Raw genomic sequence first — 55,641 nt, forward strand, 5'->3', positions numbered from 1 at the left:
CCCGCCGTGATCGCCCCCAGATAGGCCGCGAACCGCGCCTCGCCCGTCCTCGGCCGCCTTGTCTGCCTCTCTACCATCCCCCACATATAGGAAGACCGGAAAGCTTTGACACAGTAAGACTAGGCCTTTGTTCGACTGAGCAAATTACGCCTCCCGGTGACGCGGCCCGTTCGGCGTTTGCTCTATTGGCGGGCCTGCCCTGGACACCAAACTGTCCCGGAAGGCGGCGCGAGGCCAGGAAAAGCCCGGTTGCCCGTCGGGGCGCGGCCACCCGATCAGCGCGGTCCGCCGGCGTCCCGGCAACCGGGCTGCTCCGGTCAGGCCGCCGCCTGCCGCAACCACTCCGCCCAGGCCAGCGCCTTCGCATCCTCACCGAAGGCACCCACGATCTGCACGCCGAGCGGCAGGCCCTTCGGCCCGGGGCCGACCGGCACCGTCACGCAGGGCACGTGCAGCAGCGTCCAGAGCGAGTTGAAGGCCGGGTCGCCGGTCCAGCCCAGGCCCTCCGGCGCCTCGCCCGGTGCGCTCGGCGTCAGGATGGCGTCATAGCCGGCGATCACCTCGGCGAAGGCCGCGCGCGCCGCGGCGAAGGCGGCCCGGCCGGCCGCGACGCCCGCCGCGCCATGCGCCCGGCCCTTCGCCATGTTCTCCCGCAGCACCGGGGAGAGCAGCGCCATCGCATGATCCAGTTCCCAGGTCAGCGCCTCGGCGCTCTCGCCATTCATCACCACCGGGTGCGCGGCGAGGCCGGCGATGACGGCGGGCGGCAGCGTCACCGCTTCCACGCTGGCGCCTGCCTTCGCCGCGGCGGCCGCCACGCGCTCGATCATGGCATGGGTCTCGGGCCCCGCCTGGTCGGCGGTCGGGCCCCAGCAGAGGCCAAGCTTCGGCGCGCGCGGGGCCTTTGCCTCGGGCGTGCCGAAATTGCCGCCTGTCAGCCCGGCCATGACCAGGGCCGCATCGCCCACGGTGCGGGTGATGACGCCAATGGTGTCGAGCGATTCGCTCATCACCTTCATCCCCGCGCGATGCAGCGTGCCGAAGGAAGGCTTGAAGCCGACCGCGCCGCAGAAGGCGGCGGGGCGGATGATGCTGCCCGCGGTCTGGGTGCCGAAGCCGGCATGGAAGAAGCCTGCCGCCGCCCCGGCCGCCGAGCCGGAGGAACTGCCGCCCGGCGTATGCGCGGGGTTGGCGGGGTTGGCGGTCGGGCCGGGATGGCGCGTGGCGAATTCCGTCGTCACCGTCTTGCCGAGGACAATCGCCCCGGCTCGCCGGCCGAGCGCCACGCAGGCGGAATCCGCGCGCGGCCGGTGACCCGCCCAGATGGGAGAGCCGTATTGCGAAGGCTGGTCGGCGGTATCCAGCACATCCTTCACGCCCAAGGCGAGACCATGCAGCGGCCCCGATGGCCGCCCGGCGGCGCGCGCGGCGTCGAGCGCCGCCGCCCGGCGCCGGGCCAGCGCCGGGTCCAGCCAGGCGAAGGCGCGGATGCTTGGCTCCCGCGCCGCGATGCGGTCCAGCAGCGCCTCGGTCAGCGCGGCGGCGGTCAGGCTGCCGTCGCGGAGGCGCCGCACGGCCTCGGTGGCGGGGAGATCGGCGAGATCGGTCATGGTCGGGGTCCCGGCAGGTGGCGGAATCGCGGCCCCGAGTTGAGCGCGGATGCCGGGTTTGAACAAATTTCCCCGCACGGCGCAGCGCAGGAGGCGGTCGGGCGCCCCGGAGGGCGGGAGGGGCCAGCCAGAGCCGGGCCAGGCTCAGACCCGTATCCGCCCGACCAGTTCGATGCCCGGCCCTGACTTTGCCAGCACCACCCCCTCCCCGCTTCCCGGCACCACCCCGGTCAGCCCAGTGATGTTCACCTGGTGCGTCACCACCACCAGCGCCCCCGGCCCCCGCCAGCCCAGCAGGATGTGCCGCGCCGCTTCCGTCCGCGCCGTCTCCTCGACACGCGCCTCGAAGAAGCTGTCGAAGGCCGGCTCCACCCTGGCCTGACCAGGGAAGGCCAATTCCGCGGTTTCCACGCAGCGGCACCAGGCCGAGGTCAGCACGCCCCCGACGCGCAGGCCCCGTGCCCGGAAAGCCTCGCCCAGCCGGCGGGCCTGCGCCCGCCCCGCCGCATCCAGGTTCCGCTGCGTTGCGCAATCGCCGAGGCGCATTCCGGGCGGATCACCCACCCCCGGCGCATAGGCATGGCGGAAGAGCCCGACGCCGCCCTCGGCCAGCGCGGCCCAGGCCGCCGCTTCGCCCTCCGCCGCGCCAGCGACGGGCAGCAGCAGCCAGCCGCCGAGCGCCAGCGTCTCCCGCCGCCCGGGCCGAGGCTCAGCGCGCCAGGTCACCGGCGCAGCGCCGGCTGGCAGGGAAGGCGGCGATATCGGTCACCCTCCACGGCCTGCGCCCGCCAACTGCGCCCCGCGGGCGCGGGCAGCGAAAGCAGGCGGAGCGGGCGTGCGGCGGCAGGCATCATGGCGTGGCTTTCCAGGCCTTGCAGGCGGCCGCGCCGGGCGCTCACGCCTGCCCTGATGCCCTGCATGTATCGCGGCGGGTCAGGGCGGCAAGGGGCCGGCCGGAACGGCCGGGCTCCTCCCGCCCGCGCCATCGCCGGGCCTCACCCCGCGCCCGACAGCACCCGTGCCGCCGGCACGCGGATCTCGCAGGCCAAGCCCGCGCTTTCCCAGCGGCATTCCAGGGTGCCGCCGAGCTGCCGCTCGATCGTTGTCTCCAGCAGGCGGGAGCCGAAGCCGCGCCGTGCCGGCGGCCCTGCCACCGGCGGCCCGCCCCGCTCCGTCCAGCGCAGCACCACTCCGCCCGCGACCGGCTCGAGGCTCCAGGCCACCTCCAGCCACCCCTCGGTGGCGGAAAGCGCGCCATGCTTGGTCGCATTGGTCGCAAGCTCATGCACCACCATCGCCAGCGGCTGCACCGCATGCGGCGCGAGGGTGATCGCCGCGCCCTCGAGCCGGGCGCGCGGGTTGGCGGCCAGGGCCGCCTCCGCCGGATCCTTCGCCTTCCGCAGGAAGGGCGCCAGCTCCGCCTCGATGATGGCGCCGAGATCGGCCGCCTCCCAGCGCTGCCGGGCCAGCAGCGCATGGGCCCGCGCCAGGGCGGCGATGCGGCCCTCGATGGCGGCCGCATAGGCCGCCGGGTCGTCCTTCGGCGTCAGCCGCAGCGCGGCCTGCACCACCGCCAGGGCATTCTTGGCGCGATGGTCGACCTCCCGCGCCAGCAGCGTCCGCACCTCCTCGGCGCTGCGGCGCGCGGTGACGTCCTGCGCCACGCCGGCCACGCGCCAGGGCGGCCCCGGCCGGCCGTCGCCCGGCGGCCGCAGCGCGCCGCGGAGCTGCAGCCAGCGCAGCCCCCCCTCGGGCAACAGCACGCGGTATTCCTGCTCGAAGGGTCCGCCCTGCGCCGCCAGCCGCTCCAGGGTCGCTGCCATCGCGGCCCGGTCATCCGGATGCACCACCGTCAGCGCCGCCGCGGGGTCGAGCGGCCCGTCCGGTGGCAGGCCATGCAGCGCGCGCAGCGCTGCGCCCAGCGCCGGGCCATGGCCTTCCGCTCCCCCGCCAGGTCCGAATTCGAAGGCGACCACCCCGGCCGCTTCCTGCGCCCGCCTCAGCCTGGCCTCGGCGGCCAGCGCCGCCGCCGCGTCCTGCATCGCGGCCTCGGCCCGCGCGGCCGCCTCCTGCGCCAATCGGGCCTGCAGCCGCAGTTCCAGCTCATCCGTCGCCATGGCAGCCATGGTGCGAAGCCAGCGCCGCTGCGCGAGCGACACGCCCGCGGGGCGCGGGGTGAAGCAAAGCACGCTGACCGTGCCGATGCACTCGCCCGCGGGCGTCACGATCGGCGCGCCGGCGTAGAAGCGGAAATGCGGCTCCCCTGCAACCAGCGGGTTGTCCCGGAAGCGCGGATCCGCGCTGAGATCCTCGATCACCAGCGCGCCCTCCCGCCCGGCGGGCAGGATGGTGAAGTCGCAGAAGGCCTGCGCGCGCGGCACCTCCCTGACCTCGACGCCGATGCGCGCCTTGAACCATTGCCGCGTCTCGTCGATCAGGGAGACGAGGCCGATCGGCGTACCGAACAGGTCCCGCAGCAGCGCTGCGATCCGATCGAAGGCCGGCTCGGCCGGCGTGTCGAGGATGGCATAGCGCCGGAGCGCCAGGAGCCGCTGCGCCTCGCCATCCGTCTGTGCCGCCGTTTCGTCGGGGGCGACATCCCGGGGCCTGTGGCGGTTCATGGGCGTACATCCCCGGGTGAAAAGGTGAGTTGCAACGCTCCCAACCGGCGGAGGTGGCCCCGGCAGCAGCATTACCCGCCTTGCCCGCAGCGTGCCGCTCACGCCAAAGCGATGTGGGTCCGGCGCATAACTCCCGTGGGCGACCGGGGCGCGCGCGCAACTCCCCTTTCCCCACCCCCTCGCCGACCCCACACTCCCCCGATGCCCGGCCCCATTCGTGTCGCCCGCAGCCCCGCCGGCGCCCTCACCTATGTCATCCCCATCCCGCCCGAGCACCTGCCGCCGGTCCCGCCCGCGGAGCTCCTCTCCGCCTGGTCGCTCGCCCGCCGCGCTGCCGCGCTGGAGCTCTGGGGCCCGCCGCGCCTGCTCCGCTTCGCCCGCCCCGGCGGCGACTCGACCGAGCTCGCGATCGCTGATGCCGATGCCGGCTGCTGGGCGGAAGCGATCGACAATGAGGTCGGCCTCGGCACCCTGCCCGGCCTGGCTCTCTGCCTGCGCCTGCTGGCCCTTGTCGAAGTCCTGGCGCGGGTTCCCGCTCTCGCCCCGCTCTTCGACGTGACGCCGGACGGCATCGACCTGCACCCCGCCTTGCTCGAGGCTGCGGCCAGCATGCCGCTCGATGCGGTGGCGAGGTTCGACGAGGCGGGGCTCCGGAGGCTATTGTCGCAGCGGTTGCCGCCTGGCGCCGACCGGCGCCGTATTGCGTGAGATCCCATCCATGACCAGCCTGCTGCCTCGCCTGCCCCGCCCTGCCGCGCTTCTTGCAGCTCTGGTCCTGACCGGCCTGGCCGCCTGTGCACCGGAGGGGCGCGACCCGGCCATTTCCCCTGTCGCCGTCGGCCCCTCCCGCCCGGCGGTGCCCGCGGCGCCGGGCCAGACCTTCTCGGCGCCGGCGCCGAACCAGGCGGTGCGGGACCAGGCGGCGATCGCCGCCGCCTGCCGGCGCGACGCCGACCGCATCATCACCATGCGCGACCGCGGCCAGCTGATGCGGGAGGACGAGCGCGACTCGCGCATCGGTTCGGAAGCCAGCATCTTCGCCCGGCGGGCGGAGACGGACCGGCTGGGCCGGATCTTCGAGCGCGACCGGCTGGCCGAGCAGTGCGTACAGGAGAATACAAGGGCCGCGCCGCAGCGCTGAGCGTGAGCCACCCCCGGCAATCGGGGGGCCTTGCCCCCCGAGCCCCCCACCAGGGGTCAGGCGACCCTTGGACCGGCCAGGGTTAGCACCGTGGCATCTTTCGGGGCCCTGGGACGGGCACTGTCGCACCGTGATGCCCGGCTCTTCTTCTCGGCCTCCCTGACGGCCTGGACCGGTCTCTGGGTCCATCGCATCGCCGTCTCCTGGCTCGCCTGGGAGATGACGGGCAGCGCCTTCTGGGTCGGCATGGTCGCCTTCTGCGACCTGGCACCGGCGGTGGTCTTCAGCCCGATCGCGGGCGCGGTCGCGGATCGCATGGACCGCGTGAAGCTCACCATGTTCTCGCAGGCCGCCATTGCCGCCCAGGCCGCCATGGTCGCCGCCCTGCTCGCGGCTGGCCAGCTCAGCATCGGCATCCTGCTGGCGCTGGAGGTGCTCAGCGGCATCGCCGCCAGCTTCTCCCAGCCGGCACGGCAGAGCCTGATGCCCGGCCTCGTCCCTCGTGCCGACCTGCCGGCGGCCGTTGCCTGCAACTCGCTCTGCTTCAACGTCGCCCGCTTCATCGGCCCCGCCATCGCCGGGCCGCTCATCGCGGTCGGCGGCGTGGTGCCGGCCATCATGCTGAACGCCCTCGCCTATCTCATCGCCACCTTCACCATGCCGCTGCTGCGGGTGGAAGCCGCCCAGCGCCGTGGCCACGCGCCGGAAGCCAGCGTCTGGGCGGAGGCGATCGCCGGCTTCCGCTATGCCGGCCGCCATCCCGGCATCGGCCCGCTGCTGGGCTTCGCCGCCATCGCCGCCGTGCTGATGCGCGGCGTGCAGGAGATCCTGCCCCCCTTTGTTGAGCGCATCTTCCTCCGCGGCCCGGACGGCCTGGCGATGCTCACCGCCTGCATCGGCATCGGCGCCCTCTTCTCCGGCCTGTGGGTGGCGAACCGGGGCCGGGTGGAAGGGACGACGCGGCTGGCGATCGGCGCGGTCGGCGTGCAGGCCATTGCCACCATCGGCTTCGTCGCGACCGGCTGGTTCCCCTTCGCCCTGCTCTGCGCCGCGGTGATGGGCGGGGCCGGCTCGGTGCACGGCATCTCCACCCAGACCCTGGTGCAGAATGCCGCGGACCCGGCCATGCGCGGCCGGGTGCTGAGCCTCTGGGGCCTGATCACGCGCGCCTGCCCCGCGCTCGGCGCACTCGCGCTCGGTGCCTTGGGGGAGGTCTTCGGCCTGCGGCTCCCGACCATCCTGGCCATGCTGCTGGCGCTGCTGGTGCTCGGCTGGGGCCTGTACCGCCTGCCGGGGATGCGGCAGGTGCTGGAGGACCGCCGGGATCCGCCACCCTCCGCAAGGTGATGCCTCCACGGCTTGTGATGCGCGCAGGCGTTGTGCCGGCCGGCGCCGTGGTCATACCGGTCCCGCGCGCCTGACGGAGCCCCCATGCACGATACCGCCCATGAGCACGGCCGGCTGTTCTTCGAGCTGTACTGGCAGCCGGAATTCGCCGTGGTGGCGGAACTCGGCAGCTATGACGTGAACGGCAGCCTGCGCGACCACGCACCACGCGGCATCCGCTATGTGGGCTTCGACATGGAGGCCGGGCCGGGCGTCGATGTGGTGGTCGCCCCGGGCAAGCCGCTGCCCCTCCCGGATGGCAGCGTCGATGTCGCGGTCACCTCCTCGGCCTTCGAGCACGACATCGCCTTCTGGGACACCTTCCTGGAACTGATCCGCATCCTCCGCCCCGGCGGCCTGCTCTATGTCAATGCGCCGAGCAACCACACGGTCCACCGTTATCCGCTGGATTGCTGGCGCTTCTACCCGGATGCCAGCCAGGCACTGTGTGAGTGGGCGGCGCGCCGCGGCATTGACGTGACCCTGGCCGAGAGCTTCATCGGCAAGCAGGGTGGCGAAGGCTGGTGCGATTTCGTCGCCGTCTTCCGCAAGTCAGCGCCGACGCCGCTGCGCCGCCGCGGCCGCATCGCCGACCATGTGGCCGCGGTGAACATCCTGGACGGGTCCGAGGGCGCCCCTCCACGACGGGAGGCTGAGCGCGCCGAGACCGACGAGATGCTGGAGATCGCCGCGCTCCGCGCCGCGCTGGCCGAGCGCGATGCGGCGCTGGCAGCGGGCACGGCCCGACTCGCGGAGCAGCAGGCGGAGAATGCCGCCCTCACTGCCCGCCTCACCGCGCGCGAGCAGGATGTCGCGGCCTTCACCGCCCGCCTCGCCGCGCGGGACGGCGACCTCGCCGCGCTTGCCGCCCGGCTCGCCACGTTGGAGCAGGCGCTCGCCGCGCGCGAGGGCGAATGCGCCGGCCTTGCCGCCCGCTTGGCCGAGCGGGAGGGCGAGGCCGCCGGGCTGCGCGCCGCCCTCGCGGCGCGGGAGGAGACGGTCGGCCGGCTGCAGGCGGAGATCGCGGCCAGCGCCACTGCCCTGGAGGTGGCGGAGGGGCATCTGCGCAATGTCCTCGGCAGCCGCTCCTGGCGCATCACGGCGCCGCTCCGCGCGGTCATCACGCGCATGCGTCACTGAGCATCGCCGCGCGTCGCCGGCAGGCGGGCCCTTCGCTGGAGGGACGCAACCGGCGCCAACGGCATCATCGGGTGAATGCCGGCAGCCGGACGGTTCCTGGCCGGTCTGCGGAGGGGCGGCATCCGCCCGCAGGGGCTGCCCAGGACGCTCCGCGGCGGCTACGGTCCCGCGCCGGAGTCGAAGGATCTGGGATGCGATGCTGAAGGCCGGAATCGTGGGCATGGGCCGGTGGGGCCGCGTGCTGGTCGAGAGCGTGCAGCGCAGGAACGACGCCGGACTTCGCTTCGTCGCCGGCAGCACCGGCACGCCCGCCAAGGCGCGCGACTGGGCGGCCGAGCAGGGCATTCGCCTGCAGGAGAGCTACGAGGCGGTGCTGGCCGACCCGGAGGTGGAGGCGGTGGTGCTCGCCACGCCGCACAGGCAGCACGCCGCCCAGGTGATCGCGGCGGCGAAGCGCGGGAAGCATGTCTTCGTCGAGAAGCCCTTCGCCATGACCAAGGCGGATGCCGAGGCAGCGGTCGCCGCCGCGCGGGCGGCGGGCATCGTCCTCGCCCTCGGCCACAACCGCCGCTTCCTGCCGGCGACCGCCGAGATGAAGCGCCTGCTGGCCGAGGGCGCGCTTGGCACCGTGCTGCATGCCGAGGGGCATATCAGCGGCCCCGCCGCCGCCGGCTGGCGGGAGGGCATGTGGCGCGCCGACCGTGCCGAGAGCCCGCTCGGCGGGATGGGCGCCATGGGCATCCATATGGTGGACATGCTGATCAACCTGATGGGCCGCTTCGCCGAGGTGACGGTCCAGTCGCACCGCCGTGTCCTGCCGCATGTGGACGACACCACGGCGATGCTGGCCCGCTTCGCCTCGGGCGCGACCTGCGGCTTCGCCACCCTCTCCCTGGCGCCGCAGACCTGGCGCGTGGCGCTCTACGGGACCAAGGGATCGCTGGAGATGCGCGGGCAGCAGCAGCTGGTCTTCGTGCCCGTCCCCGGCGAGGGCGGCGAGGCCTGGACACGCGATTACCCGAAGGTGGATATCGAGGCCGCCGAGCTTTCGGCCTTCGCCGCCGCGGTCGCCGGCGGCCCGGCCTATCCCCTGCCGCTGGAGGAGGCGATCCATGGCGTCGCGGTGTTCGAGACCATGATCGGCGCCGCGGCCTCGGGCAGCAGCTACGCGGTGCCGTGATGCGGCGGCGCAGCCTCGCCTGCACGGCGGTGGCGCTGCTGCCGGGCGCGGCGCGCGCCTTCCGGTTGGAGCCGGCCGCCCCCGAGCTGGCCGCGGCCTATGCCGGGGGCGCCTGCCGCGACACGGCGCTGCATGCGGCGATCCGGGCGGAGGTTGAGGCCGCCTTCGGGCCGGCGCCGCTGCCGGAGGCGGTGGAGAAGCAGCTCGCGACGCTGCCGCGCTGCCCCTTCTGCGGCTGCGGCCTCGGCTGGTCGCCCGACCCGCAGGCCGCCGACTGATTTACCCGCCGACAACCAGGTTGCACCACGCACTGGCGGACCGGATCATGGGCATCCTCACCCGCCGCGCCGCAACGCGTCAGGGCGGGTTGCAGGAGGAAAGTTCGGGCAGTTCCGGGGGCCATCGGCAAGGTTCGGCATTGCCCGGACCGCAAGGGTCGGGATGATGCCGGAGGAGGTGCGCTACATCCTTTTCTCGCCCGAGGAGGTGCTGCACGCGGTGGTGGCCCATGGCGACCCGGCCTGGCATCTCAGGGGGGCCGAGAGCGGCCTGCCGAGCCTCGAACTCTTCGCCACGGCAGTCGGCGATGTCGCGGCACGCATTCTCCGTCCGCATCGCGCCTCCGCGGTGGAGCAGCAGGAACCGGGGCAGACCGACCTTCTCGCGGCCTTGCTCAGCGGCTGCCGCGCGATGCGCATCCTCCTGCCCCGCCGCGGCCACAAGGCGCTGGAACTCATGGGCGACCACTTGGCCTTGACGGTGATGCTGAACACCGACTAGCGGTGGCCGAGGCGCGGCAGGGCGCCATTCGCTATGCCGACATGGAGGTCGATCGGGTGAACTGAAGGCCGCCCGGGTGTTTCCAGGCCGGGCGGGCCCGCGCTAGAACCGCCTCTCCCGCAACGGAGGGGTACCGCCGATGTCCAAGATCACCCGCCAGGGCAGCAATGCCATTCTCTCGACCTCGGTCGAGTACCATAATTTCGTCTTCCTGGCGGGCATCACCGCCGATGACCTCGCCAAGGACATCACCGGCCAGACGCAGGAGGTCATCGCCAAGATCGACCAGGCGCTGGAGAACAACGGCACCGACAAGACCCGCCTGCTCTCCGCCCAGATCTGGCTGAAGGATATCCGTGATCGCGACGCCATGAACAAGGTGTGGGTGAGCTGGCTGGGTGATGCTGGTCGCCCGGCCCGCGCCTGCGTGGAGGCCAACATGGCTGATCCGCGCCATCTGGTGGAGATCATGATCACCGCCTGCCGCTGAGGCAGACCCGACTCAGGCGGTGCGGCAAGGCTGCACCGCCAGCCCCACAGGCGTTGCAATTCTGCCACCACAGTGTTGCATGGCTCGCCAGCCCGCCAGAATCTAGGACAAAGTTCCGTTCACGGACCAGTAAGTCACCCGCGAACCAACAAATCACCTCTCGTTTCGTCGCGTTTCAATCTGCCGGGTTGTCTCGTTGATCCACCCCTTGTTACCCGAGATTTCACGAAGCGCCTCTCCGTGACGCGAGCCGACGCCCCGACAGGGTGCGTGGCGAAGGCGACAGGGGACCGGCTGCTGGAACAACAACGGGGACAGGGGATTTCATGCGCGTCTCGGGGACGACACTGGCCTTCTGTGCCCTCCTGGGTTCCGCCGTCACGGCGACCAAGGCGGAGGCCGCCAGGACCAGGCAGGACCCGGGCTCCGCCAATGGCAAGCAGGCCGCAACCGCCCAGCACGGCCGCGAGGCGGCCGCCCCGCGCCGCGGCCGCAGCCATGGCGGCATCTCCTGTGTCCCCTATGCCCGCAGCGTCACCGGTATGGCCATCTTCGGCAATGGCGGCGACTGGTGGTACAATGCCGCCGGCAATTATGACCGGGGCCACCGGCCGGAGCCCGGTTCGGTCATGGCCTTCCGCGCCACGGGCGGCATGTCTCGCGGCCATGTCGCCGTGGTCCGCCGTGTGATGGGTCCCCGCCATGTCCTGATCGACCATGCCAACTGGGGCGGCCCAGGTATCCGCAAGGGCACGGTCATGCAGAATGTCAGCGTGATCGACGTCTCCGACCGCAACGACTGGACCGCGGTGCGTGTCCAGGTGGGGCATGACAGCAGCGCCTTCGGCCGCGTCTACCCGACCTACGGGTTCATCTACGACCGGCCGGATGGCGGTACCGGCACCGCCTACGCCGCCACGCCGGTGCAGCGCAGCCTGCGTTTCCAGGAACTGGCCGAGATGCCGGTGGGTGCCCAGCCCGTTTCCTTCCAGATGCAGGGCGCCGCCCCGCTGCGCAAACCCGCGCCACAGCGCCAACGCTGAGGGCGGCAGGCTGCTTCGGCGGCCGGTTTCGCCCCCGCGCCTCCCCTTGCACCGGGGCCACGCCATGGCACCCTGTACCCATGACATGGTCCATCCTGGCCCGGGACCCCGCCACGGGTGAACTCGGAGTCGCTGTCGCGACACGTTTCTTCGCGGTTGGCGCGGTCTGCCCGCGCGTGGAGGGTGGCGTCGGTGCCGTTGCCACCCAGGCGCTGGTCAATCCGCTCTATGCGCCCGACAGCCTGGCCCGGCTGCGCGCCGGTGAGCCGCCGGCGGTGGTGCTCGATGCGCTGATCGCCGCCGATGCCGGGCGGGAGCACCGGCAATTGCATGTCCTCTCGGCCGATGGCCGGATCGCGCAGCATACCGGTGCCGCCTGCATCCACTGGTGCGGCAGCGTCTCGGCGCCGGATGTCTCGGTGGCCGGCAACATGCTGGCCGGGCCGCAGGTGGTGCAGGCGACGCTGGAAGCCTACCAGGCGCATGCCGGCCAGCCCCTTGCACTGCGGCTGATCGCGGCGCTGGAGGCCGGTGAGGCCGCGGGCGGCGACAGGCGCGGCAGGCAGTCGGCGGCGCTGCAGGTCACAAGCCGCGATCCTTACCCCGATCTCGACATCCGGGCCGACGACCACCCCGATCCGCTTTCCGAGTTGCGGCGCCTGCATGCCGTGGCGCAGGAGCGCTTCGTGCATCTCCGCCGCTTCCTGCCCGGCCGCGACCATCCCGGCGTCTTCGATCGCATGGTGATCGAGGCGGCGATCGCCGCAGCAACCCGAGCATGACCACCCCTGGCATGCTGAACAGCACGACCCAGGCGCCCTGGCCAGCGGTCCTCCCCGGCCTGGCAGTCTTGCCGGTGGTGCTGGCCTTCGACCTGGCGGGCGACGGGCTGCGCGACGCGCTCGATCCACGGGGCAACCGCCGGTAGGGCGCCTTCGCCCTACCGGTCCCGCCGCGCCCGCAGCGCCCCGTCCAGCATCAGCAACAGGATCGTTAGGAGGATCAGCAGCACCGCGACCGCCGCCATGCTCGGATCGAGATTCTCGTTGACCCCGTCCCAGATCTTCCGTGGCAGGGTGAAGACCTGCCGGCTGGCGATGAACAGCACCAGCACCAGCTCGTCCCAGCTATGGATGAAGGCGAAGATGGCGCCGGAGGCGATGCCTGGCATGATGCGCGGCAGGATCACCCAGCGCAGCGTCTGCAGCAGGCTTGCCCCCATCCCGCGCGCCGCCTGCTCCAGCCGCGGATCGAAGGCCGCGAGCGCAGTGGAGACGGTGATCACCACATAGGGGATGCCGGTCACGCCATGGGCCAGCGTGACCCCCATGAAGCGGTCCAGCAGATCCAGCATGCCGAACCAGCGATAGAGCCCGACGGCATAGACGATGGAGGGGATGATGAGCGGCAACAGCATCATCGCCCGTACCAGTTCCGTACTCCGCCGCCCCAGGCGCCAGCAGCCGATGGCGCAGAGCGTGCCGGCCGCGACCGCGATCAGGGTGGAGGCGATGGCGATCCAGAGGCTCTGCCAGATGGCGCCGAGCCAGGCCTCCGAGGTCAGCAGGTTGGCATAATGCTGGAAGCTCAGGCCTTCCTCGGGCAGCGAGAGGTAGCGACGGTCGGTCAGCGAGACCGGAATGACGATGCTGATCGGGAGGACGAGGTAGATGACCGTCGCCCAGGCGACGGTACGGGCGAAGGGCCCGGAGGCATAGCCGCCCATCAGTGTCCTCCCCCGAACACCCGCCTGAGATCCACGACGCGCGAGAAGATCGCGAGGGTGACCAGGATCGTGACCACCAGCACCGTCGCCAGCATCGCGCCCATGCCCCAGCGCACCAGATCGAGGATCTGCAGCTTGATCCATTCCGCCGCCATCAGCGTCTTGCCGCCGCCGAGGATGGCTGGCGTGATGTAGAAGCCGAGGGAGAAGATGAAGACCAGCACGCCCGCCGCCACCAGACCGGGCGCCGAGAGCGGCAGGAAGACCCGGCTGAACACCGCAAAGCGGGAGGCGCCGAGACCCCTCGCCGCCGCCAGAAGCCGCGGGTCGATCTCCCTCATCGCGGCCAGCATCGGCAGCACCGCATAGGGCACCATGTAGTGCACCATGCCGATGACGATGCCGAACTCGTTCCAGACCAGGCGCAGCGGCTCCTCGATGAGGCCGACCGCCTGCAGCCCCTCATTCACCAGCCCCTGCCGGCGCAGCAGGGTCACCCAGGCGAAAGCACGCACCAGCACCGATATCCAGAGCGGCACCAGCACGGCCAGCAGCCACCAGCGCTGCGCCCGCGGCGTGGCGAGGGTAATGACATAGGACAGGACATAGCCCAGCAGGAGCGCGACGGCGGTGGTGATGAGGCAGATGCGCAGCGTCGTGCCGATCACCCGCTGCACGCCGGCATTGGTGAAGAGGCGTTCGTAATTCCCGAAGCCCGGCACCGGCTCGGTCACCGATATCGCCAGCACCTGCAGGATCGGCGCGACATAGAGGACGGTCATCAGCAGGAAGGCGGGCAGGAGCAGCCCATACCAGCCGGCATCGCGCGGAAGGATGTGGCGGGTACGCGCCGCCGCGCCGGCCGCGGACAGGGCGGGCGCATCACGCGGCATCGGCATCCTCCAGCACGGGCACCGCGGCGTCGGCGGCCCAACCGAGGCGGACCGGCAACCCCTCCCTTGGCGTGATCGGCGCTCGCCAGGCCGGCAGCGCAACGCGGATCTCGCCAAGGTCGCGCGTGCGAACCGCAAGGCTGTAGCCGGCCCCAAGATAGGCCCAGGCGGCGATGGTGCCGTCCACCTCGTTCTCCGCCCCCTCATCCTCGGCCAGCAGGACTATCTTTTCCGGGCGCAGGGACAGCAGCGCCGGCGTGCCGGGGGCGGGATGGGCGCCCTCGACCGCCTGCACCAGCCGCGTTGCGCCGGCCTGCAGCGCCATGCCGTCCGGCCTGACCTCCCGCACCGTACCGTGCAGGAAGTTTGACTTGCCGAGGAAGTCTGCGACGAAGCGGGTGCGCGGCTGCTCGTACAGCACCTCCGGCGCGCCGATCTGGACCAGCCTGCCGTAGTTCAGGATGGCGACCCGGTCGGAGAGCGAGAGCGCCTCCTCCTGGTCATGGGTCACGTTGACGAAGGTGCGGCCGACGCGGCGATGCAGCGCCTTCAGTTCCTCCTGCAACTCGGCCCGCAGCTTCTTGTCCAGTGCCGAGAGTGGCTCGTCCAGCAGCAGCAGGGCCGGGTCGAAGACGAGGGCGCGCGCCAGCGCCACGCGCTGCTGCTGCCCGCCGGAAAGCTGGGAGGGGCGCCGGTCGGCGAAGCGGGAAAGCTGCACGAGGTCGAGCGCCGCGCGCACCTTGGCGTCGCGCTCCGCCCGCGGCATACCGCGGACGCGCAACGGGAAGGCGACATTCTCCGCGACCGTCATGTGCGGAAAGAGCGCATAGCCCTGGAAGACCATGCCGAAGTCGCGCCGCTCCGGCGGCAAGGCAGTGATGTCCCGCCTGTCCAGCAGCACCGCGCCCTCGCTCGGCGCGACGAAGCCGGCGATGGCCATGAGGATGGTGGTCTTGCCGCTGCCGGAGGGGCCCAGCAGGGTCAGGAACTGTCCGCGCTCCACCCGAAGCGAGACAGCGTCCACGGCCGTGAAGCCGCCATAACGCTTGGAGAGGCCGCGCAGCTCCAGCGCATGTCCCGCCGCGGCGCTCAATCCCTGTAGTCCGGCTGCTCGCGGTCCAGCTTCCGCTTCAAGGCCTGCCAGGGCAACCAGCCCTTGGTCGGGCCGGTGCTGAACTGCGCCCGCGTGCGCTCGATGGTCCCGCGGGAGGGGATGGCCAGCGGCACCCCGCCAGCCTGCGCGGCAAGCTGGATGCGGCAGGACTGCTCCAGGTACCACATCCAGTAGAAGGCCTCGGCCACTGTCCGGCCGACCGTCAGCAGCCCGTGGTGGCGCAGCACCATGCAGGGCCTGTCGCCGAGATCGGCCACCAGACGCTCGCATTCCGAGAGGTTGTCATCCGCCGCCACGCCCTCGTAGTCGTGGTAAGCGACGCGGCCATCGAATTCCATGGAGATCTGGTTCAGCGGCAGGATCCCGCCCTGCTGCGCCGCCACCGCCATGCCCGCCAGCGTGTGGGTGTGCATGACGCAATGCGCGTCGGCGCGGCCGAGATGCACTGCGGAATGGATGACGAAGCCGGCGGGATTCACCGGCCAGCTTGTCTCCTGCGCCAGCTCGCCTTCGGCATTCACCAGGACCAGGCTGCTCGCCGTGATCTCCTCGAAGAGCAGGCCGTAGGGGTTCACCAGGAAGCGACGCCCCTCTCCCGGCAGCCGCGCCGAGAGATGGGTGAAGACCAGGTCGGTCATGCCGTGAAGCGCCATCAGCCGGTAGGCTGCGGCCAGTTCCTCCCGCAACTCGCCTTCGGTCGGCACATGGGTGGGATCCGGGCGCCTGGGCGGGGGCGGCAGGCCGGAGCCCCCGGAGGGATCACGCAGCGACGCTGACGGGCTGGTCTGCATGTCAGTAGCCTCGGGCTGGGTCGAACAGGTTCGGCAGCGGCTCGCCGCGCTCGAAGCCGGCGATGGCGCTTGCGACGAAGGCCGCGCGCTCGGCCCTGGTCGGCAGGCTGGCGACATGGGCGGTGATGATCGCCCGCGGATGCCCCCAGAGCGGGTGCTCCGGCTGCAGTGGCTCCGGCTCGAAGACATCGAGCACCGCGCCGGAGAGCCGGCCCGTGTCGAGCGCCGCCAGGATATCCCCGAGCTTCTGCTGCATGCCTCGCCCGAGGCCGACATAGCCCGCGCCCCATGGCAGCCGTGCCAGCGTCTCGGCCCGGATGATGTGATGCGTCTCCGGCGTCGCGGGAAGCAGGCAGACCAGGATGTCGCTGCGGGCGAGGAAGGCCGGCAGTTCCGCATCCCCGGCATAGCTCTGGACACCCGGTATGCTCTTGCGCCTGCGGGACCAGCCGATGACGGGGAAGCCGATGCCCTGCAGCATCTCCGCGCTGCGCCTCCCCATGGTGCCGAGGCCCATGATGCCGACGGTGCGCAGATCTGCGCGGTGCGGCGGCTCGAAATAGTCCCAGCGGCGCCCGGCCTGGGCGATGGCCATGCGGCGGGCATCCTTGAGCAGCGACAGCACGGCCCAGCAGCAGAATTCGCCCATGCGCTGCGTCGCCGCGGGAATCGCCATACGGATGATGGGAATGTGCCGCGGCAGTTCCGGATCGGCCAGGATGCCGTCCACGCCGGCGCCCGAGCCAAAAATGGCGCGCAGCTTCGGCATGCGGGCGAGTTGGCCGGGATCGGGGTCCCAGACCAGCGCGTAATCGATCTCGGCAGGGCGCCGCAGCGCCTCCTCCCAGTAGAGCGGTACGAGGGCGGGATCGAGTTCGGCGAAGCAGGCCTGCCATTCGGCGAAGCCCTCGTACCCACCCGACTTCACCGCCATCACCCGGCGCTTGGTCATCCGCACCTCATGCTGAGGGTCTGCGTCCGTGTCGGCGCGGCACCAAGCAGGAACCGGGCCATGCAGGTCATCTGTGGCGCGGACCGGGAGCCGATGCGCATCCTTGCCGCAGCGAGGTCGAGCCTGTTCGCCAGCGCGCCCCGGGCGCGCAACAAGACGTGGGTCACCGGGCGCAGAGCATCCTTCCTGCCGATGGCACGAGGGGTGGCCTGCGCCACGACCGCGCAGCCGCGGCCATGGCAGTCCTGCCGCTCATCCTAGCCGGTGACGGCGTCCAGATACTCCTGGTTGACCGTCTGGTAGTTCTCGCCCCACCAGGCGCCATCAATCACCACCTGCAGTTTCTCGTTCTCCGGATCGGTGGGGTTGAAGCGCTTCAGCTCCGCAGGGACCATGGCGGCGGCCTTCGGATTGGTCGGCCCGTTGCCGAGCAGGCCGAGCAGCCCGACCTGCGGCTCCGGCTTCGTCAGCATGCTCGCCAGCAGCCGCTGCGCCATCTCGCCGCCCGGATTACCCTTTGGAATGACGAAGATACCAGGCTGCAGGATGGCCTGGTCCCAGATGAACTTCAGGCGGCCATTGGTCTCCTTCTCCAGCACCGAGGCGCGGGTGTGCCAGATCTGGCCCATCACCGCCTCGCCCGTGCGCATCAACTGCTCGCTCTCCGAGCCGTTGGTCCAGAACACTAGGTTGCGCCTCAGCTCCGTGACGCGCCTGATGCCGGCGCGCATGTCGATCGGGTAGAGCGCGCCCGGCGCCTTGCCCATGGACATCAGCGCCGCTTCGAGCACGCAGGTGGCGTCGCGGCGCAGCAGTCGCGTGCCGGGAAAGCGGCGGGTATCCCAGAAATCCGCCCAGGACCTGGGCGGGGCCGGGAATTTGCTGCTGTCATAGACAAGGACGGAGCTGAAGGAATAGGGCGCCGCGCCGTAGTCCAGGGCGAAGCCGGGGCCGATCACATTCTCCCGGTTCACGATCGAATAGTCGATCCTGGTTGCCAGCCCAAGCTTGCCGAGCAGGTTGGCGCCGCTGGCCGAACTGTCGCAGAGATCCCAGGTGACGCGCCCGCTTTCCACCATGCTGCGGATCCGCCCGGTGGAGGGGCCGGTGCTGTCCTGCACCACGCGCCAACCCGGCGTCTCCGCGGCGAAGGGCGCTCCGTAGAAACGGCCGAAGCCGTCATTCGCCAGGCCGCCCCAATTGACCATGACGAGTTGCCGCTCGGCTTGTGCCAGCGCCTCCGCGCCGCCCAGGGCGCCAAGGGCCGCCAATGCCTGCATCAGGCCGCGGCGGGAGATGCGCCCGCGGGCATGAAGCTCCCGCGCCAGCGCGACGCAGTCCTGCTGGAATGTCTGCATGGGTCCCCTCTTGCGGTTGTCGGCCGCCGGCGTGAACCTCTCCCTCGCCGCATCAAAGCGCATCCGCAGCCCATCGGGAAACCCCCTGCATGCCGCATCCGCTGCTCGCCCCCGGCTTCAAGACCCGCCCCTGGTGGTGGGAGGCGGCGGAACCGCCGCAGCGGGACAATACCCTGCCGGATCGCGCACCGGTCGTGGTGGTGGGCGGCGGCTATGCCGGGCTCTCGGCTGCGCTGACATTGCAGCGCCTGGGCCGGCAGGTGGTGGTGCTGGATGCCGAGCGGATCGGCTGGGGCGCCTCCTCCCGCAATGGCGGCATGGTCTCGGGCGGGCTGAAGGTGGCCGGCGCCGGGCTGGAGAAGGCCTTCGGCGCCGAGCAGGCCAGGGCCATCACCGGCACGGCCGCCGCGAGCCTGCCCTTCATCGAGGAGACCATCGCGCGGGAGGGGATCGACTGCGACTATGTTCGCTGCGGCCGCTTCTCCGCTGCATGGTCGCGCGGGCATTACGAGGCGATGGCACGGCGGGCGGAGTCGCTGGCCGAGATCACCGGCCTGCCGGTCTCCATGCTGCCGAAGGAGCGCCAGCGGGAGGCGCTGGGGAGCGATCATTACCATGGCGGCATGCTGGTGGCGGCGACCGGCAGCCTGCATCCCGGCAAATATGCGCGCGGCCTCGCCGCCGCGGCGGAGCGCGCCGGCGCCCGGCTGGTGGATGGGGTGCGGGTGCAGGGCATCCGGGAGGAAGGCAGCGGCTTCCGCATCTCGACCGACAAGGGCGAGATCCGCAGCGACGCGGTGCTGGTCACCACCAATGGCTATTCGCTGGACCGCCGGGGCACCGCGATGCCCTGGCTGGCGCGCCGCCTGGTGCCGCTGAACAGCTATATCATCGCGACCGAGGAACTGGGCGAACCGGTGATCGACCGGCTCTTCCCGGGCCGGCGAATGATCTCCGACAGCAAGCGCGTGCTGAACTATTTCCGTCCCTCGCCGGACGGCAAGCGCATCCTCTGGGGTGGGCGGGCCAGCTTCCGCGCAGCCACCGCCGAGGACACGGCGCCGGCGCTGCACGGATACATGACCGCCTGCTTCCCGGAGTTGAAGGACGTGAAGATCACCCATGCCTGGACGGGGTATGTGGCCTTCACCTTCGATCACCTTCCGCATATCGGCGTGGAGCGGGGGATCCACTATGCCGCGGGCTGCCAGGGCAGCGGCGTGGCGATGGCGACCTGGCTCGGGCACAATGTGGCACTGAAGCTCGCCGGCGCGGCGAATCAACGTTTCGCGCTGGATGGCCTGCCTTTCCCGACCCGGCCTTTCTATGCCGGCAACCCGAATTGGGTGCTGCCCTTCATCGGTGGCTGGTATCGGCTGCGGGACCGGATCGACCGCATCGCGGCATAGCCGACCGGACACCCCCCCCTCCGCTCCTCGTCACGTCCGGTGCTGCGCCGGGCAGCGACCACAGCGCCTGCGCCCGAACGGCCGGTCACCCCGACCGCGACGGGGGCCGCACTGGCATCGGCACGCCGCATTCACGCGCGGTTCACACACCGGTCACCAGTGCCCGGCAGTTTGCCGTGGTCGCGGGTATACGAATGAATATCCGCGCCGGTTTCAGTGCTGTCTCTACTTCGGGTTCGGCACCGGCTGCTCGGCGATTACCTCGTCCCTGCGGCCGCTGCGGGCGGATGCCGCCGAGCCCCTGTGCAATGGTAAGCGGAGTCCCGAGCGACGTGGCGTCCTTTCGCATGCCCCCCCTGCTCCAGCCGCGCCGTGCCCCGGCGCGCCGCATTCCAGGCACCCATGAGGCCCGGCGATGAGCGCCGCCGGAACCGCGCCCCTGCGCGCCACGCCGGCGCGCGCCGCCGGTCATCGCGGCCGGATCGAGGCGGTGGAACTCGGCAGCCGCTTCCTGCTGGTCAGCGGCTGGGTCTCGGGCCCGGAGGGCAGCACGCCGAGCGCTGCCATCTCCCTGTCCCTGGCGGATGGCAGCACGCATCCGATCGGCCGCTTCCTGCGCCGGCGTGACCTGGCGGAGCGCGGCATCGCCGCGGAACCCTGTGGCTTCCTGCTGGACCTGCCACGGCCGGAGGATGCGGAGGAACCGCTCTCCCTCACGCTCCGTGCCGGGGTGCGGGAGCTGCTGACCCAGCCGCTCGCCGAGCTCGCGCCACGCCCCTTCCGGCCGCGCGGCCATCTCGACCATGTCTCCCCGGATCGCCTGGCCGGCTGGGCCTTCAACCCGGCGCAGTGGCACGGGCCGGAAGAGGAAGGCCGGCTGGAACTGGTGGTGGATGGCGAGGCGCGCATCCCGCTCCTCCCGAACGGCGCCCGGCCTGACCTGCCCTTCAGCGCGGCCGCGGGCGGACGCCCTCTCGGCTTCGAGCTGGGGCTCGAGGAGATCGCACGCCTGATGGCCGCGGCCGGCCATGAGCGCACCCTGCTGGAAGGCCAGCATGCCTATGAGCTGCTGGCCGGCGGACACCGCATCGGCGCGCTGCAGGGCAGCAGCCCCCGGCGCGGCCGCATCCTGCACCGCGGCGCGCGCCCCGCGCCGGCGCCGCAGGCTGCCGCGCCCGCCATGCCGACCCAGCCGGAGCCGGACGGCTATATCGACTGGCATGGCTACGCCAAGGGCCTGGGCGGCTGGTTCTTCAGCGGCTGGCTGAAGGGCGAGGCGCTGAAGGGCGTCGAGACCTGCCGCGCCATCGCCCGCTTCGAGGAAGGGACGGTCGAGGTCGAGGCGGCGATCAGCCCCTATCCGCGCCAGGACATCGCCGGGCTCGGGCTCGGCTATATCGCCTTCCTCCCCAGCATGCTGAACGATCCCGGCCTGCTGGAGGGGCTGACCATCGAGCTGGAGGGTGAGCGCAGCCTCAGCCCCTCCATGGGCATCGCCCGCATGCCGGAGGCGGAGCTGCTCGGCATGGTCCGCACGCTGCTCAGCGCCACCACCCGCAAGCCGAAGACGCCGCTGCTGAAGGTGCTGGCCCAGCCTGCCTATGAGGGCGAGGATACGCTGGCGAAGCTGCCGGCGCCGGTGCATCTGGCGGTCGACAGCGTGCTGGTCGCGCCGGGTGCCGGCGCGGTGCTGATGGGCTGGTTCCTGGACCCGAACAGCGCCGTCACCGCGATCCGTCTGCGCTCGCGCGGCAAGCTCTCCGCCCCGCTGGCGGAGCGCTGGATCGCCATCGAGCGCACCGACATCAAGGACGCCTTCAGCGACCGCTTCAGCCTGGACCATGCCCGCCACGGTTTCCTCGCCTATGTTGAGGCGCCGGAGCTTGATCCGAAGGAAATGCATCTGGAGGTCGAGCTCGCAGGCGGAGATATCGGCTTCAAGCCCCTGCCCGCCCCGGGCGGCGCCGGCGCGACGGCCATTCGGCGCATGCTCGGCACCATCCAGCTCGCGCCGGACGAGGTGGTGGAGCGCTGCGACCGCGTCCTCGGCCCGCCGGTGGTGGCGCTGAACCGCCAGCGCCTGGCTGCTGCCGGCAGGCCCTCCATCGTCGAGGTCGGCGATCTGCCGGCGCAGCCGCGCTGCTCTGTCATCATCCCGCTCTATGGCCGCATCGACTACCTGATGTACCAGTGCGCGCTCTTCTCCGAGCACGGCCTGCCGGGCGACGAGCTGGTCTATGTGCTGGATGATCCGCCGAAGAAGGCGGCGCTGATGGAGCTTGCCCAATCGGCCTGGCGGCGCTTCGGCATCCCGATGCGCCTGGTGCTGCTGCCGGAGAATCTCGGCTACGCGCCGGCCAACAATGCCGGCCTCGCGCAGTGCCGCGGCGAGTATGTCTGCTACCTGAACTCGGATGTCATGCCGCATGAGCCGCGCTGGCTCGACCTGTTGATCGGCGCGCTGGAGGAGGATCCGGGCCTCGGCATCACCGGTGGGCTGCTGACCTTCGAGGACGGCACCGTCCAGCATGCCGGCATGACCTTCAAGCGGCTGCCGCAGCTCGGCAACTTCCCCTATGCCATGCATCCGGGGAAGGGCCGGATGCGCCGCCCCTCGCTCGGCGTGCAGCGGGCGGAAGCGGTGACCGGCGCCTGCATGGTGCTGCGCCGCAGCCTTGCCGAGGAACTAGGCGGCTTCGACACGGACTATGTCATCGGCGATTTCGAGGATGCCGATCTCTGCTTCCGCATCCGCGCCAAGGGTCTCGACTGCGCAGTGCATGAGGATGCCGTGCTCTGGCACCTGGAGCGCCAGTCGCAGGGAACGCCGGGCAATTTCTGGCGGCACAACCTGACGCTGGTCAACGGCTGGACCTTCGCGCGTCGCTGGGGGCACCTGTTCCCGGAGGCACCGGCGGCCGAGACGGTGCTGCGCCTCGCATGACCCGCAAACCTATGGAGAGTGGCGCCGCGATGATCCGCGCAGCCCTGCGTGGCCGGACGAAGGCCCGCACGCCCAAGCCGGCCGCCGTGCCGCAGCCCCGCCAATTGCCCGCGCCGGAGCGCGCGCCGCTGCGCGTGCTCATCATGTCGCATATGGACCCGCGCGTCTCCCGCGGCGGGGCGGAGATCGCGGCCTTCCAGCTTTATGAGTACCTGAAGGCGCAGCCGGGCGTGACCACCTGGTTCCTCGCCGCCGCGCCGGGAAAGATCGGTGAGCGGCTGGGCGTCCGCCTCATCCAGCCCTTCGGGCCGGATGACTACGCCTATGTCGGGCACGGTTTCGACCACTTCATCCACTCGAACGGGGATCCTGAATTCCCGCCGGAGTTCATGACCCTGCTGCAGGATCTGCGGCCGGACGTGATCCACCTGCACCACTACACCAATTTTGGCATCGAGGCCCTGCTGCAGATCCGGCGCGCGCTGCCGGAGGTGCGCATCATCCTGACGCTGCATGAGTACCTGGCCATCTGCAACCATTTCGGTCAGATGGTGAAGCGGCCGAATTTCTCGCTCTGTGACGGCGCCAGCCCGCGCGCCTGCCACAAATGCTTCCCGGAGAAGTCGGAGCAGGACTTCTTCCTGCGCGAGCTCTTCATGAAGCGGTTCTTCCGCCTGGTGGACCACTTCGTCTCGCCGAGCCAGTTCCTGATCGACCGCTATGTCGCCTGGGGGCTGCCCGCCGAGAAGCTGACCATGATTGAGAACGGCATGCCCGTCCGGGCGCCGCGCGAACGTCCCAACACCTATCCGGGCTTTGCGGACGGGCTGACGGTCGGCTTCTTCGGCCAGATCTCCGCGCTCAAGGGCATCAATGTCCTGATCGAGGCGGCACGGATGCTGGACGAGGCAGGCGTGCGCAATGTCCGCATCGACGTCCATGGCGACCATTCCGGCCAGCCCGAGCCGTTCCGCAAGGATTTCGAGGCGAAGCTGGCCAAGGCGCCGCCGAATTTCAGCTTCCGCGGCCCCTATGAGAACCGCCGGGTGGATGCGCTGATGCGCTCGGTCCATGCCGTCCTCGTCCCCTCCATCTGGTGGGAGAACTCGCCGCTGGTGATCCAGGAGGCGCTGCTGAACCGCCGGCCCGTCATCTGCTCCGATATCGGCGGCATGGCGGAGAAGGTGCGCTATGGGCTGGACGGCTTCCATTTCCAGGCCGGGAGCGCGCATTCGCTTGCGATGCTGCTGCGCGGCCTGGCGACGGATCCGCAACGCCTGCTTGCCCTGCAGCAGACCATGGCGGTGCCGCCCACCATCAATGAGACCGGTGCCGCGATCCTCGACCTGTACGGCGCGGCGCTGCGCGCCGGCCATGACGAGTTGAGGGACGAGGCCGCATGACCATTCGCGGCTCCATCGATGAGCTGACGCCACTCGCCGCCAGCGGCTGGGCGCATGACGATCGTGCATCGGAGCCGATCCTCGTGCAGGCCATGATCAACGGTGCGGTGATCGGCGAGGCCATCGCCGATCTCAACCGGCCGGATCTGGCCGCCGCCGGGCTGGGGGATGGCCGCTGCGGCTTCCACATCGCCTTCGGGGCGGCGATCGACCCCTCGCAACTCGCCTTCGTCGCGGTGAAGCCTTCCCGCGGCGATGTCGAGCTGCCGCGGACCAACCTGACCGGCTATATTGATGCCTTCCGCGCCATGCGGGCCCGGCATCCGGGTGTGGGCTGGTCGCGCAGCATCTTCGGCGGCCTCTGGACCGACCGGGTGGATGCCCGGCGCCGTCTCGCCGGCCGGGTCGCGATCGGCGCCATCTCGCAGGAGAATGCCGGCCCGCTTGGCCGGTTCATCGAGTCCGGCCATGTGCTGCTCGGCGGCGCGCTCGCGCCTGCGGGATTCGATATACGCATGACGGAGGCGGTGGCGCGGCTGCCCGCGGGCCCGCTCTCCCCGCGCGGCAGCCTCGATGAGGCCGATGTACTGACGGCGCTGCCGGGCCTGCTGTTCCGCGATGCCCCGCTTGGCCTCCTGCGCGGCGCCTTCGATGACAACCCGCTGGTCTGCCGGGCCGAGCTGATGCGCGGCACCACGCGCTTCGCGCAGCCGAGCACCGCCGAGCCACTGCCGGCCCCCACCGAATGCGCCGCGCTGGTGACTGGCATCGGCGAAGGGCAGTTGCTGCTCGACATCGTGCGGGACAGCCATGCCCTGCCGGAATTCACCCCGGACGGCGAGTCCCGCTGGCTGGCCAGGGGCGGCGCGACCCTCGCCCTGGCCACCGCCGCCGCCGCCTCGACCGAAACCATCGGCCTTGGAGCGGACGACCTGGCCGTCATCGGGCCGGGCACGCTCTACCGGCTGCGGGTGCCGGAGGGCATGACGGCGCTGGTCGCGCTGGCCACGCCCAACCGGCAGACGCCGCTGCGCTTCCTCACGGGCGAGTCCGGCGACTTCACCATCCGCCATGGCTCCGGCGCGGTGCTGTCCCTCTGATGCTCGCCGGACGGTGCCGAAGGCCGGCATCGCCGGCTTGACACCGCACGGCACGGCGGCGCCGGCCCGTTGCGCCGACGTTGGCCTCAGGCGCTGAGGCTGGCGGACTGGCCGGCATTCACGTCGAGGGTGACGCCTGAGACGGCGCCGGCGCCCGGGCCACAAAGATAGGCGATTGCTTGGGCGATCTCTTCCGGCTGCAGCATGGGCCGCGGCAGGAGATAGCCCAGCCGCTTCCCTGCCTCGCGCGGGTCAGCCGGTTCCTCGCGCGGACGACCGCCATGCACCATTACGGTGCTCACTGTGGTGGGCGCCACGGCATTGACCGTGATGCCCTCCGGCCCGAGTTCATGGGCGAGCGACTTCATCAGGCCGGTCAGGCCCCATTTGGTCGCGGCATAGGCGCCGGAATTCTCGGCGCCGCGCCGGGCCTGGATGCTGGTGACCAGCACGATGCGCCCGCCGCCACGTCGGCGCAGGCCGGGCAGCGCGGCCCGCACGCTGTGCCAGGTACCGGTCAGGTTGACGTCCAACAGTGCCTGCCAGGCCTCGGCATCCACCGCCGTGACGGCGCCGCGCGACACGTTGATGCCGGCATTGGCAACAAGGATATCGAGCCCGCCAAGCTCGCCGACGGCGCGGCCGATCGCCGCCTCTGTGGCCGCCCGGTCGCGGAGATCGGCCGCCAGCGGCAGGGCCCGGACGCCGTTCGCGGCGACCAGCCGCGCCGCCTCGGCGAGGTCCTCGGCCGAGGCGAGCCTGTAGCCGGTCTGCGGGATGGCCTCCGGCCGGGCGATGTCCAGCAGCGCGATATCGGCCCCCTGCTGCGCCAGCAGGATGGCCGTCGCCCGGCCGATCCCCCGCGCCGCCCCGGTGACGAGCGCGGCGCGGCCGGCGAGCGGCCCCGGGCGGGGCTGCGCGCCGGCCTCCCCGGTCCCGGCGGCGAGGCCGAGAGCGGCGGCGGTCAGCAGGTGGCGGCGTTCGGTCATCGGGGCCTCCGGATGGTGGGTGCTGCCCCAGCAACGCCGCCAAGCCGGACTTTCACCAGCCCCGCGCATCGCCTAAATGCAACTCATCTTGACCGGCAGGGGCCGCCCGGCCAGCGCCTGGAGATTTGCCGGCGGCGCGCCAGGCGGGACCCGCGCCCTGCTACCCTGCGAATCCAAGGCCCGATTCAGCTCCTCAACTGGAAGGCGGAGGCCCGGTCCAGCCGGACCGGATCCCGGTAAGCGATGTCGAACAGAAGACCTGTCCTGGCCCCCTCCCCCATCGTCGCCGTCGGCGATGTCCGCTTCACCAATGACGCCCCCATCGCGCTCATCGCCGGCCCCTGCCAGATGGAGAGCCGCGAGCATGCGCTGGAGATGGCGGAGGCGCTGCAGGGGATCTCGCGGCAGCTCGGCATCGGGCTGGTCTTCAAGGCGTCCTATGACAAGGCCAACCGCACCAGCCTCTCGGGCGCGCGCGGCATCGGCATGGCGAAGGCGCTGGAGGTCTTCGCCGAGATCAGGGAGCGCTTCGGCCTGCCCACCCTGACCGATGTGCACGAGCCGGGGCATTGCGCGCCGGTGGCCGAGACGGTGGACATCCTGCAGATCCCGGCCTTTCTCTGCCGCCAGACCGACCTGCTGGTCGCCGCTGCCGAGACCGGGCGGGTGGTGAACATCAAGAAGGGCCAGTTCCTCGCCCCCTGGGACATGAAGAACGTCATCGCCAAGGTCACCGGCTCGGGCAACCCGAATGTCCTGGCGACCGAGCGTGGCACCAGCTTCGGCTACAACACCCTGGTCACCGACATGCGCGGCCTGCCGCAGATGGCGGCGATGGGAGCGCCCGTCATCTTCGACGCGACCCATTCGGTGCAGCAGCCGGGCGGGCTCGGCGGCGCCTCCGGCGGGCAGCGGGAATTCGTCCCCGTGCTGGCGCGCGCGGCGGTCGCGGTCGGCGTCGCCGGTCTCTTCATCGAGACGCATGAGGCGCCGGAGCGCGCGCCTTCGGACGGGCCGAACATGGTGCCGCTGAAGGAGTTCTCCCGCCTGATCGAGGATCTCATGGCCTTCGACGCCGTCGCCAAGGCCCGCCGCATCGTGCTGCCGGCATGAGGCCGCTCGTCCTCATCCCGGCCCGGCTCGCCGCCACGCGCCTGCCCGGCAAGCCGCTGCTCGACATCAACGGCCTGCCGATGATCGTTCAGGTCCTGAAGCGCGCGCAGGAGGCCGACGTAGGCGAGGTCGCGGTCGCGACCGACACGCCGGCCATTGCCGAGGCGGTGCGCGCCCATGGCGGCACGGCGGTGATGACGGGCGAGCACCACGCCTCGGGCTCCGACCGCATCCATGAGGCGCTCGAGCGGCTCGATCCGGACGGCCGACACGATATCCTGGTGAATGTCCAGGGGGACCTGCCGACCATTTCTACCAGGGCGATCCGCGCCTCGCTCGAGCCCATGGCGGAGCCGGAGGTGGCGCTCGCGACGCTGATCGCCGAGATCCGCGAGGATGAGGACCGTACCGCCCCGCATGTCGTGAAGTTCGTCGGCACCGCACTGGGCGGCGGGCGCCACCGCGCGCTCTATTTTACCCGCGCGACCGCGCCCTGGGGCGAAGGGCCGCTCTGGCATCATATCGGACTTTATGCCTGGCGGCGGACGGCGCTGGCGCGCTTCGTCATCCTGCCGCCCTCCCCACTGGAGCGGCGGGAGAAGCTGGAGCAACTCCGCGCATTGGAGGCGGGGATGCGCATCGACGCCATGGAGGTGGATGAAGTGCCGCTCGGGGTCGATACCCCGGCGGATCTGGAAAAGGCGCGGCGCATGCTGACGCCGGGATCGGGAGTTGGAGCATGACCGCACAGATCGCTGCCAGCACCCTGCGGCGCGGCCCGGCCGATGCGAAGGGAATTCTCGCCGCCGGCCTGCGCACCCTGGCCATCGAGACCGCCGGCCTCGGCCTGCTGCAGGAGGCGATGAAGGGTCCCCTGGGCGAGGCCTTCGTGCGCGCGGTGGAAACCATCCACGCCGCCCAGGGCCGGCTGATCGTCACCGGCATGGGCAAGAGCGGCCATGTCGGCAACAAGATCACCGCGACACTGGCCTCCACAGGCACGCCGGCCTTCTTCCTGCACCCGGCCGAGGCCAGCCATGGCGATCTCGGCATGGTCACCTCGGGTGATGTCATCCTGGCCCTTTCCTGGTCGGGCGAGACGGCCGAGTTGCGCGACATCATCCATTATTCGCGCCGGCACCGCGTGCCCCTGGTTGCCATCACCTCCGGCGCCGGAAGCGCGCTCGGCAAGGCGGCGGATGTGCCGCTGATCCTGCCGAAGGTCGAGGAAGCCTGCCCGCACGGCCTGGCGCCCACCACCTCCACCACCCTCCAGCTCGCGCTCGGCGATGCCGTCGCCATCGCGTTGCTGGAGAAGCGCGGCTTCACCCCGGCCAATTTCCACCAGTTCCATCCGGGCGGAAAGCTTGGCGCCCAGCTGCTCACAGTGGGCGACCTGATGAAGAAGGCGCCGGACCTGCCGCTCGTGCGCGAAGACATGGATATGGGCGCTGTCATCGTGGCGATGACCGGGCACAGCCTCGGCTGCGCCATCGTGGTGGATTCGGCCGGCGCGCTGGCCGGGATCATCACCGACGGTGATCTCCGCCGCCATATGACGCCCGATATCATGCAGCGGAAGGCGGCCGAGCTGATGACGCGATCGCCGTACAGCACCGTGCCGGAGATGCTGGCGAGCGCCGCGCTGAAGGAGATGAATGACCGCAAGATCTCGGTCCTTGTCGCGGTGGAAGGCGAGCGCCCGGTGGGCGCGCTGCATATGCATGCGCTGCTTGCGGCAGGGATCGCCTGATCCGGCAGGCAGGGCGGGACGCGCTGGCGGCATGGAACTCCGGCATTCACGATTGGGAAAGAAGCATTCGCAAGAACGGTGACCGCGCCGCCGAATTCAGGAGTTGCGCGGTTCAATCGGCTTCCTCGGTACGGAACAGGTCGGATGAGTGTTCAGGGCCGTGCAGAACCGGGTCCAGCATGATGGCGGCCCAGGCATGGCACGTGACGCCTGCCTGACCATGCCCCTCCCATTTTGATCGGCGACGCGATGGGAATGCAGGCTAGTCGCCCCGCGCCGGCCGGGACTTTAAAAGAGACCCAGGCCGACACTGGTTTTTCAGTCACGCGACAGCAGCAATCCTCACCGACTCAAACGCGAATTCCCGGAGTTAGTAATGGAACAGATCATCAAAGGAGAGGACGGATTTCTGTTTGTTGGGAAGGAGAGCAATAGGTACACGGAATTCCTTCTTGGCAATCTTGTGCCTTTTCCGGCAGATCTGGACCGTCTCATTGCGTGTCATTTAACACGATTTCATTTTTGTAAGAATCTTGGCATACGATATTTCTGGATCCTAGTTCCGTCCAAGGAGCGCATCCTCAGCCATCTTCTCCCGGCCGACCTCCGGCCCCGAATGCTTCCGAACAACGCCCCCATTCATGCACTACTCGGCCGGGCCTTTGACCTCGGCTTGCATCGGGATTTCGCCAGTTTCTTTATTGATCTGTCCGATGCCTTGCGCCAGCTTTCCACCGATGGTGATCGGTTTCACAGGACCGATACCCATTGGACCCATCGCGGCGCCTGGTCCGCCTATCAGCATATCATCCAGCGCCTGAATGACGGCACGCTCGGGGCTTGCGTGGCCACGCCGCGGATCCAGGATGCCAAGCAGCAAGGGGATCTGGGGCGTCTTGCGGACCTCGGTCCGGAGCCAATTCGGCATTTTTCGAATCCGGCATTTTCCAGCGAACAGCAGGTCGTTTTTTCGAACGAGGTCGTCAACAATGGTGGGCTTCAGATCATCGAAGGCACCAGTGGATGGCGGCCAAAAGCTCTCATTCTTCGTTCTTCAAGCTTCGATTATTTCAAGGATTTCTTCCTCACCCACTTCTCCCGTTCGATGACCATCTTCGGCCCGGAACTTCGACCGGAACTCCTCATGCATGAGAAGCCCGACTATGTCTTCCACTTCCAGCAGGAACGCTACATGCTCCGGCCGCCGCAAGACACCTCAAGCACCTTCGTCACTAAATATTTGGCAGAAAAAGGAAACATCGACGATTTCAGGAACCGGGTGGAAGATTTCGTCGGGACCGGGGGATATTTCCTAAGACAAAAATCCGCAGGCGCGACACTCCACCTGTTTCGGAGCGGCCAAATTTAGTCTGTTGCCGCTCGAGGAGACCGAGCCCGCGCCTGGGGTATCCTCCCGACCTCAGGCGCGGTTATTTCCGGGCCCCAAGGCGGAGCCCCGAGATCCATCCTGAGTGTCGGACGACCTCATCCGGCAGGATTAACTCTTCACCGCGGCAATCGTCGCGCGGGCTCCGCCCCGGTGTCTTGCAGACTGCAGATGGCACAGAATTTCGCTGATCAGCATCTCTGAGGCAATTCCGGACAGCGGGTCGAAAAGTCTGTTTCAAACGACAGTACTGATCGACGATCCCGTCGTCGCCGTGGATGACTCGCCTGGAGAGAATTTCTCGGCTGAACGCCATGGCAGCCGAGATTTCGGCGAGGTTTAGCGACCTCGCGACCCTATTGCATCGGGGCAGGATGAGGCCCGCGGCCACCAGCCGACAGACAAGGCCGTGCTGAAGCTGCTGTTCCTGGTCTTGAGGCGGACCTCGAAGGAGTGGAAGATGCCGCAGAGGGAGTGGGCCGCCGCCAAGGCCCCGTTCGCCATATTTTTCAAGAACCGCTGCACTTCCGGTAAACACCACCGCCCCTAAACGGACTTGCGGACATTCCCGCTTCCATTCCGACCAGGGGCTACCGCATATACCGCCCTGCCCGGCATGGTCCGACTTATGCCACAGGCTTGGCCTCGGGGGTGAACAGCGCTTTCAGGTCGCCCGGCCCCCAGACGCGTCCCTGGTAAGGGGAAATGTCCTGGTCAGCGATGCGCTGCTCCACTTGGCTGATCGCGCTCTCAACGCAGTCAAAAGATACGCCGGCGAGGTCATACAGGGAGTAGCGCCACCAGCGCAGCCGCATCAGTCGTTCTACGATGCGTTCACTGAAGCGTGGGCGGCGCACCTTGGCCGGCGAGCCTACTGCGATACTATAGGGCGGAACGTCCTTTGTTACCACCGACCGGGCCCCGATGACAGCACCATCCCCGATCGTTACGCCGGACTTGATGAAGACGCTGTTGCCGATCCAGACATCATTGCCGATGCGAGTGGTCGGACAGGCACCGGCGAAGCGGCAACGATTTGCCAGGATCTCTTCCACGCGGTCCGGCGCGCAGAACCGGTGCCAGTCATGCAGTTGCGGATGATAGGTGATCCGCGAACTGGTGAGCCAGTCCATCGGATGCTCGTGCGTTCCGACGACGACACCGGAAGCGATGGAGACGTACCGGCCGATCTGCACATTCTCGAGCGAACCTGTGCCGGATATCGAGCAGAACGCGCCGATCTGGAGCGGATAGCCGAAGAGGAGCTGCGGCTGGACGGAGGTCGGTGCCTCGAACGCCGTACCGCTCACGATCCGCAGCCTGCCCCTCAAGGAGGGAATTTTCAATCCGTTCTGAAGCAAGGTCGGCAGCGGGTTGGAGCCGAAGTCGATCTCTGTCGCTTCCATCGATTTACCCCAGTCACATCCTGGCTCCGGCTTCTCGCTCGCGTCACACGACGCGATGCAGCCACGCGAGGAGAGCCGGACCGTCGGACATGATCGCTTGCGGGTATTTCACCAAAATGGATGGAAGCGGCTACCGCCCGAATTTCACCCTTGCCTACAATGCATAGCCGATTCGAAGTCCGACACTATTGAGCCCCTGATTGCGCCGCGCCGTACCTGCATTGGAGTCATGGTCAACAAAGAACGACACGGACCAGTTCCGGTCGAACTGATAGCCTATTTCCCCGCCGACCCGGAACAACAGGTTGCCGCCGAGATCCTTGCGATCCGGCAAGCGTGAGTTGTGCTTCCCGTCATTGACCGAACCGCCGAATACGATATCCAGGCGGATGCCGTCGCCCGGATGCAGCAAGTCGCGGGCCAGTAGCGTGGTCCAGGTCAGACCAAAATATCCTTTGGTCGTTTTCCCCTCGGTATTGGCGGAGAAGCCGAGATGCGGCCGCGGCGTCAGCGCCCAACGATAGAGCGGATCGATGCCGCCGACTGCGTGCGCGGGTATGAAGCTGGCGAAAAGCAGTTCGCCATTGATGGCGAGGCTGTCCTCCTTGGCAGCGGGATCATGCCAGATGGGGCCGCCGCGGATTTCGCTGAACATCCCGGCAATGCCCTCACCCGCATGGATGCGCGGACCGACCGCCTGCCCCGAGGCCAAGTCAGGCGCCAGCAGCCCAGCCACCACCACAAACACTCCAGCGACTCGCACCTGTGCCTCCGCCTCACCATAGCTGGCTGATAGCCTAGGACCCGTTACCGCTGGATGCGAGATCAATGGGTGGCGAGCGGCACGGCCCCGAACGCCATCACACGTGGAAACTCTCGCCGCAGCCGCAGCGGCCTTTCTCATTGGGATTGCTGAAGGTGAAGCCGGCCGACATCGCCTTCACCTCGTAATCCATCACCGTGCCGATCAGGAAAAGACTGGCCTTGCTGTCCACCAGCACGGTGACGCCCTTGTCGGTCACCTGCTCGTCGCCCTTCTGCGGCCCGTCCACCCAGGAAAGGTCGTAGGAAAGGCCGGAGCAGCCCTTGGTTTTCACACCGATCCGCAGCAGCCGTCCCTCCTCGCCGGAGGCGTAGAGACGGCGCAGCCGCTCCGCAGCCGCATCGGTCAGCTGCATCAATGGCGGCAGGGCGCGCTTCGGGCGGGCGGTGGGCTGTGTGGTCGTGCTCATCGTCATGCCCTCCAATATCAAATATCAGTACATGTTGAGTGCGAGGCGGGCATCCTCGCTCATCCGCCCCTGGTCCCAGGGCGGGTCCCAGACCACCTCCACCTCCACATCGCTGACGCCAGGCACCATCCGGACCGCTTCCTCCACCTGGCTCGGCAGTTCCTGGGCCGAGGGGCAGGACGGTGTGGTGAGCGTCATCTCGACTTTGACCTTGCCGTCATCCCCGATCTCGACCGCATAGATCAGGCCGAGTTCGTAGATGTCGACCGGGATCTCCGGGTCGAAGACGGTCTTCAGCATGGTGACGATGGCGTCCTCGCTCACCTTGGGCATGGGCGGTGGCGTCTCGCCCTCTGGCGTCCAGGCACCATGGGTCGCGGACGCAGCGGTCGCATCCTCACTCACTGCTCGCCTCCTTCGCGCCTTCCAGCGCGGCGTTCAGGGTGTGCCAAGCGAGCGTCGCGCACTTCACCCGGCTCGGGAATTCATGCACGCCCGAGAGGGGCTGCAGCCGCTCCATCTCCTCGGCGAGGTCAGTCCCGCAATCCGGGCAGGTGCCGGTCATGGCAAGTTCACGGAAACGCTCGGCCAGCGCATGCGCCTGCCCGGCCGACTTGCCCTTCACCGTCTCCGTCATCAACGAGGCGCTGGCGGTGGAGATGGCGCAGCCGCGTCCCTGGAAGGCAGCGTCCGCTATGGAGCCGTCGGGCGCGAGTTTCAGGTAGAGTTCCAGCCGATCCCCACACATCGGATTGTCGCCGCGTGCGCTGCGGTCCGCATCCTCAAGCCGACGGAAATTCCGCGGCTTGCGGCCATGGTCCAGGATGACTTCCTGGTAGAGGTCGCGCAGGTCGTCGAACATCAGGTCACCTCCGACTGCCGGCGAGGCTTCCAACCGGACGTCATGCAAAGAATTCCCGGGCCTTGCTCAAGGCCTCCGCGAGGTAGTCGATCTCGCCCTCGGTCGTGTACAGTCCGAAGCTGGCACGGACGGTGCCGCCCTCCATGCCGAAGCGGGTATGCAGCGGCTCCGCGCAATGCCGTCCCGCACGCACCGCGATGCCGGCACGGTCGAGCAGCGTCGCCAGGTCATGCGGATGGGCGTTGTCGAGCGAGAAGGCGAAGACGCCACCGCGATCCTGCGCCCGCCCCAGCAGGCCAAGACTTTCGATATCCGATAGCCGCCGCATCGCGTGGTCCACCAGCCGACGCTCATGCGCCTCGACCGCGGGCATGCCGATGGCGGAGACGTAGTCCACCGCCGCGTGCAGCCCGACGGCCTCGATAATCGGTGGCGTCCCCGCCTCGAACTTCGCAGGCGGCGCGGCCCATTCGGTACGGTCGATCGTCACCATGGCGATCATGTCGCCGCCGCCGAGGAAGGGTGGCATGCGCTCCTGATGCTCCAGTCGCGCCCAGAGCACGCCTATGCCGGTAGGCCCGTAGAGCTTATGGCCGGTGAAGGCATAGAAATCCGCGCCCAGCGCCTGCATGTCCACGCGACGGTGCACCGCGGCCTGGCTGCCGTCGAACAGAATTTTGGCACCGGCGTCATGGGCCATGCGCACCAGCCGCTCGGCCGGCGTGACGGTGCCGAGGACGTTGGACATGTGGGTAATCGCAACCAGCCCCACCTTGCCGTCCGCCAGCTTGGCCGCGACATCCTCCAAATCCAGCTCGCCCGCATCGGTCACGCGGGCGACGCGCAGCTCGATCCCCCTGCCCTCGTCCCGCAGCATCTGCCAGGGCACGAGGTTGGCGTGGTGTTCCATCTCGCTAATCAGCACGGCCTGGCCAGGCCGCAGCACGCCGCGGCCCCAGCTATGGGCAACCAGGTTGATCGCCGCGGTGCTGTTGGGGGTGAAGATCACCTCGCGCGGATCGGCCGCATTGATGAAGCGCGCGACGGCGCCGCGCGCCGCCTCATAGGCCTCGGTGGCCGCCTCGCTCAAGAAATAGGCACCGCGATGGACATTGGCGTAGCGCTCCTCCATGCAGCGGACCATGGCGTCGATCACGGCCCGTGGCTTCTGGGCGGAGGCGCCGCTGTCCAGGAAGACCAGCGGCTTGCCTCTGATCTGCTGTTGCAGGATCGGAAAATCCTGCCGAATGCACTGGATGTCGAAGCTCACGCGGCCTCCCCCTGCCGGTCCCACCAGCCAGTTACCGCGGCATCCAGCGCCTCGCGCGCAGCCTCGTCCTGCACGCCCTCGATTGCCTCGCGCAAGAAGGCCTCAACCAGCATGGCGCGGGCACGTGCCTCCGGGATACCGCGGGCGCGGAGATAGAAGAGCTGTTCGGCGTCGATCGCGCCGACCGTCGCGCCGTGGCTGCACTTCACGTCGTCTGCATAGATCTCCAGCTGCGGCTTGCTGTCGATCTCCGCCTCCGGGCTGAGCAGCAGCGCCTGGTTCATCTGGTAGCCATCGGTCCGCTGCGCGACCTGGTGGACATGGATCTTGCCCTGGAAGACGCCACGCGAACGGCCTGACAGCACGGTCTTGTAGGTCTGCCGGCTGGCGCAGTCGGGCGCCGCGTGGTCCAGGAAGGTGGTGGTATCGGCATGCTGGCCGTCGCGCAGCAACTGCGCGCCGTTCATGTGGCAGGTGGCAGCAGGGCCGGCGAGCACGGTGTGGATCTCGTTCCGCACCAGCCTGCCACCGGCATTCAGGGTGAAGTTGTCATAGGTCCCGCCCTTCTCGACCCGCGCATAGGCGGTCGAGAGCTGGAAGGCACGCGCCCCCTCCTGCTGCAGCCGCGCATGCGTCAGGACGGCGCCGAACGCCACCTCGATCTCATAGACCGGGTTGTGCAGGTAACGCGCCTCGGCCGGGCCGGTCGCGGTCTCGATGATCGTCAGGCTCGCGCCTGCCTCCAGTCGGATCAGGTGGCGCGGATGGAAGGCTTCCGGCCGCTCGGAGGCCGTGCCAAGCGACACAAGGTCGAGCACGCCGCCAGCCACGCCCGCCGGCACCGTCACCACCAGACCGTCCTCGAACAGCATGGTGTTGAGCGCCGCCATGGGCTGCTCCACCGGGCGCGCCAGGGCACCAAGGCGGCCTTCCTGCCGCTCCAGCGCTGCCGCCAGGCTCTCGGCGCCATAGGAAAGGCCGTCCAGCATCGAGAGATCCGCACGGAAGCGGCCATCGACGAAGACCGCGCGCGCGGCGCCATGCGCCGGCGGCAGCGCCGGCGAATCGTCCATGGCAGTCAGCGCCTCATCGAAGCCCGCTTCCGCCACGGGGCGAAGATCGGTGTACTTCCAGGCCTCGATGCGGCGGGTCGGGAAGCCCTGCCTGCGGAAGGCTTCGGCCGCCTGCTCCCGCAGCGCCTGGACGAAGGGCAGGCGCGCGCCAGGAAGACGCTGCTGCAGCCCTTCGAAGCGGTGCAGGAAGCCCGCCGCGCCGGTGACGAGCGCCGTCATGCCGCGGCCTGTACCGAAGCGTAGCCGGATTCCTCCAGCTGCTTCGCCAGTTCGGGGCCGCCCGTCTGCACGATGCGGCCATTCATCAGGACATGCACCTTGTCAGGCACGATGTAGTCCAGCAGGCGCTGGTAGTGGGTGATGACGAGGGAGGAGAAGCCCGGGGCCCGCAGCGCGTTCACGCCATCCGCCACGATCTTCAGCGCATCAATGTCGAGGCCACTGTCGGTCTCGTCCAGGATCGCCAGCTTTGGCGACAGCAGCGCCATCTGCAGCACCTCGTTGCGCTTCTTCTCGCCGCCAGAGAAGCCCACATTCACGCCGCGCTTCAGCATGTCCTCGGAGATGTGGAGCGCTTTCAGCCGATCCCGCGCCACCTTCAGGAATTGCATGGCGTCCAGCTCCGGCTCACCGCGCGCCTTGCGCACCGCGTTTAGCGCCGTGCGCAGGAAGAGCGCATTGCCGACACCCGGCAGTTCCACGGGGTACTGGAAGGCCAGGAACAGGCCGGCCGCCGCGCGCTCCTCCGGCTCCATCGCCAGCAGGTCAATGCCGTTAAAGGTCACGGAGCCGCCGGTGATCTCATAGCCTTCCCGGCCGGAGAGGACATAGGAGAGCGTGCTCTTGCCAGAGCCGTTCGGGCCCATGATGGCGTGGATCTCGCCGGCGGGCACTTCCAGGTCGATCCCCTTGAGGATCTGCTTGCCCTCGACCTCGGCGGTCAGTCCTTCGATCTTCAGCATCAGTCTGTCTTTCCTTAGCCCACCGAGCCTTCGAGGCTGATCTGCAGCAGCTTCTGCGCCTCCACCGCGAACTCCATCGGGAGTTCCTTCAGTACCTCGCGGCAGAAGCCGTTGACGATGAGGCCAACCGCGTCCTCTTCCGAGAGGCCGCGCTGGCGGCAATAGAAGAGCTGGTCCTCGGCGATGCGGCTGGTGGTCGCCTCGTGCTCCACCTTCGCCGTCATGCAGCGGTTCTCGATATAGGGCACGGTATGCGCGCCGCACTGATCACCGATCAGCAGCGAGTCGCACTGGGTGAAGTTGCGCGCGCTGCTCGCGGTCGGTGCCACCCGCACCAGGCCGCGATAGGTGTTCTGCCCGCGCCCGGCCGAGATGCCCTTGGAGACGATGGTGCTCGTCGTCCGCTTGCCGACATGGATCATCTTCGTGCCGGTATCGGCCTGCTGGCGGTTGTTGGTGATGGCAACGGAATAGAACTCGCCCACCGAATCATCGCCGAGCAGCACGCACGACGGATACTTCCAGGTGATGGCCGAGCCGGTCTCCACCTGGGTCCAGCTCACCTTGCTCCGCCTGCCGCGGCAATGCGCACGCTTGGTGACGAAATTGTAGATGCCGCCCCGGCCCTCGGCATCGCCGGGGTACCAGTTCTGCACCGTGCTGTACTTGATGGTCGCGTCGTCCAGCGCCACCAGCTCCACCACTGCCGCGTGCAGCTGGTTCTCGTCCCGCATCGGCGCCGTGCAGCCTTCGAGATAGGAGACCGTGCTCCCCTCCTCGGCAATGATCAGCGTGCGCTCGAACTGGCCGGTGCTCTTCGCATTAATCCGGAAATAGGTGGAGAGCTCCATCGGGCAGCGCACGCCCTTCGGGATGTAGACGAAGCTGCCATCAGTGAAGACCGCGCTGTTTAGCGCCGCGTAGAAATTGTCGCCTTGCGGCACGACAGTGCCGAGATACTGCCGCACCAGCTCCGGATGGGTCTGCACCGCCTCGGAGATGGCACAGAAGATAATCCCCTCCTTCTCCAGCCGCGCCTTGAAGGTGGTGGCGACGCTGACGCTGTCGAAAACGGCGTCCACCGCGACCGGCATCCGGCCGGCATCGGAGGGCGTCTCCCCCGCGCCCTCGACACCCGCGAGAATCGCCTGCTCCTTCAGCGGGATGCCCAGCTTGGCATAGGTCCGCAGCAGTTCCGGGTCCACCTCGTCCAGCGACTTCGGCTTCACCTTCTGCACCGGCGCCGCGTAGTAGTAGGCGTCCTGGTAGTCGATCGGCGGATACTTGACCGCCGCCCAGACCGGCTCCTCCATCTTCTTCCAGATGGCGAAGGCCTTCAGGCGCCAATCAAGCAGCCATTGCGGCTCGTTCTTCTTCTTCGAGATGAAGCGGACGATGTCCTCGTTCAGCCCCTTCGGGGCGAATTCCATCTCGATATCCGTCTCGAAGCCCCACTTGTAGGTGCCCTCGGTGACGGACTGGACGGTGTCGATCGTCTCGGTGACGGCGGGCATGAACGATCCCTATTCGGCAAGCATGGGGGCGAAGCGGGCGGAGACCCGGGCGGCGGGGCAATGGGCCGGGCCGGCCAGGTCGGCCACCGTGATCCCGGAGAGCGCGTTGCGGATGGCTTCGTTCACCGGGTCCCAGCGGCCGCGGACGGCACAGACGCCCTCCGCCTCGCACAGGCCCAGGCTGCCATCCACGCAGGCGGTCAGCGCGATCGGGCCATCCACGGCGGTGATGACCTCGGAGAGCGGCACCGCGGGCAAGGGCCGGGTCAGCCGGTACCCACCGCGGGCGCCGCGGACGCCTTCGACCAGGCCGGCTTGGCCCAGGATCTTCAGCACCTTGGCCACCGTCGGCTCGGCGATGCCGGTCGCGGTAGCGAGACCCGGTGCGGTCTGCACACGACCGTTCGGCCCCGCGCCATCCAGCGCGAGCCGGGCCATGACCACCACGGCATAGTCGGTGAGCTTCGACAGCCTCAGCACGGCACCCGTCCCTTTCGCAGGCGTCAAATAGGACTAAACAGGTCCCCTTTGAAGGGCTATCCAGATCGTGAAGCCATGCATTTCCGGCGGGGCGGACTTTCGGGCCCTGCGGACGGAGGGTAGCCTGCTGCGGCTTGTTCAGGGGCAGGGTCTTGCCGTCGGGCGTTTCGGCGCGACGCGCCGGCGCTTGCCGGCCGGAGGACCCAGGGGGAACGGTGCCATGCCGGTGATTACCACCGATGACGGGGTCGATCTGCATTACGAGGAGGCCGGCAGCGGCACGCCTCTCATCTTCGTCCATGAATTTGCCGGCGATGCGCGGAGCTGGGAGCCGCAGATGCGCTTCTTCGCCCGGCGCTACCGCTGCATCGCCTTCAATGCCCGCGGCTATCCTCCGAGCGCGGTGCCCCATGACGGCACCGCCTACTCCCAGGACCGGGCGACCGACGACATCGCCGCCATCATCAAAGGGCTGGATCTGGCGCCGGCGCATGTGGTCGGCCTCTCCATGGGAGCCTTCGCCACCCTGCATCTCGGCCTCCGGCACCCGCACTTGGCGCGCAGCCTGACGGCCGCCGGCGTCGGCTATGGTGCGGCCCCGGGCAAGCGCGACCAGTTCCGCGCCGAAGTGGACGCCACCGCCGCCCGCATCGCCGAGGAGGGAATGTGGAAGATGGCCAGGACCTATGGCCGTGGCCCGACCCGCCTGGTCTTCGAGGAGAAGGACCCACGCGGTTACGCCGAGTTCCTGTCCCAGCTCGCGGAACATGACACGGACGGGGCGGTGCTGACCATGCGGGGCGTCCAGCGCGAGCGGCCTAACCTGTTCGAACTTGAGGACCAGTTCCGCAAGCTGAAACTGCCGACCTTCATCATCTGCGGCGACGAGGACGACCCGACGCTGGAGCCCGGCCTGTTTCTCAAGCGCACCATCTCCACCAGCGCGCTCCTGGTCATGCCGCGTTGCGGCCACGCCATGAATATAGAGGACCCGGATGCCTTCAACCGGGCGGTGCTGGATTTCCTTACCTGGGTGGATGCCGGACGGTGGTGGGAGCGGAACCCGGAGACGCTCTCGGGCGGTATCATCGCAGGGAAGGCCGAGACGTAGCGGCCTGACGGCCGGAGCGGCCGCGCCCCTGGCGGGTTTTCCTTCCCTCCCGGGCCGGAGCTTCCGCTAGGCTCCCCGGGTGCCGCGCGCAGACGCGGCCCCGCGTGGGAGACAACCGTCCATGAATGCCATTCCTGACCGGCGCGCGCTCCAGCTCCCGTTGGAACGCTTCGATGTCAGCGATCCCGGCCTGTACCAGAACCAATCCTACTTCGCCTATTTCGACCGCCTGCGACAGGAGGACCCGGTGCACTGGTGCGCCGAGAGCCGCTTCGGTCCCTATTGGTCCATCACCCGTTACAAGGACATCATGGCGGCCGAGGTGAACCACCAGGTCTTCTCCTCGGAGCTCGGCGGCATCCAGGTCCTCGACCAGCCGAAGGACATGCAGCGCCCGAGCTTCATCCGCATGGATCCGCCGAAGCATGACGAGCAGCGTAAGGTCATCCAGCCCATCGTCGCGCCCGGCAACCTCGCCAATATGGAGCCGCTGATCCGCGAGCGGACCCGGCGCGTGCTGGATCAGCTTCCCCGCAACGAGGAGTTCGACTGGGTCGAGCGGGTCTCGATCGAGCTGACCACGCTGATGCTGGCGACGCTCTTCGACTTCCCGGTCGAGGAACGCGGCAAGCTCACCTACTGGTCGGATGTCGCGATCGCCGACATCACCGACCCCGAGGCGCCGGTGCATTCGGAGGAGGCGCGCTTCGCCGAGCTGAAGGTGATGGCCGAGACCATGGGCCGCCTGTTCAACGAGCGGAAGGCGCAGGCGCCGGGCTTCGACCTGCTCTCCATGCTGGCGCATGGCGAGGCCACGCGCGACATGCCGCTGCGCGAATTCATGGGCAACCTCGCCCTGCTGATCGTCGGTGGCAACGACACCACACGGAATTCCATGTCCGGCGGGCTCTATGCGCTGCACCAGCATCCCGCGGAATGGGACAAGCTGCGCGCCGATCCCTCCCTGATCCCGAACATGGTGTCCGAGATCATCCGCTGGGTGACGCCGGTGATCCATATGCGCCGCACCGCCAGCCGGGATTTCGAGTTCGGCGGCAAGCGGATCCGCGCCGGCGACAAGGTCTGCATGTGGTATGTTTCCGGCAACCGCGACCCTGAGGCGATTGAGGAGCCGGACCGCTTCATCATTGACCGGCCGCGGGCCCGCCAGCACCTCTCCTTCGGCTTCGGCGTGCACCGCTGCGTCGGCAACCGGCTGGCGGAGCTTCAGCTGCGGATCCTGTGGGAGGAGCTCCTGGCCCGCTTCGACCGCATCGAAGTGCTGGGCGAGCCCAGGCGGATCTACTCCAACTTCATCCACGGCATCCGCAGCCTGCCGGTGCGGATCCCGGGGTAGGGCAGATCGCCGGAGGCCGTGATCAAGCGGACGGGTGACTCTGCTCGAAAGGCGAAGAGTTCCAGCCGAATCGGATGGTCGGCCTGGACGATCCTGCTATCCGGTGCCCGGGCGAGCGTGGCACCGGGCGCTTGACGATGCCGTTGCTATCCAGCCGGGGCCGCTCCCGGCACTCTGCGGGGATGCGCGCCCTGCTCCTCCTGATTCTCCTTGTCCTTGCCATCCCCGCCGCCGCGGCAGAACTCAAGCTCGCCAGCTGGAACATCGCCTGGCTCACCCTCCGCCAGGCCGGCGACCCGGACCTGCCGCGCAATCTCACGCCGCGGCGCCCCGTCGATTTGCAGCTCCTTGCCGCCTATGCGAAGCGGCTGGATGCCGATGTGGTCGCGTTGCAGGAGGTGGACGGGCCGGAGGCGGCGGCGCGGGTCTTCGACCCTGGCACCTATGCCTTCTTCTTCCCCGCCGAGCAGGACACGCAGCGCACCGGCTTCGCTGTGAAGCGCAGCCTGCGTGCCGCGCAGAACCCGGATCTCGCGGCGTTGGATCTCCGCCCGCGTGCCCGCTTCTCGCTCCGCCGCGGGACCGACATCACGGTCGAGGCCGCCGGACGGCGCCTGCGCCTGCTCTCCATCCATCTCGATGCGGGCTGCCGCAACGCGCCGCTCTCGGACCCGATCCCGGATTGCGACTCCCTCCGCCAGCAGGCGGAAATCCTGGCGGGCTGGGTGACGGAGCGCCGGCGTGAGGGCACCGCCTTCGCCATACTCGGCGACTTCAACCGCGCGATCGGCGGGGCGGAGGACGAGTTGCTGCGCATCCTCACCGCCGCGGCGCCCCTGACCCGCAGCACCGAAGGCGTCTCCGACCCCTGCTGGGCGGGGGCGCGCGGGCCACGTCGGTTCATCGATCATATCCTGCTGGGCGGGGAGGCCCGAAGCTGGCTGGTGCCCGACAGTTTCCGCGTGATGGTCTATGCGGAGCGCGAGCGCGAATGGCGGGAGCGGCTTTCCGATCATTGCCCGATCAGCCTGCGGCTTCGGCTTCCCTGACGGATGGAGACGCTCCGCACCTTTCTCCGGGTCAGCCTGCCCTTCGCCGCGGTCGGCTTCCTGAACCAGGCTGCCCGCATCGTCGTGGCAACGGTCGGACCTGCCATGGCGCTGGAGTTCGGCCTCTCGGCCAGTGGCCTTGGCGCGCTGGCGGCGGTGTTCTTCGCCGCCTATGCGCTGGCCCAGTTGCCGATCGGCCTTGCCATCGACCTGCATGGACCACGGCGCGTGCAGGTCCTGCTCTCGCTGGTCGCGGCGCTCGGCTTCCTGCTCTGCGCGCTGGCGAGGGACCCGACGCTGCTCGCGGTGGGCCGCTTCGTCACCGGCATCGGCATCGGCGGTGCGCTGATCGGGCTGATGAAGGCGAACATGCAATGGTACCCGGCCTGGCGGCTGGCGGCGGTGACCGGCGCGGGTGTCTTCTTCGGCGCGGCCGGCGGGCTCGCCGCCACCCTGCCGGTGCAGGCGGTGCTGCCCTCCATCGGATGGCGCGGCGTCTTCCTGGTGCTGGCGTGCCTCGCGGTGCTCGCCGCGCTCTGGATCCGGCTTTCCGTGCCGGCCAACCCACCCGGGGCACGGCCAGCGGTGCGGCGCCCGCTCGGGGCCGAGATCGCGGAGTTCGCCCGGATCTTCCGCCACCCGGTCTTTACCCGGAACATGCCGGCGGTCGCGCTGCTCTCCGGTCTGGTCTTCACCTATCAGGGGCTCTGGGCTGGACCCTGGCTGCGCGATGTCGGCGGGCTCGGCGATGCGGCGCGGGCGGGCGTGCTGCTCTGCTACTCGCTCGGCATCATGGCGGGGCAACTCTTCGGCGGGCATCTCGCCTCCGCCCTGCAGAAGCGCGGGGTGGAGGCCATGCGGGTGCCCTTCGCCGGCATGGCCGCCATGGCGGTGCTCCAGATGGTGCTGATCGCCCAGCCGCAGGGGGTGGTCACCCTGTCCCTCTTCTGGTTCGGCTTCGCCTGTGTCGGCTCGGTCGGGCCCATCTCCTATGCCGTGCTGGCGCAGCGTTTCCCGCCGGAACTGACCGGGCGGGTGGCGACCGCGCTCAATTTCAGCATGCTCGCGCTGGTGTTCCTGCTGCAGAATGGCATCGGCCTCATCCTGGATCTCTGGCCGCGCAGCGCGACGGGTGGCTGGGACCCGGCGGGCTATTCCTGGGCGCTGGGCTTGACCCTGGCGCTGCAGGCGCTGACGGTTCTGTGGCTGGTCGCGGCGCCGCGTCTCCAGGCTCGCCGCGCGGCCTGACCGGGGGGAGGAACGCCGTGGTCGATGTGACGCAGGTCCGCAAATTGCTGGCTCGCTATCGGGTCGAGGACGGCAGGAGTTTCCATCTCAAGGACCATGACCCGGCCGACACCGCCGGCCTCGGCCTGGAAAAGCAGGAAGCCAAGGCGTTGCTGCAGGAGGGCATCGCCCTGCTGAAGGAGCAGCAGGACATGCTCTATGCCCAGGATCGCTGGGCGGTGCTCTGCCTGTTCCAGGCCATGGATGCCGCCGGCAAGGACGGCGCCATCAAGCATGTGTTTTCCGGCGTGAACCCGCAGGGCGTGCGGGTCGCCAGCTTCAAGGCGCCGGGGCCGATCGAACGTGACCACGATTTCCTCTGGCGCCACATCCTGGCGATGCCGCCGCGCGGCGAGATCGGGATCCACAACCGCTCCTGGTACGAGGAAGTGCTGGTGGCGCGGGTCCATCCCGAGATCCTGGCCGGCCAGAAACTGCCGCCCGTGCTGCGGACGAAGCGGATCTGGGAGGAGCGGCTGGAGGACATTGCGAATTTCGAGCGCTACCTGTCCCGCCAGGGGATTGTCGTCCTGAAATTCTTCCTGAATGTGAGCAAGGAGGAGCAGCGCCGGCGCTTCCTGGCCCGGATCGACGAGCCGGAAAAGCATTGGAAATTCAGCGCCCAGGACGTCGCCGAGCGGCACCACTGGGATGATTACCAGGCGGCCTATGAGAAGGCGATCCGCGCGACCGCCACGCCGCACGCGCCCTGGTATGTCGTGCCGGCGGACAGCAAGTGGTTCACCCGGCTGGTCGTGGCGGGCGCCCTCGCCCTGGCGCTGGGGGAGCTCGACCTGCACTATCCCAAGGTCAGCGCCGAGGATCTGGCGCGCCTGCAGGAAGCCCGGAAGGAGCTGGAATGACCCGCATTCCGATCCTCCGAAGGTTGCGCTTGACGCCAGCCGCGCCGCTTGCGATCCAGGGATGGTGAGGGACCTTGTCAGCGTCGGTCGCAGCGACGACGACACGCTCTGGGCTGTCTATGCGACCATCGGCCGCACCAGCCGGATTGCCGAGGTATTCCGCAGCCGGGCGGCCGCGCTGGCCGACCGGGATTGGCGGGCCCAGCAGGTGCGGGCCTATGAGGATTTCCTGCGCCGTTCCTCCCAGCCCGTGCCGCATTACAGCGTGGCGCCGATCAAGCGGCACGACCTGCCGAGGAAATGGACCCCGCTGCCCGCCCTGGGTTTCCTGCGGGGCCAGTTCGTCTGAGGGACGCGCCGGGCGTCCCCCCTTCCTCACACCTCGAGGAAGACCGTCTCCCCCTCCCCCTGCAGCCGGATGTCCAGGGTCCAGACCCCCGGGCCGGTGGAGCGGGCGATGAGCGTCGCCCGCTCCACCGGATCCTCGATGGAGGAGAGCAGCGGGTCGGTCTCGTTCAGCGCCTCGCCCTCGAAATAGAGGCGCGTCCGCAGCGCGGTCATCAGCCCGCGCGCCAGCAGAACGATCGAGAGGTGCGGCGCCTGGGTCTGGTTGCCATGACCCGCTACCGGCTGCGGCTTCAGGGTGATGAAGCGGAAACGGCCCTCGCCATCCGTTGCGCTGCGGCCATAGCCGGGGAAGCGCTCATCCGCCAGCGGGCTGGCCTGCCAGATCTCGACCGCCGCATCGGCGACCGGCGCACCGGCCCCATCGGTGACGCGGCCGGTCACTTCAATCCGCTCTCCCTCCGCGCCGAAGCGCGTCAGGTCGGCCCATTCCTTGTGCTCGATCAGGTGCCAGTAGGGCCCGATGGTCTGGCTGGCGGTGGCGGTGGGCATCAGTGGTGTCCCCCATCCTCGAAGGGCGTCGCCCCGCGGCCGCGCAGCACGATATCGAAGCGGTAGCCCAGCGCCCATTCCGGCTCGGTGATCGCCAGGTCGAACCTGCTCACCAGCCGCTCCCGCGCCGCGGCGTCGCTGACCGCGTGGTAGATCGGGTCCAGGTTGAGCAGGGGGTCGCCGGGAAAGTACATCTGGGTGATCAACCGTTGGGCGAAGCCGGTGCCGAAGAGCGAGAAGTGGATGTGGATCGGCCGCCAGGCATTGTGGTGGTTCCGCCAGGGATAGGCGCCCGGCTTGATGGTGACGAAGCGGTACCGGCCTTCCGTATCGGTGAAGATGCGGCCCTCGCCGGGAAAATTCGGGTCGGCAGGTGCGTCATGCATGTCGCGCGGATGGGCGTAGCGGCCGGCGGCATTGGCCTGCCAGACCTCGATCATGGTGTTCGGGATGGGCCGACCGTCCTCATCCGTCACCTGGCCGGCGACGATGATCCGTTCCCCCAGCGGCTCACCACTCGCCTGCTTCGTGAGGTCGTTGATCTCGGGAAAGAGCGCAGGGGTGAAATGGGGGCCAGTGGTCTCGCTGACCGTCTGCGCCAGCTTGCGCAGGGCGCGCTTCGGATGGCGAAGATGGGTGCTGCCATAGGCCGGCGCGTCGAGCGGCGGCTGGGTACCGGCCGCGAAAGGCCGGAAGGGCAAAGTGTCGGACATGCCTGTCTCCTCCTCTGCGGCGCGGAGGCCCCACCCTCCGGCCGCGAGGTCTCCACGCCATATGCCTGCTTGTAGCCCGGTTCGGGAGAGGCGGCGATCAGCCTGTTCCAGCGCGGTGCCGCGGGATCTTGTGACCTCGCCCCATCTGGTGCTTTCGGCCCTGGCCTGCTGCGGCCAAGCCTCCGGCCTGCCTGGGGTGGGGAATATCGAGGCAAAGCGGAGTTTCTCGATCACCCCGGGCGGATTCAGCGCGGTGATCGACGGGTGCTGATCGCACTGCCGCCCAGACCGACCGTGCCCTGGCGCCGGCCCACACCCGACCCGGGCTCCCCGGCCGAACACAGTGGCGCCTGCTGCCGGCCGAGGCGGTGGTAATGGAGAGGAGGCCCCAAGCCACGGCTCGGCCCTGCAGGCCCATCTCCCGATGCGGCGCTCGGGCGGCTTCCGCACCATGGCGTGCGGCGGACTCGGCCATGCCCTTCCTGCCACGGTCGGCTTCGCCCTCCTGCCTCCCGGGCGGCGCACCGTCGCCCCCTCGCGCTACCCCGCCGAGGGCCGAACTGCCCTCGAAACCTTCGCGTTCAGAAGGCAAGTTGCACCTTCATCGCCTTGCTGCGGTCGCCCGCCAGTTCGAAGGCCGCGACGGCCTCCTCGACCGGCAATGTCGCGGTCAGCATCGGCATCGGATCGATGGCGCCGCGCGCGAGAAGTTCGATTGCCAGCGCGAATTCCTCCTGGAAGCGGAAGGTGCCGCGCAGCGCGATCTCCTTCGCCACCAGGGCCGAGAGTGGCAGCGACACATCGCCGCCGAGGCCGAGTTGCACGATGACCGCGCCCGGCCGCGCCACCTCTATGGCGGTCTTGAGGGCAGCGGCGCTGCCGCTCGCCTCGAAGACCACGTCGAAATGGCCCTTGTCGACAGCGTAGCCGCGCAGTGCCTCGGGGTCCTCGGCCACGGCCACCGTGCGGTCCGCCCCCATCCGCCGCACCGTCAGCAGCGGCGAGGAGAGCAGGTCGGTCACCACAATCTCCCGCGCCCCGGCATGGCGCGCGACGGCGACCGCCAGCGTCCCGATCGGGCCCGCGCCGGTCACCAGCACCCGCGCCCCCAGCAGCGGCCCGGCCTGCCGCGCCGCATGCAGGCAGACCGAGAGCGGCTCGGCGAAGGCGGCGCGGGCGATGTCCATGCCATCGGGCAGCGGCACCGCGCGGGCCGCCTCACAGACCAGGGACTGGGCGAAGCCGCCCTGCACATGCGGCAGCCGCATGGCGCTGCCGTAGAAACGCATGTCGAGGCAGTGGTTGGGCTGGCCCGCCAGGCACCAGCGGCAGGCGCCGCAGGGTAGGCTCGGGTTCACCGCGACGCTTATGCCGGGGGCGAGGTGCGCGACCCCCTCCCCCACCGCCTCGACCGTGCCGGCGATCTCGTGGCCGAGCACCATCGGCTCCCGCAGCCGAACCGCGCCGAAGCCGCCATGCAGGTAGTAGTGCAGGTCGGAGCCGCAGATGCCGCCCGCGCGGATGCGCAGCCGCACCTGGCCGGGACCGGGCTCGGCCGCCGCCCGCTCCTCGATCCGCAGGTCCTTCGGCGCATGGATGACGACGGCGCGCCCACCGGCCGGACGATTCAGCTCTCCGCGCCGTTCGGCGCCCTGGCCGTCAGAGGGCATCACCGGACTTCCGTCAGCAGGGGCCGGCCGGCGAAATGCGCATCGACATTGTCTCGCATGAGCTGGCCCATGGCCTTGCGTGTCTCGACCGTGCCGCTCGCCGCATGCGGCGCCAGCACCACATTGGGAAAGGTGGCGAATTCCGGGTCGATCGCCGGCTCGTTCCAGAAGACGTCGAGGCCGGCGAAGGCGATGCGGCCGGCGCGGATCGTCTCCAGCAGCGCCGGCTCGTCGCAGCAGGAGCCCCGCGACACGTTGACGAAGATGGTGCCGGGCCTGAGCGCCTCGAAGGCGGCGCGATCGATCAGCCCCTGGGTGGTCGGCCCGCCCATGGCGCAGCAGACCAGGATGTCCACCTCCGGCGCCAGCGCCGCCGGCGTCGGGTACCAGGGATAGGCGACGTCCTCCTTCCGGGTCCGGCCGCTGTAGCTGACCGGCATGCCGAAGCCCTCCGCCCGCCGCGCCACCGCCCGCCCGATGCGGCCGAGCCCGACGATGCCCAGGCGCTTGCCCCAGACCCGGGTCGTCAGGGGCATCGAGCCTTCCCGCGCCCAGGTCCCCTCCCGCACCCAGGCATCGGCACGCGGGATCTCGCGTGCCGCGCCGAGCAGCAGGGCGAAGGCCATGTCGGCCACGTCCTCGGTCAGCACGTCCGGGGTGTTGGTCACCGGAATGCCATGGGTGGCGCACCAGCCCTTGTCGATGGCATCGATCCCGACGCCGTAGCAGGCGACGATCTCGAGCCGTGGCAGCCGCTCCATCAGCGCCGCCGAGGCACCGATCTCGCCCTTGGTCACGATGCCGCGGATGTCGGGCGCGTGCTGCGCCAGGAAGGCCTCCTGGTCCGGCGCCTCGTAGAGCAGGCGCAGCGTGTAGCGCTCCGCCAAGGGCTCCAGGTCCCAGTCGGGCAGGACGCCCATGACCAGAAGCTCCGGCTTGTCCACGCCCGCCTCCCCTGCTTGTCTCGCCGCGCTGTAGAGCAGATCGCCGCGGGGCGGCAACTTCCCCGGCCGGCGGTCTGCGCATGGCTCAACGGATGACGTGGCGATGGGCTGCGTGGGGGATGGGACGATGTCGGTCAAGCTCTTCGACCTGACGGGGCGGCGCGCCCTGGTGACAGGCTCCAGCCAGGGAATCGGGCTGGCGCTGGCCCGCGGCGTCGGTCAGGCCGGGGCCAGCGTGGTGCTGAACGGCCGCGACCTGGCCAAGCTGGAGAAGGCGGCCGAGGGGCTGCGCGCCGACGGCGTCGCCCGGGTGGACATTGCCCCCTTCGACGTGACCGACAGCGCGGCGGTCGAGGCCGGCGTCGCGCGCATCGAAGCCGAGCTCGGCCCGATCGACATCCTCTTCAACAATGCCGGGGTGAACCTGCGCGGCGCGCTGGACGCCATGCCGGACGAGACCTGGCATGCGGTGATCGCCACCAACCTGCACAGCGCTTTCTACTGCGCCCGCGCCGTGGCGAAGGGCATGATCGCCCGCGGCCGCGGCAAGGTCATCAATACCTGCAGCGTAATGAGCATGCTGGGCCGCCCCACCACCGGTCCCTACACCGCCTCCAAGGGCGCCATCGGCATGCTGACCAAGGCCATGTGCGCCGACTGGGCGAAGCACGGCCTGCAGTGCAACGGGATCGCGCCCGGCTATTTCAGCACCGAACTGACCGCGCCGCTGCGCGCCAATGCCGAGTTCAATGACTGGCTGTGCAAGCGCACGCCCGCCGGGCGCTGGGGGGAACTGCCGGAACTGGTCGGGGCGGCGGTGTTCCTGGCTTCCGACGCGTCGAGCTATGTGAATGGCCACCTGCTCTATGTCGATGGCGGGCTGACCAGCGTGGTGTGAGCACCGCCTGCCCCGCGCCGGCCGGAGCACGGGGCCGGATCGAATGCCCGGGAACGGGCTGCCCGTCTTGACGCCGACGCCCGCCGGGGGAAACCTGCGCCGGTATAGTTAGCCAGCGAACCAAGAGGGAGGGCCGCGACGCCCATGAGCATCAACGGCAAGGCCTATATCGTCGGGGCCTATGAGCACCCGACGCGCAAGGCCGACGACAAGTCGGTGGCGCAGTTGCATGCCGAGGTCGCCTATGGCGCCCTGCAGGATGCCGGCCTGACCAAGGACGACATCGACGGCTATTTCTGCACCGGCGCCGCGCCCGGCCTCGGCCCGCTGAACATGGCGGACTATCTCGGCCTGACCAAGCTGAAGCACCTGGACAGCACCGATGTCGGCGGCTCCTCCTACGTCCTGCATGTCGGCCATGCGGCGGAGGCGATCGCGCTCGGCCTCTGCAATGTCGCGCTGGTGACGCTGGCCGGCCGGCCGCGGGCGGAGGCGATGGCCACCGGCACCGCGCCGCGGAGCTGGGGCGTGAACGTTCCGGACGACCCCTTCGAGATCCCCTACGGCCGCACGGTCGCCAATGCCTATGCCATGTGCGCCATGCGCCACATGTATGAGTTCGGCACCACCTCCGAGCAGCTCGCCTGGATCAAGGTCGCGGCCAGCCACCATGCGCAGTGGAACGAGCACGCGATGCTGCGCAAGGTCGTGACCGTGGAGGAGGTCGTCAACTCCCCCATGATCTCCGACCCGCTGCACCGCCTGGATTGCTGCGTGATCTCCGATGGCGGCGGCGCGCTGATCATCACCCGCCCGGAGATCGCGAAATCTCTGAAGCGCCCGCTGGTCAAGGTGAAGGGCCATGGCGAGGCAACCAAGAACCAGAATGCCGGCTACACCGACCTGACCTATTCCGGTGCCCGCTGGTCCGGCCCCCGCGCCTTCGAGGAAGCCGGCGTCCGGCCTGCGGACATCCAGTACGCCTCGATCTATGACAGCTTCACCATTACCGTGCTGATGCAGCTGGAGGATTTGGGCTTCTGCGAAAAGGGCCAGGGCGGGAAGTTCGTCGCCGACGGCAACCTCATCTCGGGCGTCGGCAAGCTGCCCTTCAACACCGATGGCGGCGGGCTCTGCAACAACCACCCGGCCAATCGCGGCGGCATGACCAAGGTGATCGAGGCGGTGCGGCAGCTCCGCGGCGAGGCGCATCCGAAGGTCCAGGTGCCAGGCTGCACCCTGGCGCTGGCGCATGGCACCGGCGGCCTGCTGGGTACGCGCCACGGCAGCGCGACCGTCATCCTGGAGCGGGAGTGATCACGATGGCCACGATGGCAAGCAACCGGGCCCTGCCGGCGATCCAGGTGGACCCGACCAACAAGCCCTATTTCGACGCGGCGCGCGAGGGCCGTCTGCTGATCGGCCTCTGCAAGGATACCGGCAAGCATTTCTGGTATCCGCGCGGCTGTTCCCCCTTCACCCTCTCGAACAATGTGGAGCTGGTGGAGGCCAAGGGAACCGGCACGATCTACACCTATACGGTGATGCGGACGAAGGAGCCCTATTGCGTCGCCTATGTCGAGCTGGATGAGGGCGTGCGCGTCTTCACCAATATCGTCGATTGCGATCTGGACAGCCTGAAGATCGGCCAGAAGGTCAAGGTCGTCTTCAAGCCGACCCAGGGCGATGCCCCGCCGGCAACGATGTTCACACCCGTCTGAGCTGTCGGGTATAAGACTCACAGAAACAGATGGGGGGTGCGGGGGGAAATATCTTCCCCCCGCCCTTTTGCGTTTCGGGAGGCTCGATGTCCGTCCAGAACACCCCGCTGGTTCTCCGCGCCGATGACGGCCCGGTCGCCATCCTGACCCTGAACCGCCCTGCCGCGCGCAACAGCCTCTCGCTTGCCATGCTGGCCGCGCTGCAGGAGGCGCTGGACGGCATCGCCGCCGAGGACGGCATCCGCTGCGTCGTCATCGCGGCCGAAGGCCCCGCCTTCTCCGCCGGCCATGACCTCAAGGAGATCACCGCCCATCGCGAGGACGCCGATGGCGGCCGTGGCTTCTTCGAGGAGACCATGGCCGCCTGCGCCAGGGTCATGCAGGGCGTGGTTGGGCTGCCACAGCCCGTCATCGCGGCGGTGGAAGGCATCGCCACCGCCGCCGGCTGCCAGCTCGCCGCGAGTTGCGACCTGGTCGTGGCGGCGGAGGGCGCGAAATTCTGCACCCCTGGCGTCGATATCGGCCTCTTCTGCACCACGCCGGGCGTCGCCCTCGCCCGCGCCGTGCCGCGCAAGGCGGCGATGGAGATGCTGCTGCTCGGCGAGATGGTCCCGGCCGCCGAGGCGCAGCGCATGGGCCTCGTCAACCGCGTGGTCCCGCCCGGGCAGGCGCTGCCGGAGGCGCTGGCGCTGGCCCGGCGCATCGCCGCCCGCTCCGGCGTCGCGCTGCGCATGGGCAAGCGCGGTTTCAACGCCCAGGCCGCCATGCCGTTGTCGGAGGCCTATGCCGCAGCCGGCACGATCATGGTAGAGAACCTGCTGGCCGAGGACGCTGCCGAGGGGATCGGCGCCTTCCTCGGCAAGCGCACGCCGGAATGGCGGCATCGGTAGGGACGTGAATTCATGGCCGCGCAGGACTACGAGACCGGGCTCTCCCGCAACCCCGCCAACCACCAGCCGCTGACGCCGCTTCTGTTCATGGAGCGGGCGGCGCAGGTCTTCCCGGAGCACCTCGCGGTTGTCCATGGCGCGGTCCGCCGCCCCTACAGGGAGCTCAGGGACCGCTGCGTGCGCCTCGCCTCGGCGCTGGCCGGGCGGGGAATCGGCCGCGGCGACACCGTGGCGGCGCTGCTGCCCAACATCCCCGAAATGCTGGAATGCCATTACGGCGTCCCGATGGCCGGCGCCGTGCTGAACACGCTGAACACCCGCCTCGATGCCGCGACCATCGCCTATATCCTCGACCACGGGGAGGCGAAGGCGATCATCGTCGATCGCGAATTCATCCCCCTGCTGCGCCTCGCCCTCACCCAGTGCAAGGTCGAGCCGCTGGTGATTGAGGTGGAGGACCCCGAGGCGGGCGAGCAGGCCCGGGCCAATACCATGGATGCGCTGGGCTACGAGGCGCTGCTGGCGGAAGGCGACCCGCGCTTCGCCTGGCTGTTGCCGAATGACGAGTGGGACGCCATCACCCTCAACTACACTTCCGGCACCACGGGCAAGCCGAAGGGCGTTGTCTACCACCACCGCGGCGCGCAACTGCTTGCCACCGGCAATGTCCTCTCGGCCAGCATGGCGCGGCACCCGGTCTATCTCTGGACCCTGCCGATGTTCCACTGCAACGGCTGGTGCTTCCCCTGGACAGTCACCGCCGTCGCCGGCACGCATGTCTGCCTGCGCGCCGTGCGCGGGCCGACCATGTGGGAGCTGATGGCGGAGCACGGCGTGACGCATATGTGCGGCGCCCCCGTCGTGATGGCGACGCTGCTCGACACGCCGGCCGGCCAGAAGCGGGAGCTCAAGGGTCAGGTGCAGTTCGTCGTCGCCGGCGCGCCGCCGCCCGAGGCGGTGCTGGCCGCCATGCGCGACGCAGGCTTCGCGGTGCTGCATGTCTACGGCCTGACGGAGTGCTACGGCCCTTCCGTCGTCAATGAGTGGAACGCCGCCTGGGACGCGCTGCCGGCCGGCAAGCAGGCCAAGCTCATGGCCCGCCAGGGCGTGCGCTACCAGGCGCTCGAGTCCCTCGATGTCATGGACCCGCTCACCATGCAGCCCGTACCGGCGGACGGCGCGACGCTCGGCGAGGTGATGATGCGCGGCAATGTCGTCATGAAAGGCTATCTGAAGGACGCCAAGGCCACCGAGACCGCCTTCGCCGGCGGCTGGTTCCATACCGGCGACCTCGCGGTGAAATATCCGGACGGCTACATCCAGCTCAAGGACCGCTCCAAGGACATCATCATTTCGGGCGGCGAGAACATCTCCTCCATCGAGGTCGAGGATGCGCTCTACAAGCATCCGGCGGTGATGCTGGCGGCGGTGGTGGCGAAGCCGGATGACAAATGGGGCGAAGTGCCCTGCGCCTTCGTCGAGCTGAAGCCGGGCGCCGAGGCGACCGAGGCCGAGTTGATCGCGCATTGCCGGCAGCACATGGCCGCCTTCAAGGCGCCGAAGCAGATCGTCTTCTCCGAACTGCCGCGGACCTCCACGGGGAAGATCCAGAAGCACATGCTGCGGAGCCAGGTGCGCGGCTGAGCGGCAGGGGGCTTTGCCCCCTGCGCCACGGCAGAGGCGAAGCGCTCCTGCACCCGGCCTGCGTCAGCGCACCAACAGGCGGTGAGCAAGGAAGCCGAGAACGCCGCAGACCGCAATCGTCAGCGCCATGGGCAAGGCCGTGCCGGTGTGCAGCGCGCCGACCAGGCCGCCGCTCACGGCGCCCAGGCCGAATTGCAGCGTGCCGATCACCGCGGAGGCACTACCCGCCACGCGCCCCTGCGGCGCGAGGGCCAGGGTTATCGCCAGCGGCATCACCGCGCCAATGCAGGCGACGTAGCAGAACAGCAGGGCGACAATCGCACCGAAGCCGCCGAGGCCGCTCGCCGCGACGACCAGCAGCGCCAGCCCGGCCACCGACATGAAGGCCAGCACCCAGGCCAATGCACGCTCCGGCGGCAGGCGCAGCGCCAGCCTGGCATTCACCTGCCCCACCGTGATCAACCCAAAGGCATTCAGGCCAAAGAACAATGCATACTGCGCCGGCGGCACATGGAAAAGCTGCATGAACACGAAGGGCGAGCCGGCGATATAGGCGAACATCCCCGCCGTCGGCAGCGCGCCCGCCAGCGCATGGCCGAGGAAATGCCGGTTCCGCAGCAGCCGCGCATAGGTCAGCAGGATGCCGGCGAACCCCTCGCGCCGCCGCCGCTCCGCCTCCAGCGTCTCGGGCAACGCCAAGTGCACCACCACGGCGAGGATGGCACTGTAGGCTGCCAGCACCCAGAAAATCGCCCGCCAGTCCGCGACGGCCAGCAATGCGCCGCCGATCGAGGGTGCCAGGATCGGCGCCAGCCCCATCACCAGCATCAGTTGCGACATCAGCCGGACGGAAGCCGCGCCCTCCGTCACGTCCCGCACGATCGCCCGCGCCATCACCATGCCGGCGCAACCGCCCAGGCCCTGGCAGAAGCGCAGCCAGATCAGCATCTCGACATCCCGCGTCAGCGCGCAGCCGATCGAGGCCAGGGTGAAGACCACGAGCCCCAGCAGCAGCGCCGGACGCCGCCCGAATCGGTCCGAGAGCGGCCCATAGCCAAGCTGGCCGAGCGCCGTGCCGGCGAAGAAGGTCGCCAGCGTCACCTGCACCGAAGCAGGGTCGGCCGGCAGCCCGGCCGCGATGGCCGGAAAGGCCGGCAGGTACATATCGGTCGCCAGCGGCCCGAAGGCTGCCATGGCGCCGAGCATGATGGGCAGGAACCAGGGGAGCGATTGCATGCAGTCCGATTACCAGCCGCTGCTGCACCGCACCATGCGCGGGATCAGAATACCACCCCCTCCTCCCGCAGCCGGTCCTGCACCAGCCGCTTCGGGATCTTGCCATAGCCGGATTTCGGCAGCGCCTCCCACACCACCACGCGCAGCGGCTGCTTGTACCGGGCGAGCCGATCGGACAGGTACGCCAGCACCTCCGCCTCGGTCACCGCCATGCCCGGACGCGGCACGAGGGCGGCGAC

Annotated in this window: 56 protein-coding genes (1 of these 56 only partly in view); 30 read left to right on the top strand and 26 right to left on the bottom strand. The window is 69.4% G+C overall.

Features of this window, described 5'->3' with window-relative positions; genetic code table 11:
* Positions 1-317: 317 nt before the first annotated feature.
* From LHA35_RS04505 to LHA35_RS04515, 3 genes are all read right to left on the bottom strand, one after another.
* A complete protein-coding gene (locus LHA35_RS04505; protein WP_226605052.1) occupies positions 318-1,610 on the bottom strand; it encodes an amidase in 1,293 nt (430 codons plus the stop codon).
* 144 nt (positions 1,611-1,754) lie between these two features.
* On the bottom strand, positions 1,755-2,336 hold the full coding sequence (locus tag LHA35_RS04510; protein WP_226605055.1) for a histidine phosphatase family protein: 582 nt from the start codon (positions 2,334-2,336) through the stop codon (positions 1,755-1,757).
* A 269-nt stretch (positions 2,337-2,605) separates the two neighbouring features.
* A complete protein-coding gene (locus tag LHA35_RS04515; RefSeq protein ID WP_226605056.1) occupies positions 2,606-4,231 on the bottom strand; it encodes an HWE histidine kinase domain-containing protein in 1,626 nt (541 codons plus the stop codon).
* Positions 4,232-4,432: 201 nt separating this feature from the next.
* On the opposite strand from LHA35_RS04515, the gene LHA35_RS04520 reads away from it, so the two are divergent.
* The 11 genes from LHA35_RS04520 (at position 4,433) to LHA35_RS28935 (ending at position 12,319) form a co-directional block, all read left to right on the top strand.
* Positions 4,433-4,939 (top strand): hypothetical protein, encoded by a 507-nt coding sequence (locus LHA35_RS04520; protein ID WP_226605058.1) that lies wholly within the window; start codon positions 4,433-4,435, stop codon positions 4,937-4,939.
* Positions 4,940-4,949: 10 nt separating this feature from the next.
* Positions 4,950-5,372 (top strand): hypothetical protein, encoded by a 423-nt coding sequence (locus LHA35_RS04525; protein WP_226605061.1) that lies wholly within the window; start codon positions 4,950-4,952, stop codon positions 5,370-5,372.
* Positions 5,373-5,462: 90 nt separating this feature from the next.
* On the top strand, positions 5,463-6,719 hold the full coding sequence (locus LHA35_RS04530; RefSeq protein ID WP_226605064.1) for an MFS transporter: 1,257 nt from the start codon (positions 5,463-5,465) through the stop codon (positions 6,717-6,719).
* 84 nt (positions 6,720-6,803) lie between these two features.
* Complete coding sequence (locus LHA35_RS04535) at positions 6,804-7,898, top strand: methyltransferase domain-containing protein (RefSeq protein ID WP_226605067.1); 1,095 nt, start codon at positions 6,804-6,806, stop codon at positions 7,896-7,898.
* A 196-nt stretch (positions 7,899-8,094) separates the two neighbouring features.
* Entirely contained in the window at positions 8,095-9,078 is a 984-nt protein-coding gene (locus LHA35_RS04540) for a Gfo/Idh/MocA family protein (protein WP_226605074.1), read from the top strand.
* Positions 9,078-9,356, top strand: a complete 279-nt coding sequence (locus LHA35_RS04545; RefSeq protein WP_226605081.1) for a hypothetical protein — start codon at positions 9,078-9,080, stop codon at positions 9,354-9,356. The genes LHA35_RS04540 and LHA35_RS04545 overlap by 1 nt, the downstream gene beginning before the upstream one ends.
* A 166-nt stretch (positions 9,357-9,522) precedes the next feature.
* A complete protein-coding gene (locus tag LHA35_RS04550) occupies positions 9,523-9,858 on the top strand; it encodes a hypothetical protein (RefSeq protein WP_226605086.1) in 336 nt (111 codons plus the stop codon).
* A 139-nt stretch (positions 9,859-9,997) separates the two neighbouring features.
* The gene (locus LHA35_RS04555; protein WP_226605089.1) at positions 9,998-10,348 is read left to right on the top strand and encodes a RidA family protein; all 351 of its coding nucleotides are present in this window, start codon (positions 9,998-10,000) and stop codon (positions 10,346-10,348) included.
* Positions 10,349-10,674: 326 nt separating this feature from the next.
* Positions 10,675-11,391, top strand: a complete 717-nt coding sequence (locus tag LHA35_RS04560; RefSeq protein WP_226605091.1) for a CHAP domain-containing protein — start codon at positions 10,675-10,677, stop codon at positions 11,389-11,391.
* Between the two features lie 80 nt (positions 11,392-11,471).
* Entirely contained in the window at positions 11,472-12,173 is a 702-nt protein-coding gene (locus tag LHA35_RS04565; RefSeq protein WP_226605095.1) for a DUF1028 domain-containing protein, read from the top strand.
* Complete coding sequence (locus LHA35_RS28935; RefSeq protein ID WP_338050841.1) at positions 12,170-12,319, top strand: hypothetical protein; 150 nt, start codon at positions 12,170-12,172, stop codon at positions 12,317-12,319. Before LHA35_RS04565 ends, LHA35_RS28935 begins: the two co-directional genes overlap by 4 nt.
* Before the next feature lie 12 nt (positions 12,320-12,331).
* Here the strand turns inward: LHA35_RS28935 and LHA35_RS04575 are convergent, their stop codons facing one another.
* The 6 genes from LHA35_RS04575 to LHA35_RS04600 form a co-directional block, all read right to left on the bottom strand.
* The gene (locus LHA35_RS04575) at positions 12,332-13,117 is read right to left on the bottom strand and encodes an ABC transporter permease (protein ID WP_226605097.1); all 786 of its coding nucleotides are present in this window, start codon (positions 13,115-13,117) and stop codon (positions 12,332-12,334) included.
* Positions 13,117-14,010 carry an ABC transporter permease gene (locus LHA35_RS04580; protein ID WP_226605098.1) on the bottom strand — a complete coding sequence of 298 codons (894 nt, stop codon included), beginning with the start codon at positions 14,008-14,010 and terminating at the stop codon, positions 13,117-13,119. The genes LHA35_RS04575 and LHA35_RS04580 overlap by 1 nt, the downstream gene beginning before the upstream one ends.
* Positions 14,000-15,103, bottom strand: coding sequence for an ABC transporter ATP-binding protein (locus LHA35_RS04585; RefSeq protein WP_226605100.1), 1,104 nt, complete (start codon positions 15,101-15,103; stop codon positions 14,000-14,002). Before LHA35_RS04585 ends, LHA35_RS04580 begins: the two co-directional genes overlap by 11 nt.
* Positions 15,100-15,915: a class II aldolase/adducin family protein gene (locus LHA35_RS04590; RefSeq protein ID WP_264185365.1), complete on the bottom strand. Its 816-nt coding sequence runs from the start codon at positions 15,913-15,915 to the stop codon at positions 15,100-15,102. The genes LHA35_RS04585 and LHA35_RS04590 overlap by 4 nt, the downstream gene beginning before the upstream one ends.
* A 1-nt stretch (position 15,916) precedes the next feature.
* Positions 15,917-16,867, bottom strand: coding sequence for a 2-hydroxyacid dehydrogenase (locus LHA35_RS04595; protein WP_226605107.1), 951 nt, complete (start codon positions 16,865-16,867; stop codon positions 15,917-15,919).
* 257 nt (positions 16,868-17,124) lie between these two features.
* Complete coding sequence (locus tag LHA35_RS04600) at positions 17,125-18,225, bottom strand: extracellular solute-binding protein (protein WP_226605109.1); 1,101 nt, start codon at positions 18,223-18,225, stop codon at positions 17,125-17,127.
* A gap of 89 nt (positions 18,226-18,314) precedes the next feature.
* Between LHA35_RS04600 and LHA35_RS04605 the strand changes: the two genes are divergently transcribed.
* The 4 genes from LHA35_RS04605 to LHA35_RS04620 all read left to right on the top strand — a co-directional run bounded on the left by LHA35_RS04605 (position 18,315) and on the right by LHA35_RS04620 (position 25,081).
* Complete coding sequence (locus LHA35_RS04605; protein ID WP_226605113.1) at positions 18,315-19,634, top strand: NAD(P)/FAD-dependent oxidoreductase; 1,320 nt, start codon at positions 18,315-18,317, stop codon at positions 19,632-19,634.
* A 415-nt stretch (positions 19,635-20,049) separates the two neighbouring features.
* Positions 20,050-22,578: a glycosyltransferase family 2 protein gene (locus tag LHA35_RS04610; RefSeq protein ID WP_226605115.1), complete on the top strand. Its 2,529-nt coding sequence runs from the start codon at positions 20,050-20,052 to the stop codon at positions 22,576-22,578.
* Positions 22,579-22,607: 29 nt separating this feature from the next.
* Positions 22,608-23,981: a glycosyltransferase gene (locus LHA35_RS04615; RefSeq protein WP_226605118.1), complete on the top strand. Its 1,374-nt coding sequence runs from the start codon at positions 22,608-22,610 to the stop codon at positions 23,979-23,981.
* Positions 23,978-25,081, top strand: coding sequence for a hypothetical protein (locus LHA35_RS04620; protein ID WP_226605122.1), 1,104 nt, complete (start codon positions 23,978-23,980; stop codon positions 25,079-25,081). The genes LHA35_RS04615 and LHA35_RS04620 overlap by 4 nt, the downstream gene beginning before the upstream one ends.
* A gap of 86 nt (positions 25,082-25,167) precedes the next feature.
* Here the strand turns inward: LHA35_RS04620 and LHA35_RS04625 are convergent, their stop codons facing one another.
* A complete protein-coding gene (locus LHA35_RS04625) occupies positions 25,168-26,070 on the bottom strand; it encodes an SDR family oxidoreductase (RefSeq protein ID WP_226605124.1) in 903 nt (300 codons plus the stop codon).
* 243 nt (positions 26,071-26,313) lie between these two features.
* On the opposite strand from LHA35_RS04625, the gene kdsA reads away from it, so the two are divergent.
* From kdsA to LHA35_RS04645, 4 genes are all read left to right on the top strand, one after another.
* Positions 26,314-27,183 carry a 3-deoxy-8-phosphooctulonate synthase gene (kdsA, locus tag LHA35_RS04630; protein ID WP_226605127.1) on the top strand — a complete coding sequence of 290 codons (870 nt, stop codon included), beginning with the start codon at positions 26,314-26,316 and terminating at the stop codon, positions 27,181-27,183.
* Complete coding sequence (locus LHA35_RS04635) at positions 27,180-27,926, top strand: 3-deoxy-manno-octulosonate cytidylyltransferase (protein ID WP_226605130.1); 747 nt, start codon at positions 27,180-27,182, stop codon at positions 27,924-27,926. Before kdsA ends, LHA35_RS04635 begins: the two co-directional genes overlap by 4 nt.
* Positions 27,923-28,936, top strand: a complete 1,014-nt coding sequence (locus LHA35_RS04640) for a KpsF/GutQ family sugar-phosphate isomerase (RefSeq protein ID WP_226605132.1) — start codon at positions 27,923-27,925, stop codon at positions 28,934-28,936. The genes LHA35_RS04635 and LHA35_RS04640 overlap by 4 nt, the downstream gene beginning before the upstream one ends.
* 376 nt (positions 28,937-29,312) lie before the next feature.
* On the top strand, positions 29,313-30,305 hold the full coding sequence (locus LHA35_RS04645) for an alginate O-acetyltransferase AlgX-related protein (protein ID WP_226605137.1): 993 nt from the start codon (positions 29,313-29,315) through the stop codon (positions 30,303-30,305).
* Between the two features lie 644 nt (positions 30,306-30,949).
* On the opposite strand, the gene LHA35_RS28875 is transcribed toward LHA35_RS04645, so the two are convergent.
* From LHA35_RS28875 to LHA35_RS04695, 10 genes are all read right to left on the bottom strand, one after another.
* Positions 30,950-31,729, bottom strand: a complete 780-nt coding sequence (locus tag LHA35_RS28875; RefSeq protein WP_274707746.1) for a CatB-related O-acetyltransferase — start codon at positions 31,727-31,729, stop codon at positions 30,950-30,952.
* A gap of 154 nt (positions 31,730-31,883) precedes the next feature.
* Positions 31,884-32,465 (bottom strand): acyloxyacyl hydrolase, encoded by a 582-nt coding sequence (locus LHA35_RS04655; protein WP_226605139.1) that lies wholly within the window; start codon positions 32,463-32,465, stop codon positions 31,884-31,886.
* Positions 32,466-32,589: 124 nt separating this feature from the next.
* A complete protein-coding gene (locus tag LHA35_RS04660) occupies positions 32,590-32,961 on the bottom strand; it encodes a HesB/IscA family protein (protein ID WP_226605142.1) in 372 nt (123 codons plus the stop codon).
* Between the two features lie 24 nt (positions 32,962-32,985).
* Positions 32,986-33,366: an SUF system Fe-S cluster assembly protein gene (locus LHA35_RS04665; protein ID WP_226605144.1), complete on the bottom strand. Its 381-nt coding sequence runs from the start codon at positions 33,364-33,366 to the stop codon at positions 32,986-32,988.
* Positions 33,359-33,823 (bottom strand): Fe-S cluster assembly sulfur transfer protein SufU, encoded by a 465-nt coding sequence (gene sufU / locus LHA35_RS04670; RefSeq protein WP_226605146.1) that lies wholly within the window; start codon positions 33,821-33,823, stop codon positions 33,359-33,361. Before sufU ends, LHA35_RS04665 begins: the two co-directional genes overlap by 8 nt.
* A 40-nt stretch (positions 33,824-33,863) precedes the next feature.
* On the bottom strand, positions 33,864-35,093 hold the full coding sequence (locus LHA35_RS04675) for an aminotransferase class V-fold PLP-dependent enzyme (protein ID WP_226605148.1): 1,230 nt from the start codon (positions 35,091-35,093) through the stop codon (positions 33,864-33,866).
* Complete coding sequence (gene sufD / locus LHA35_RS04680; protein ID WP_226605149.1) at positions 35,090-36,385, bottom strand: Fe-S cluster assembly protein SufD; 1,296 nt, start codon at positions 36,383-36,385, stop codon at positions 35,090-35,092. Before sufD ends, LHA35_RS04675 begins: the two co-directional genes overlap by 4 nt.
* Entirely contained in the window at positions 36,382-37,128 is a 747-nt protein-coding gene (gene sufC, locus LHA35_RS04685) for a Fe-S cluster assembly ATPase SufC (RefSeq protein ID WP_226605151.1), read from the bottom strand. The genes sufD and sufC overlap by 4 nt, the downstream gene beginning before the upstream one ends.
* A 14-nt stretch (positions 37,129-37,142) precedes the next feature.
* Positions 37,143-38,642, bottom strand: a complete 1,500-nt coding sequence (sufB, locus tag LHA35_RS04690) for a Fe-S cluster assembly protein SufB (protein WP_226605152.1) — start codon at positions 38,640-38,642, stop codon at positions 37,143-37,145.
* 9 nt (positions 38,643-38,651) lie between these two features.
* Positions 38,652-39,122, bottom strand: coding sequence for an SUF system Fe-S cluster assembly regulator (locus LHA35_RS04695; RefSeq protein ID WP_226605154.1), 471 nt, complete (start codon positions 39,120-39,122; stop codon positions 38,652-38,654).
* Between the two features lie 220 nt (positions 39,123-39,342).
* Here LHA35_RS04695 and LHA35_RS04700 point away from each other — a divergent pair, with 220 nt between their 5' ends.
* From LHA35_RS04700 to LHA35_RS04725, 6 genes are all read left to right on the top strand, one after another.
* Entirely contained in the window at positions 39,343-40,233 is an 891-nt protein-coding gene (locus LHA35_RS04700) for an alpha/beta fold hydrolase (RefSeq protein ID WP_226605156.1), read from the top strand.
* Positions 40,234-40,354: 121 nt separating this feature from the next.
* On the top strand, positions 40,355-41,590 hold the full coding sequence (locus tag LHA35_RS04705) for a cytochrome P450 (RefSeq protein WP_226605158.1): 1,236 nt from the start codon (positions 40,355-40,357) through the stop codon (positions 41,588-41,590).
* Between the two features lie 182 nt (positions 41,591-41,772).
* On the top strand, positions 41,773-42,639 hold the full coding sequence (locus tag LHA35_RS04710; RefSeq protein WP_226605159.1) for an endonuclease/exonuclease/phosphatase family protein: 867 nt from the start codon (positions 41,773-41,775) through the stop codon (positions 42,637-42,639).
* A 3-nt stretch (positions 42,640-42,642) separates the two neighbouring features.
* A complete protein-coding gene (locus tag LHA35_RS04715) occupies positions 42,643-43,887 on the top strand; it encodes an MFS transporter (protein ID WP_226605161.1) in 1,245 nt (414 codons plus the stop codon).
* A 17-nt stretch (positions 43,888-43,904) separates the two neighbouring features.
* Positions 43,905-44,789, top strand: coding sequence for a polyphosphate kinase 2 family protein (locus LHA35_RS04720; RefSeq protein ID WP_226605163.1), 885 nt, complete (start codon positions 43,905-43,907; stop codon positions 44,787-44,789).
* A 64-nt stretch (positions 44,790-44,853) separates the two neighbouring features.
* Positions 44,854-45,138, top strand: coding sequence for a hypothetical protein (locus tag LHA35_RS04725; protein ID WP_226605165.1), 285 nt, complete (start codon positions 44,854-44,856; stop codon positions 45,136-45,138).
* Positions 45,139-45,164: 26 nt separating this feature from the next.
* Here the strand turns inward: LHA35_RS04725 and pcaG are convergent, their stop codons facing one another.
* From pcaG to LHA35_RS04745, 4 genes are all read right to left on the bottom strand, one after another.
* Complete coding sequence (gene pcaG, locus LHA35_RS04730) at positions 45,165-45,686, bottom strand: protocatechuate 3,4-dioxygenase subunit alpha (RefSeq protein WP_226605166.1); 522 nt, start codon at positions 45,684-45,686, stop codon at positions 45,165-45,167.
* Complete coding sequence (pcaH, locus tag LHA35_RS04735; protein WP_226605168.1) at positions 45,686-46,399, bottom strand: protocatechuate 3,4-dioxygenase subunit beta; 714 nt, start codon at positions 46,397-46,399, stop codon at positions 45,686-45,688. Before pcaH ends, pcaG begins: the two co-directional genes overlap by 1 nt.
* Before the next feature lie 581 nt (positions 46,400-46,980).
* Positions 46,981-48,069, bottom strand: a complete 1,089-nt coding sequence (locus LHA35_RS04740) for an L-idonate 5-dehydrogenase (protein WP_226605171.1) — start codon at positions 48,067-48,069, stop codon at positions 46,981-46,983.
* The gene (locus LHA35_RS04745) at positions 48,069-49,013 is read right to left on the bottom strand and encodes a 2-hydroxyacid dehydrogenase (RefSeq protein WP_226605172.1); all 945 of its coding nucleotides are present in this window, start codon (positions 49,011-49,013) and stop codon (positions 48,069-48,071) included. The genes LHA35_RS04740 and LHA35_RS04745 overlap by 1 nt, the downstream gene beginning before the upstream one ends.
* Positions 49,014-49,140: 127 nt before the next feature.
* Between LHA35_RS04745 and LHA35_RS04750 the strand changes: the two genes are divergently transcribed.
* The 5 genes from LHA35_RS04750 to LHA35_RS04770 all read left to right on the top strand — a co-directional run bounded on the left by LHA35_RS04750 (position 49,141) and on the right by LHA35_RS04770 (position 54,166).
* Positions 49,141-49,911 carry an SDR family oxidoreductase gene (locus tag LHA35_RS04750; RefSeq protein WP_226605174.1) on the top strand — a complete coding sequence of 257 codons (771 nt, stop codon included), beginning with the start codon at positions 49,141-49,143 and terminating at the stop codon, positions 49,909-49,911.
* A gap of 144 nt (positions 49,912-50,055) precedes the next feature.
* A complete protein-coding gene (locus tag LHA35_RS04755) occupies positions 50,056-51,228 on the top strand; it encodes a thiolase domain-containing protein (RefSeq protein WP_226605176.1) in 1,173 nt (390 codons plus the stop codon).
* Between the two features lie 5 nt (positions 51,229-51,233).
* Complete coding sequence (locus LHA35_RS04760) at positions 51,234-51,632, top strand: Zn-ribbon domain-containing OB-fold protein (RefSeq protein WP_226605178.1); 399 nt, start codon at positions 51,234-51,236, stop codon at positions 51,630-51,632.
* Positions 51,633-51,718: 86 nt separating this feature from the next.
* Positions 51,719-52,522, top strand: a complete 804-nt coding sequence (locus LHA35_RS04765) for an enoyl-CoA hydratase (protein ID WP_226605179.1) — start codon at positions 51,719-51,721, stop codon at positions 52,520-52,522.
* Positions 52,523-52,534: 12 nt separating this feature from the next.
* A complete protein-coding gene (locus LHA35_RS04770; RefSeq protein ID WP_226605182.1) occupies positions 52,535-54,166 on the top strand; it encodes an acyl-CoA synthetase in 1,632 nt (543 codons plus the stop codon).
* Positions 54,167-54,229: 63 nt separating this feature from the next.
* Here the strand turns inward: LHA35_RS04770 and LHA35_RS04775 are convergent, their stop codons facing one another.
* Positions 54,230-55,402, bottom strand: a complete 1,173-nt coding sequence (locus tag LHA35_RS04775; RefSeq protein ID WP_226605184.1) for a Bcr/CflA family multidrug efflux MFS transporter — start codon at positions 55,400-55,402, stop codon at positions 54,230-54,232.
* Between the two features lie 44 nt (positions 55,403-55,446).
* Positions 55,447-55,641 carry the end of an acyl-CoA synthetase gene (locus LHA35_RS04780; RefSeq protein WP_226605185.1) on the bottom strand. The gene runs 1,380 nt beyond the window's last position, so only the last 195 of its 1,575 coding nucleotides appear in the window; the start codon falls outside the window, past its right edge — the gene reads right to left on this strand; the stop codon is at positions 55,447-55,449.

Source organism: Roseicella aerolata (assembly GCF_020523605.1).
Classification (GTDB): domain Bacteria; phylum Pseudomonadota; class Alphaproteobacteria; order Acetobacterales; family Acetobacteraceae; genus Paracraurococcus; species Paracraurococcus aerolatus.

What these genes read in the sequence shown, in the direction of transcription:
- pcaG (WP_226605166.1), bottom strand. Translation starts at nt 45,686, where the DNA reads ATGCCCACCGCCACCGCCAGCCAGACCATCGGGCCCTACTGGCACCTG.
- LHA35_RS04605 (WP_226605113.1), top strand. Translation starts at nt 18,315, where the DNA reads ATGCCGCATCCGCTGCTCGCCCCCGGCTTCAAGACCCGCCCCTGGTGG.
- LHA35_RS28875 (WP_274707746.1), bottom strand. Translation starts at nt 31,729, where the DNA reads ATGGAAGCGACAGAGATCGACTTCGGCTCCAACCCGCTGCCGACCTTG.
- LHA35_RS04740 (WP_226605171.1), bottom strand. Translation starts at nt 48,069, where the DNA reads ATGCCCTCTGACGGCCAGGGCGCCGAACGGCGCGGAGAGCTGAATCGT.
- LHA35_RS04715 (WP_226605161.1), top strand. Translation starts at nt 42,643, where the DNA reads ATGGAGACGCTCCGCACCTTTCTCCGGGTCAGCCTGCCCTTCGCCGCG.
- LHA35_RS04560 (WP_226605091.1), top strand. Translation starts at nt 10,675, where the DNA reads ATGCGCGTCTCGGGGACGACACTGGCCTTCTGTGCCCTCCTGGGTTCC.
- LHA35_RS04580 (WP_226605098.1), bottom strand. Translation starts at nt 14,010, where the DNA reads ATGCCGCGTGATGCGCCCGCCCTGTCCGCGGCCGGCGCGGCGGCGCGT.
- LHA35_RS04600 (WP_226605109.1), bottom strand. Translation starts at nt 18,225, where the DNA reads ATGCAGACATTCCAGCAGGACTGCGTCGCGCTGGCGCGGGAGCTTCAT.
- LHA35_RS04545 (WP_226605081.1), top strand. Translation starts at nt 9,078, where the DNA reads ATGCGGCGGCGCAGCCTCGCCTGCACGGCGGTGGCGCTGCTGCCGGGC.
- LHA35_RS04645 (WP_226605137.1), top strand. Translation starts at nt 29,313, where the DNA reads ATGGAACAGATCATCAAAGGAGAGGACGGATTTCTGTTTGTTGGGAAG.
- LHA35_RS04640 (WP_226605132.1), top strand. Translation starts at nt 27,923, where the DNA reads ATGACCGCACAGATCGCTGCCAGCACCCTGCGGCGCGGCCCGGCCGAT.
- sufU (WP_226605146.1), bottom strand. Translation starts at nt 33,823, where the DNA reads ATGTTCGACGACCTGCGCGACCTCTACCAGGAAGTCATCCTGGACCAT.
- LHA35_RS04705 (WP_226605158.1), top strand. Translation starts at nt 40,355, where the DNA reads ATGAATGCCATTCCTGACCGGCGCGCGCTCCAGCTCCCGTTGGAACGC.
- LHA35_RS04525 (WP_226605061.1), top strand. Translation starts at nt 4,950, where the DNA reads ATGACCAGCCTGCTGCCTCGCCTGCCCCGCCCTGCCGCGCTTCTTGCA.
- LHA35_RS04550 (WP_226605086.1), top strand. Translation starts at nt 9,523, where the DNA reads ATGCCGGAGGAGGTGCGCTACATCCTTTTCTCGCCCGAGGAGGTGCTG.
- sufB (WP_226605152.1), bottom strand. Translation starts at nt 38,642, where the DNA reads ATGCCCGCCGTCACCGAGACGATCGACACCGTCCAGTCCGTCACCGAG.
- LHA35_RS04515 (WP_226605056.1), bottom strand. Translation starts at nt 4,231, where the DNA reads ATGAACCGCCACAGGCCCCGGGATGTCGCCCCCGACGAAACGGCGGCA.
- LHA35_RS04575 (WP_226605097.1), bottom strand. Translation starts at nt 13,117, where the DNA reads ATGGGCGGCTATGCCTCCGGGCCCTTCGCCCGTACCGTCGCCTGGGCG.
- LHA35_RS04750 (WP_226605174.1), top strand. Translation starts at nt 49,141, where the DNA reads ATGTCGGTCAAGCTCTTCGACCTGACGGGGCGGCGCGCCCTGGTGACA.
- LHA35_RS04615 (WP_226605118.1), top strand. Translation starts at nt 22,608, where the DNA reads ATGATCCGCGCAGCCCTGCGTGGCCGGACGAAGGCCCGCACGCCCAAG.
- LHA35_RS04590 (WP_264185365.1), bottom strand. Translation starts at nt 15,915, where the DNA reads ATGCAGACCAGCCCGTCAGCGTCGCTGCGTGATCCCTCCGGGGGCTCC.
- LHA35_RS04710 (WP_226605159.1), top strand. Translation starts at nt 41,773, where the DNA reads ATGCGCGCCCTGCTCCTCCTGATTCTCCTTGTCCTTGCCATCCCCGCC.
- LHA35_RS04540 (WP_226605074.1), top strand. Translation starts at nt 8,095, where the DNA reads ATGCTGAAGGCCGGAATCGTGGGCATGGGCCGGTGGGGCCGCGTGCTG.
- LHA35_RS04535 (WP_226605067.1), top strand. Translation starts at nt 6,804, where the DNA reads ATGCACGATACCGCCCATGAGCACGGCCGGCTGTTCTTCGAGCTGTAC.
- LHA35_RS04555 (WP_226605089.1), top strand. Translation starts at nt 9,998, where the DNA reads ATGTCCAAGATCACCCGCCAGGGCAGCAATGCCATTCTCTCGACCTCG.
- LHA35_RS04625 (WP_226605124.1), bottom strand. Translation starts at nt 26,070, where the DNA reads ATGACCGAACGCCGCCACCTGCTGACCGCCGCCGCTCTCGGCCTCGCC.
- kdsA (WP_226605127.1), top strand. Translation starts at nt 26,314, where the DNA reads ATGTCGAACAGAAGACCTGTCCTGGCCCCCTCCCCCATCGTCGCCGTC.
- LHA35_RS04660 (WP_226605142.1), bottom strand. Translation starts at nt 32,961, where the DNA reads ATGAGCACGACCACACAGCCCACCGCCCGCCCGAAGCGCGCCCTGCCG.
- sufD (WP_226605149.1), bottom strand. Translation starts at nt 36,385, where the DNA reads ATGACGGCGCTCGTCACCGGCGCGGCGGGCTTCCTGCACCGCTTCGAA.
- LHA35_RS04565 (WP_226605095.1), top strand. Translation starts at nt 11,472, where the DNA reads ATGACATGGTCCATCCTGGCCCGGGACCCCGCCACGGGTGAACTCGGA.
- LHA35_RS04765 (WP_226605179.1), top strand. Translation starts at nt 51,719, where the DNA reads ATGTCCGTCCAGAACACCCCGCTGGTTCTCCGCGCCGATGACGGCCCG.
- LHA35_RS04635 (WP_226605130.1), top strand. Translation starts at nt 27,180, where the DNA reads ATGAGGCCGCTCGTCCTCATCCCGGCCCGGCTCGCCGCCACGCGCCTG.
- LHA35_RS04520 (WP_226605058.1), top strand. Translation starts at nt 4,433, where the DNA reads ATGCCCGGCCCCATTCGTGTCGCCCGCAGCCCCGCCGGCGCCCTCACC.
- LHA35_RS04700 (WP_226605156.1), top strand. Translation starts at nt 39,343, where the DNA reads ATGCCGGTGATTACCACCGATGACGGGGTCGATCTGCATTACGAGGAG.
- LHA35_RS28935 (WP_338050841.1), top strand. Translation starts at nt 12,170, where the DNA reads ATGACCACCCCTGGCATGCTGAACAGCACGACCCAGGCGCCCTGGCCA.
- LHA35_RS04755 (WP_226605176.1), top strand. Translation starts at nt 50,056, where the DNA reads ATGAGCATCAACGGCAAGGCCTATATCGTCGGGGCCTATGAGCACCCG.
- LHA35_RS04760 (WP_226605178.1), top strand. Translation starts at nt 51,234, where the DNA reads ATGGCCACGATGGCAAGCAACCGGGCCCTGCCGGCGATCCAGGTGGAC.
- LHA35_RS04505 (WP_226605052.1), bottom strand. Translation starts at nt 1,610, where the DNA reads ATGACCGATCTCGCCGATCTCCCCGCCACCGAGGCCGTGCGGCGCCTC.
- LHA35_RS04595 (WP_226605107.1), bottom strand. Translation starts at nt 16,867, where the DNA reads ATGACCAAGCGCCGGGTGATGGCGGTGAAGTCGGGTGGGTACGAGGGC.
- LHA35_RS04775 (WP_226605184.1), bottom strand. Translation starts at nt 55,402, where the DNA reads ATGCAATCGCTCCCCTGGTTCCTGCCCATCATGCTCGGCGCCATGGCA.
- LHA35_RS04610 (WP_226605115.1), top strand. Translation starts at nt 20,050, where the DNA reads ATGAGCGCCGCCGGAACCGCGCCCCTGCGCGCCACGCCGGCGCGCGCC.
- LHA35_RS04620 (WP_226605122.1), top strand. Translation starts at nt 23,978, where the DNA reads ATGACCATTCGCGGCTCCATCGATGAGCTGACGCCACTCGCCGCCAGC.
- pcaH (WP_226605168.1), bottom strand. Translation starts at nt 46,399, where the DNA reads ATGTCCGACACTTTGCCCTTCCGGCCTTTCGCGGCCGGTACCCAGCCG.
- sufC (WP_226605151.1), bottom strand. Translation starts at nt 37,128, where the DNA reads ATGCTGAAGATCGAAGGACTGACCGCCGAGGTCGAGGGCAAGCAGATC.
- LHA35_RS04770 (WP_226605182.1), top strand. Translation starts at nt 52,535, where the DNA reads ATGGCCGCGCAGGACTACGAGACCGGGCTCTCCCGCAACCCCGCCAAC.